Source organism: Pseudomonas monsensis, from assembly GCF_014268495.2.
GTDB classification, from domain to species: Bacteria; Pseudomonadota; Gammaproteobacteria; order Pseudomonadales; family Pseudomonadaceae; genus Aquipseudomonas; species Aquipseudomonas monsensis.
In genome coordinates this window covers 4,380,127-4,437,797 of sequence record NZ_CP077087.1, presented here as the reverse complement: position 1 = coordinate 4,437,797, position 57,671 = coordinate 4,380,127, and the positions used below count along the sequence as shown (strand labels likewise).

The following is a 57,671-nucleotide window of genomic DNA, read 5'->3' as shown; positions in this document are numbered from 1 at the left end:
TCGGATTCACCGACGGCACGTTGCTCGCCCGCCGACCGTTCGATGAAAGCCTGATTGGCACGTCGCTGGCGCAAGGCCAGATCTATCGGGAGTTGCTGCCCGAGGCGTCGGCCGGTACCGCGATGATCAATTCGGTGGTCGACGGCGTCGAGCGTTTGTATGGCTACCGGCGGTTGGCGTCGTACCCGCTGGTGGTGGCCGCCGCCACGTCAAAGGACACGATCCTTGAGGGCTGGTACGCGCGGGCGTTTCAGTCCAGCGTGATCGTGGCCCTGGTCACCCTGGGTGTCGGCCTGTTCGGCTGGGTGTTCATTCATCAGGTGCGCGATGGTGAGCGTATCGAGAAAAACCTGCGCAAGGCACAGCAGGCGCTGGAACAGATCGCGACCCATGACAGCCTGACCGGACTGGCCAACCGGCGTCTGTTCGAGCGCTCCCTGGAAATCGAGTTTGCCCGAGGCGCGCGACAGGTCAGCCCGGTGAGCCTGATCATGCTCGATATCGACTTCTTCAAGCGTTACAACGACGCCTATGGGCATGTCGCCGGTGACCATTGCCTGACGCAAGTGGCGCAGGTGCTCATGACCTGCTGTCAGCGCAAGGCCGATCTGGCGGTGCGCTATGGGGGCGAAGAGTTTGCGGTGCTGTTGCCGAACACCGATATCAACGGTGCCCTGGCCATTGCCGGGCAGATTCGTCGCAGCGTCATCGACAAACACATCACCCACAGCGGTTCGCCCACCGGCTATCTCACCGTGAGCCTGGGCTGCTATTCGTTTATTCCGAGCGGCAATGACAGCCCGGAAGTATTTATCCAGCGGGCGGATGCGGCGCTGTATCAGGCAAAAAATGCCGGACGCAACCGCGCCGCGGTGTTTTCGCCGGAGAGCGATGTGGCCGAGCTGATGCGTTCCGACCGCTGACAATCAACCCTGTGGGCGCCGGCCGCGTCGTTAGACCGGTCGCACAGGGCAACGCCCTTACCACGGATGACTCTTGTGCGTTCAGCCGCCCGTGCCACCGCCTGCACCGCCAGTCCCGCCGCCAGCCGAACCGGTGCCGCCACCCGCACCGGAACCCGATCCGCTGGCGCCGCCATTGGTGCCGGTGCCGGTGCCCGACCCCGAGCCACCTGAACTGCTACCGCCGGAAGGCGCGCCCGGCGTGTTGTCCGGTGGCATGGTCGAGCCGGTGGCACCGCCGGATTGGGTGCCGGTGGCATCCGCGCCATCGTTGGCGGCGAAGCTGGCCGCCGAGGCCGTGGCGAGCAGGCCGGCGAGGAATAATGAAGTGAGTTTGCGCGTGATCATGGTGCGTCTCCAGAAAGGGGATTGACCTGATATTGGTCTGACGCGCCGACGCCTTGGTGCCGATTGGCTGACCAGTGGTCAACGCCGGGTGCGAGTGGCCTCCTGATCTTCGCGAATATTGGCTATTTGCCGAGAGCAGAGCGGGGGCTAACGTAGCCACACCTTCACTTGCTGCCCGGAGTCACCATGAAACCTCGTACCGATTTCTACACCGCCTCCCCAGACGCGCTGAAAGCGATGATCGCCCTGGAAACCGCCGTTTCCAAACTGCCACTGGAAAAGAGCCTGATCGAACTGGTCAAGCTGCGTGCCTCGCAAATCAATGGCTGTGCGTTCTGCATCGACATGCACACCGCCGACGCAATCAAGGGCGGCGAAACCCCGCGGCGTCTGTTTGCCGTGACCGCCTGGCGTGAAGCACCGTTCTTCAGTGACCGCGAGCGCGCCGCGTTGCTGTGGACCGAATCGCTGACCCAACTGAGCCTGACTCACGCTCCAGACGAAGACTATGACGTGGTGGCCGCGCAGTTCACGCCCAAGGAAATGGTCGACCTGAGCGTGGCGATCAGCACCATCAACAGCTGGAACCGCCTGGCCGTGGGCTTCCGTAAAACCCCGCAGGCTTAAGCCTCAACACATAACCCCTGTGGGAGGCAGCCTGCTCGCGATGGCGTTGTGTCAGTCGACAGCTGCTTCGCTGATGCACCGCCATCGCGAGCAGGCTCACTCCTACAGGGGGGAAGTGGGTGAACGTAAAATACGGGATCAATGCGCATCGGCACTCGGCGCGGCCGGTGGTTGCACCTTGCGCATCAAGGGCACCATCGCCGTGGCGATGATGAAGCACAGCATGATCATCAGGAAGGTGTCGCCGTAGGTTTGCGTCTGCGCCTCGCGGTAGGTCAGCAGCCACAATTGGCGCAAGCTGGCGGTGACCCCGACGTCGCCACTCTGGCCTAGCGCGGCGAGGTTGCCGCCGACCTGGGACAGCCACTGATTCATCGCCTCATTGCTGCTGTTCAGGTGCTCGGCCAACCGCGTGAAATGCAGGTTGGTGCGGTCATTGAGAATGGTCGCGCATGCAGCGATGCCAATCGCGCCCCCCAGATTACGCATCAGGTTGAACAGGCCCGACGCATGCTTGAGCCGCGCCGGCGCCAACCCGCCCAAGGTCAATGTCACTGCTGGCGGCACTGCCAGTTGCTGGGCGATCCCGCGTAACGCCTGCGGCAACATCAATTGCCCCGCGCCCCAGTCGTGAGTGATCGGGCTGAATTCCCACATCGACACCGCGAACAGGCCCAGACCGATCATCATGATCCAGCGCAGGTCCATGCGATTGGCCAGAAAGGCATACAGCGGAATCGCCATGATCTGGAACACGCCCGTGGAGAATACCGCCAGGCCAATGTCCAGCGCGCTGTAGCCGCGCACCCGGCCGAGAAACAGCGGCGTGAGGTAGATCGTCGCGAACAGGCCGATGCCGGTGACGAAGGAAAAGAAGCAGCCGAGGGCGAAGTTGCGATCCTTCAGGGCGCGCAAATCGACTATAGGATTGGCCACGTGCAAGGTGCGGCCGATGAAGGCCAGTCCGGCGAGGCCGCTGATCCACGCAGTGGTCAGGATGGTCTGGTCGCTGAACCAGTTCCAGCGCGGGCCTTCTTCGAGGGTGTATTCCAGGCAGCCGAGAAACAGTGCGAGAAACACCATGCTCAAATAGTCCGCACCCTTGAGCAGGGACAATTCCGGCTGGTCGATTTTCACTAGCATCGGCACCGCCACGGCAACGAAAATCCCCGGCACCAGATTGATGTAGAACAGCCAGTGCCACGAGGAAATATCGGTGATCCAGCCACCGATCACCGGGCCCAGTGTCGGTGCCAGCGAGGCGACCGCGCCAATGGTCGCGGCGGCGATCACCCGTTGTTTGCCGGTGAAGAAAAAGAACGCGGTGGTGAACACCAGCGGAATCATCGAGCCGCCGAGAAACCCTTGCAGCGCGCGAAAAGCGATCATGCTCTGGATGTTCCAGGCCACGCCGCACAACAGGCTGGCGACGGTGAAACCGACGGCCGACGCGCAGAACAGCCAGCGCGTGGAGAACACCCGCGACAGCCAGCCCGACAGCGGAATCACGATGATTTCGGCAATCAGGTAACTGGTCTGCACCCATGCGGTTTCGTCGGTGCCGGCGGACAGTCCACCGCCGATATCGCGCAACGAAGCCGAGACGATCTGGATGTCCAGCAGCGCGATGAACATGCCGATGCACATCGTCGCGAAGGCGAACACCTTGGTCGCGGTGGCCATGTCCGCCGCGTTGAACGGTTGCGCCGGGGCGGTGAGGGCGGCGCTCATGGTGCAACGGCCACGGCGCGGTTTTCAGGCTGGGCGCGGGTATCGACTTCGGCGGTCACCGACAGGCCTGGACGCAGATGGCCCAGCACGCCGTCGGCGGGGTCGAGAAGGATGCGCACCGGCACGCGCTGGACGATTTTGGTGAAGTTGCCCGTGGCGTTTTCTGGCGGCAGCACGCTGAACTGCGAACCGGTGGCCGGGGCGAGGCTGTCGAGGCGGCCGTGGAATTCCTGACCGGACAACACGTCGGCGCGGATGCTCACGCGTTGGCCGGGTTTCATCCGCGCCAGTTGGTCTTCCTTGAAGTTGGCATCGACCCACAAACCGCTGGCAGGCACCACCGACAACTGTTGTGAACCGGCCTGGGCGTAGGCGCCGACGCGTGCGCGGCGGTTGCCGATCACACCGTCGACCGGGGCGCGCAATTCGGTGTAGCCCAGGTTCAATTGCGCCAGATCCCGCTCGGCGCGGGCTTGCTGGAGGGCGGCGCGGGCCTGTTGTTTTTGCGTGTCGATCACCGCGAGCTGGCGTTGCGCGGCGAGCAGTTCAGCCTGCGCACGGGCACTCAAGGCTTGCGCGGTCTTGAAGGTGGCGTCGGCGCGCTGGGCGCTTTCCACCGACACGGCATTGGTTGTCACCAGACGTTTGTAGCGTGCGTTGTCATCCCGCGAGCGAGCGGTCTCGGCGCCGGCGGCGTCGATGCCGGCACGGGCCTGGCCGATCACCGCCTGTTGCAGTTGCTCGGTGGCGTCGAGGTTGGCCAGCAGGGCTTCTTCGGCCGCCACAGCGCCTTCAGCCTTGGCGAGATTGGCGCGGTAATCGCGGGCGTCGAGGCGGATCAGCACATCGCCGGCCTTCACCGGCTGATTGTCGCTGACCAACACTTCTTCGATATAGCCGGCGACTTTTGGCCCGATCACCGTGACGTCGCCACCGATATAGGCATCGTCGGTTTCTTCGAGAAAACGTCCGGCGCCCCACCAATGCATGGCGTAAATACCGGCGAAAATCAGCGCGAGCAATCCTGCGCCCGGAAGCAAAACGCGTTTAAGCAGGGGCGGCTTGGTCTTTACCACAACAGGTTCGAGGGTGGGCATGCTAGTCATGGCGGATTACCTGCGTAAGTGGATCGTTATTACGGCTGTAATATGATGCAGGTAATATTTGGTGGCAAATGATTTCTGGTGCCAATCGTCAGTTGTTCACTTGAGCCAGTGCCCCGGTGTACTGCCGGTCATGGTTTTGAAGAAGGCGATGAAAGCGCTATCGCTGGCAAAACCCGATTCGAACGCGCAGTAACTCAGGCTGCGCCCGGTGGCGAGCAATTCCATCGCGCGCATCAAGCGCCACTGCTGGCGCCATTGCTGATAACTCATGCCGGTTTCGCGCTGGAAGATTCGCCCGATGGTGCGGCTGCTGGCGCCGACCTGCTGCTCCAGCACTTGCAACTCCGGAGGCAGACGTTCAGGCGTTTTCAACAGGGGTGCCAGGCGCTTGTCCTGAGGTAACGGCAGCAGCATCGGTTGCTGCGCCGCTTCAGCGATTTCGCTCAGACACAGGCCGAGCAGGTGGGAGAGTTTGCCCTGCTGCCAATCGCTGGCGAAATCCGCCAGCGCCATCGGTTCCAGCACCGCACGCAACAACGGGCTGACTTCAATCACGCAGACCTGCTGCGGCAGTGCAGCGCACAGTTCGGGGATCAAATAGATCGAGCGGTAGTCGACGCTCTGTTGCATCACTGCGCGATGGCTGACACCCGGTGGAATCCACGCCGCCCGCGACGGCGGTAGCAGGCACAGTTGCTGCGCCAGGGTAATTCGCGTGCAGCCTTGTCGCGTGTACAGCAGTTGCCCGCGTTGATGGCGGTGCAAACCGGAGTCGTGATCGCCCAGGGTCGAAGCAATACCGATCACCGGTGCCTGATAGCGATCTGCGTCAAACGTTGCGTGGGCATCGAGCCAGGCCATGGATTGTCCGATTTCAGTGATTAGTTGGCAGGGTCTGGATAATACGCCACTGCGCAATTCTTAAACTCCTCGGCGGTTTATGCGAGGAGTGATGAAGAATGAACAACAGACATTTCCTGTGGCTGGCGATTGCGTTGCTGATGTTTCCGCAGATCGCGCAAACCCTGTACAGCCCGGCGCTCGGTGATATCGGGCGGGTATTTGACGTTGGCCCGCAAGCCGCCGCGCAGACGTTGTCGGTGCATTTCCTCGCGTTTGCCGTCGGGGTGGTGGTGTGGGGGCGTTTGTGCGATCGCATCGGTCGACGCCCGACGATGCTCGCGGGCCTGGCAATCTTTGCAATTGCCACGCTTTTAGGCCTGCGGGTCAGCAGTTTCAACGGTTTGTTACTGGCGCAGATGTTGGCGGCCTTCGGTGTGGCGGTGGGGTCGGTGGTCACGCAGACCGTGTTGCGCGACCGCTTCAAAGGCGCCGAACTGGCGCAGGTGTTTTCCCTGGTGGGCATCGCGCTGGCGGCCAGCCCGGCGCTTGGCTTGTTCAGTGGCGCCAGCCTGGTGCAGGCCTTTGGGTATCGCGGTGTGCTCGCCGCGTTGCTGTTGCTGGCCACGTTGTTGTGGTTATGGAGTTGCTACACCTTGGTGGAAACCCGGCCAGCGCCGACTGGCCATGTTGCTCTGTTCAAAACGCTTGGGCGCATGTTGCGTGACGCGGGTATCTGGCGCTCGGCGCTGTGGATCGCCTCATTCAACGTGGCGCTGTTCAGCTATTACAGCCTCGCTCCGTTCATGTTTCAGCGGTTGGGTGTGGACGCCAGTGTGTTCGGTTACAGCGGTGTGATCCTCGCACTGGGCTCAGGTTTTGGAGCATGGCTGAACCGGCGCTTATTGACGGTCGGGTTCAAGGCATTGCAGTTGATTCGCCTCGCGGCTGGCATCGCCTTGCTCGGTGGTCTTGGCGTGTGGTCGCTGCAGGGCAGTGTCGCGTTCGTGCTGCCGATGCTGCTGGTGGTGTTGGCGTTTGGCCTGGCGATCCCGAACATTCTCGGTTCGGCCCTGGCCGATTACGCTGATCGGTTGGGCACCGCCGGGGCGTTGTTGGGCTTGATGTATTACCTGCTGATCAGCGCAGGGCTGATGCTCGCTGGCTGGTTTCAAGCCCTCGGGGAAACCCTGATAGCCAGTAGCGCCGTGGCTTTGCTGCTGACAATAAAGCCAGGCAAAGCAATTGTTTAAGAAATGTAAGCGCTGTAGGAAGCGTCTTGCTTTTGTGTGGAATGGCTCCGACTATCACGATCATTGATGACATGGCATTACGCCATTTAATGATCGCAAGGAAGTTGCGTGCCGTTTCCGTTTTGCGCTGTTTTTCGTCGTTGTTCCACGCTTTGCCCGCTGCTGTCGGCCTTTGTGTTGAGTGTGTGTGCCTCCTCGATTGAAGCCGCCGAGCCGACCGCACCGGGCCAGGAAGTGCTGCGCCAGCAGCAGCAACAGCAACGCGATCTGCAACAACTGCAACTGGAACAGCGCCGCCGTCAGCTGGAGCGCGGGGCTTTCGGTCCGGCACCCACGACCCCGGTCGTAGCGCAAACCGTCGAGCCGGATGAACAGTGCTGGCCGTTAAGCGGCACGCGCATCGGCGGCGTCACGCTGATCGACAGTGACAAACTCAACGCGCGGATCAAACCGTTGCTCGCGCCGTGCATGGGCGTCAGGCAGATCAACCATCTGCTGGCGACCATCACGGCGATTTACGTCGAGAAGGGCTACATCGCCAGTCGCCCTTATCTGCTCAGCGCGCCGGCGGCGGCGCAGTCGCTGGACATCAGGGTCGACGAGGGCTACATCGAGTCCATCGAGCTGGCCGATCAGCGTTTGCCGCTGTCCCTCGGCGGTGCGTTCCCCGGCATGCTCGGCGAGCCGCTGAACCTGCGCGATCTGGAGCAAGGTCTTGATCAACTCAATCGCCTGCGCTCGGTCGATCTGACCGCCGACATCGCCCCCGGCAGCCAGCCCGGCGCTTCGCGGATCATCCTGCGTTCGCGCACTGCGGGGCAGTCGCGCTGGGCCTTGAATGCGGGCATCGACAACCTCGGCAGCGCCAGCACCGGACGTGATCGCGACAGCGTCAGCCTGAGCTTCGACAGTCCGCTGCAACTCAACGACTTGTTGAGCCTTAGCGCCAGCGACACGTTGAATCAGGGCGACCGCTATAACCGCAACGCCAGCCTGTATTACGCGATCCCTTACGGCTACTGGACCTATAGTGTGTTCGCCAGCCATGCCGAATACCGCGCGCCATTCAAACTGCCGAGCGTGACCTTCCACAGCACTGGCATCACCGACCAGATCAGCCTGCGCGCCGACCGCGTGTTGTGGCGCGATCAGAGCCGCCAGCTCAGCGCCAACCTGCAACTGGCGCACAAGGATGTCGATAGCTATCTGCAAGACGTGCGGCTCGGCATTCAGAGTCCGACCCTGACCGTGGCCGAGGCCGGACTCAATCTGTTCTGGCTTGACCGTGCGGTGTGGAACCTCGACGTCAATTACGCGCAGGGCCTGCGCTGGCTCGGTGCCGATGACGACGCGCAGCAACCGATCAACAACCTGCCCAAGGCACAGTTTCGCAAGTACCGCGCCGGCCTCAGTCAGTGGCGCAACGGTCAACTCGGCGAGCAGGCGTGGCAGTGGCAGAGCCAGCTCAACGTGCAGTACAGCCCCGATCCGTTGCCGGCGATCGAACAACTGCTCGGCACCGACGATTCGGCGGTGCGCGGCTATCGGGTCAGCAGCGCTTCGGGCGCCAGCGGCGCAATCTGGCGCAACACCCTGCGCCTGCCGCTGCGCAGCGCATGGCCGGTGCAGATCACGCCGCGCGTGGGCCTCGACCAAGGCTGGATCAAGGCTGATCACGGCGCTCAAGGCCAACGCCTGAGCGGCGCCAGTGTCGGCTTGAACCTGGGCTGGAAAAACCTGCAGGTGGACGTCGATTACCAACGCAGCCTCAACACCCCAAGCGGTCTGCAGCACGAGCCGCAAACCTGGCTGATGCGCGTAGGGCTGCAGATATGAGCGCTATCCATACAAACAACGCAGTGAACGAACAGCCGTCGGACCTGAGCGCGACAGCCACGGCCAAGACTAAAACGCGCGACGTGATGCCGTACTTACATGGAGACGTTTTTATGCCAGCACACACTTTTGCATTTCATCTTTCGCCTCGGGGCAAATTGCGCTGGGCGATTGCCAGCCTGTTCTTCGCCGTGCACCTGCCAAGTGCTCTCGCCGGTGGTGTCGTCGTCGCGCCCGGGCCGGGCGGTACGGCGCAATTGCAGACCCAGGGCGGTGTGCCCATCGTCAACATCGTCGCGCCCAATGGCTCGGGCCTGTCGCACAACCAGTTTCTCGATTACAACGTCGATCGTCAGGGTGTGGTGCTGAACAACGCCTTGCAGGCCGGGCAATCGCAGCTCGCCGGGCAACTGGCGGCCAACCCACAACTGCAAGGGCAGGCCGCGAGTGTGATCCTCAACGAAGTGATCAGCCGCAACCCGTCCGCCATCAACGGCGCGCAGGAAATCTTCGGTCGCCCCGCCGATTACGTGCTGGCCAACCCCAACGGCATCTCGGTCAATGGCGGCAGTTTCATCAACACGCCGAACGCCAGTCTGGTGGTTGGTCGCCCGGAATTGAATGACGGCAAACTGCAAGGTCTGAACACCCGCGACGCCAGCGGTCAGTTGCAGATTCAAAACGGTGGCCTGCGCAATGGCGAGGGCTCGATCAACCTGATTGCGCCGCGTATCGACAGCCAGGGCGCGCTCACCGCCCGCGATCAGTTGAACCTCACAGTGGGACGCAATCAGGTCGACTACGCCAGCGGTCAGGTGAAAACCGTGGATCCGGCGGGCAACACTTCGGATCAACGCATCGACGCCAGCCTGTTCGGCGCGATGCAGGCCGGGCGCATCAATATTGTCAGCACCGCCGAAGGTGCCGGCGTGCGGGTGGGTGCGGTGCAAGTCGTCGGGCGTGACGGTGTGCAGATTCGTTCGGCCGGCGACCTCAGTGTCAGCGGTGAATCCGTGGCCAACAGCCTCGACGTCACCCGCGCCGGGATTCGCAGCAATCAGGGCGATATCGGTCTGCACAGTGGCAAGGACCTGACGTTGGCCGCCACTGATGTCAGTGGCCGTGACGTCACCGTCGAGGCCAAACGCAATCTGACCCTGAGCACGGTCGAGAGCCGCAAGCTCCAGGAAAAACGCGAGAACTGGAGTAACAGCACCATTGGCATCACCTGGGAAACCTATGACCGCACCCAGACCGATAGCGAAACCCGTCAGCACGGCAGTCAGATCGTCGCCAGTCGCGACGCGAAATTGGCCTCCGGTAAAGACACCGAACTGAAAGCCGCCAAGGTCGACGCGGCGCGGAAGCTCGACGTGCAGAGCGGCGGCGATCTGCGCCTGACTGCCGCCACTGAAAGCCACACCCAGACCGATCAAGGCAACCACCGCAAACACCTGTGGAAAGCCGACTGGAGCAGCAGCAACGAGGAGCAGCGCAGCGTCACCAGCCAGTTGAAGGCTGGCAACATCGCCCTGCAAACCGCCGCCTTGCTGCGCTCCGACGGCGCCGAACTGAACAGCGCCGGTGACCTGCATCTGGCGGGCAAACAGGTGGACATCAGCACCGCCGCACGCACCAGCCGCAGCAGTGACAACCGCTATTCCGGTGACCTCGTCGGCGGTGGTTTCTTCGGCAAGACCGGCGATGCCGACAAGGGCCAGACCCGGCATCAGGGCAGCAAGGTCAACGCCGGCGGAAAACTGATCGTCAAGGCTGACGACGTGCGCATCAGCGGCAGTCAGGTACGCGGCGGCACCGACGCCAGCGTGATCAGCGACAAGGGTTCGCTGATCATCGACGGCGTGCAGGACACTGCGCACAGCAATAACCACGACAAGGACAGCAAGTTCTTCGGCATCACCAAGGACGAATCGCGCCAGAACAGCAAAGACAGCACCACGGTGCGCAGCGAACTGGTGTCCGACAGCAACCTCAAGCTCAAGAGCGCCAAGGACATTGAGGTCGCCGGCTCGACGGTCGAGGCCGGTGGCGCGCTGACGGCGGATGCGACGGGGGATGTGAATGTGCATTCGGCGCAGAACACTCACGACAGCACTGACACCACGCAAACCCGTGGCTTCGATGCTTACGCCAAAGAACAAACGCCAGAGCAATATCGTGCCGGGATTCACTACGAAGACAAACAGCAAACCGTGACCCGTAATGATGTCACTCAGCAAGGCTCCAGCCTCAGCGGTGGCAGTGTGCAGGTGAAGGCTGGCGGTGATGTCACGCTCAAAGGCGCGGAGGTGAAATCCACCGCTGGCGACACAACGTTGAGCGGCAAAAACGTGTCGTTGCTGGCCGAGGCAGACAGCCACAAAACCTCCACCGACACCTCCAGCACCGGCGGCGGTTTCTACTACACCGGCGGCCTCGACCGTGCTGGCAGTGGCGTCGATTTCGCCCACAGCACTGCGCAGGATTCGACCAGCAAAACCACCGCACAGACCACCAGCGTACAGAGCAGCGGCGGCCTGACCATCAATGCCGACAAACTCGCCACCGAAGGTGCGCAGGTCAAGGCCGGTAACGGTCTGAATATTGCCGCCAACGAAATCGACAACCGTGCGGCCAGCAACACTGACAGCAGCACGCATCGCGAGAGCAACTGGTCGGCGGACATCGGCGCCAACGTCGAATACAAAGATATCGCTCGGCCGATCGCTGGCGCGGTGAAGGACGTGCTCAACGGCAAGGTGCCGGACAAGGACTCGCTGGCCAATCTCGGTCAGCCGAATGTCGGTATCGACGTTGCGGTCGGTCATGGCAGCGCCAGCAAATCCGAGCAGAGCGGCAACGCTGTGGTCAGCCGTTTTGACGGCGGCACTGTCGATGTGAAAACCACTGGCACGCTGCACGACCAAGGCACGCAATACAACGCCAGCGCCGGCCAGGTGAACATCAGCGCTGACAAACTGCTTGCCGACGCCGCGAGTAACACGCACAACAGCAGCGCTGATGCGGTGGATGCCAAGGTCGATGTGCGCGTCTACACCAAGACCGGTGAAGACGTGAACGTCGCTGGCAGCGGCGCGGGTGGCAGCAGTGCGTCGAGCAAGGACAGTTCCACCGCCGTCGTCGGCGCTTATGCCGGCAGCCAGGGTGTGAACATCAAGGTCGGTGGCGATGCGCAGTTCGCAGGCAGCCGTTTCGATGGCGGGCAGGGCGGAGTGAGCATCAACACCGGCGGTGATCTGGCGCTGAATCAGGCCAACGACCGCCAGCACAGTAACGACAGCAGCCTGCGTGGCAGTGGCTCTCTGACGGTCGGCACCTTGCCGGGGACCGATGGTACCAACCTCGACCTCGGCGCCGGTTTCCAGCTCGATCACACCGGCAAGCAGACCACTGACACCCAGGCCCATGTGGCGAGCATCACCAGCAACGGTCCGGTGCAACTCGGCAGCGGCGGAAATCAGCTGCAGCAAGGCAGCAAGATCGACAGCGCTGGCGCCATCGTACTGCACGCCGACGGCAAGCTCGATCTGCAAGCGGCCGCCGATACTCACACCGCCACCGGCAGCAATCTCGGCGGCGGCTTGAAGGGTGGCGGCAGCAAAACCAGCAGCGAGAAGAGCCACGATCAGGCCGGCAATCTGAGCGGCAACTTCAATATCGGTCGAGTCAATGAGGATTCGCAAACCCTCAGCGGTGGTCAGCTCAACAGTCAGAGCGGCCTCGCACTAAGCGGTGATTCGATTCACCTGCAAGGCACGCAAGTCAGCGCATCGAACGTCAGCATCGACGCGCAGAAGGGCGGTTACGTGCAGGAATCGGCGCAGTCCACCGACAACCGCAATAACTGGAATGTCGCCCTGAATGCCGGCGGCAACTTGAGCAGCAAAACCCCGACCGCCGCGGATGAGAAGGCCAGCAGCGATCACGGTTTCAATGCCGGCGCCAAGGTGGGTGTGGATTACTTGCAGGGCAGCACCCAGCAGAACAGCCAGATCAAGGCTGACCATGTGGTGTTGAACAGTGCCGGTGATGCGCAGCTGGCGGGTGCGCGGATCGACGCTAAAGATGTCAGCGGCACAGTCGCGGGTGATCTGAAGGTCGAGAGTCGCCAGGGTTCGAGCAACCATGCCAAGGTCGATGTCGATCTGGGCCTGACCGCGAAGAAAAACCCACCGAGCGACAAGGAACAGCTTGCCGGCACCGACTACAAGCCGACGCTGAAAGCGCAGGGCGAGTATGCGCACAAGGACAGCGTTGCGCAGACGTCTGGCATCAGTGGCAGCCAAGGGGTGAACCTCGCAGTCGGCGGCGCGACGCAGCTGACGGGCGCGCGGATTTCGGCCACTGAAGGGAAGGTGGATCTGGGCGGATCGAAGGTCAGTCGCGCTGATTTGAGCAACCGTGACTATGGCGTGAAGGCCGGACTTGATCTGCCACATAAAGCCGAGGAAAACGCACCCAAGGTTTCCCTGGAAAACGGCAACCTGAAAGTCGGCCCGGTCACCCTGAGCGGGCATCTGGACACCCAGACCCTGCAAGCCGGGATCGACGAAAAAGGCTGATCCAATGGCCGGTGGTGGATGCACTTGAACCTGCATCCTCCACCGAACCCTGTGGGAGCGAGCTTGCTCCCACATTGTTTTGCGCCAAGCGTTAAATCTCGCGCATCATGCGCGACCTTAAAGACGCCAGGGAGGCAAACAATGAAAACCGCATTCGTCGCTGTACTCGGGGCTTTGTTGATCGCTCAAACCTCCGTGTCCTTCGCGGATAACAGCAATGGAAAAAATCTCTATTCGCAGCGCTGCGCTGTGTGCCACGGCGCCGATATAAAGGGCACCGGGCCGTTGGCGCATAAAAGCAATCCGCCAACACCTGACCTGACAACGCCCGCGTTCAAAAAACGCCTGAATGAATATCCGGGCGTGATTGTGTCGTCGATCATCCTTCGCCCGAACGGCAACCTGATTCCGAAAACGTTGCAGGAGAACGGGGTAAAAATACCGCCGCATGCCTGGAGCGTTAAGGATCTGCGCGATCTGCATGACTACATGAGTGGTGTGATTTCGATAAAACGCTGAGCTGCAAAGGCGACCCGGACTGTGGGCTTTCAAAAAAAATGGTTCTTCATGACCTGTAAACTCAATGAGTTGTGCATCTTTTTTGGCATGACTACTTTATGTTTTTTTCAGTTTTCTTGATAAAAGCCTCTGAAACTCTCGAAATAAATGAACCAGCTTCGGCTGGTTTTTTTTGAGAGTCTTCGTTCACAGCCTTTTCAGAAATAGTATATTTGTCGCCCCTCGCTTTCCATCAGAAAGGGCGATCCCCTCACCGCGGAATCGCGGCAATCTCACTACCCTGTAAACCTAATTTTTGCACTGTTAACCACGGTGGCTAACGGTGCGCAAAAATGGTTTGCACACCACTACGCGTAATTGCACAGACTTGTTCACCAATTTGCAGTCGACCTGAGCAATGAATTGCAGCGAATTTGACCATCACGCAGTGTGGTCATGACCGGCAAAAAACGACCCATTGTAGCCCGTCGCGAAAGGCAGCTACCGGGCGATTCTGTTGAAAAAGTCGGATTTTCAGTTGGTCTGACCTCAAGCACGACCTCCATCGGAGAACCTACTCACCACGCTGCGTGGTTTCTCGGCTCTTTGTTGACCTTTGCTGCTCTGTGAGTGGGTTAATTTAAGATTTTTTGCTACGTGCAGGCGCACCTATCCCGTGAGTGGTGACCCTTGAGAAGTAAGTTTGGCTAGCCGTCGCAAATTCTGCACCGCAGCAGCCAGCGTGAATTCATCGGTTGCGCCACTCATGCCACGTAGTCGCAAGCGATCCATCTTCAGGATGCGCTTGAGGTGGGCAAACAACATCTCGACCTTTTTACGTTCATGACGAGAGCGCACGTATTGCGCCGTCGCGGCGATGCACCGAGCCACATCACGAGCGGCTTCATGGACGCTGCGAGCGATCTTGCGGAACGCCGTGTTCAGGCAGTACTTGGCTTTCATCGGGCAGGCTACGCAGTCGATACCTGCTCTCTGAGAAAGAGGAGTATCTCTGCAGGTGTCTGCTGGGCATTTCTCTGACGGTGTACGCAAAATCTTTCCGGCCTTCACTTCGTCTGCGTATTGAGTCAACCGATCCGCTTCGACATACAGCGCCTCAATTCTCTGCATGGCTGCAAGCAACTCGGCCTCACCGTACTGTTTGGCCATTCTGAACATGTCTTGAGCAGCGTCCTCGAGTGCTAGTGCAGCGCTTTTCAGATCACGGCGCAAATCCTGATTAGTTTTCGTCAGCCCCATGCGGATTGCCTCCTTCAAAAGTCGTTGGTGAGGTCGGTATGTCAAAGACCTACAGTATGAGTCGCCGTTAAACCCTTGGCATAGCGGCTAGGTCGCATCTGTTTGAAGATCTCATGAGTGGCGGGAAGCAGGCAGGCCTGTACTGTCTTGGAAAATAAAAAGTGTGGCTCCTTCGGGCCAGGCTCGGGTTGCGATTTGTCATGATTTCGGAAAGGGAGTGCCTCTGATTTTCGGCCTTGCTGAAGTGCTGATTAGGTCTGGCTGCATCAGAATTTTAGCTGTTGATGTGTTGGGGAAGCTTTTTTGAAAGTGCGCAACTTCTTGCGCACTTGTTCCGCATATTTGGCTCGATAAATCGCTGCAGCCCAAGTAGATCGCGGCCTGCAGCCAAGTGCGCAACTTCTTGCACACCACTGCGCAACTTTTTGCGCACTTTTCCTTTGTTTTCTGAGGATTTATCCCAGCTTTTCCGAGGAAAACGCTCGCAAGCCCCGGTTCATAAGGCCCGAAAAAAGTTGGCATGTAATTTGGTGGCAAATGGCCGCCTCTTAGGTGATTTCACCTATGACTCATCCACTGATCCAGCAAGGAGCACCTCCCATGGCAACACCAGCGTACATGTCGGTTACCGGCGAAAAACAAGGCCTGATCACTGCCGGCGCATTCACCGCCGACTCCGTTGGCAACACCTACCAGGAAGGTCATGAAGACCAGGTCATGGTTCAGGCTTTCAGCCACGACGTGATCATCCCGCGTGACCCACAGTCCGGCCAACCAACCGGTCAGCGCGTGCACAAGCCAGTGGTGATTACCAAGGTTTACGATAAGTCTTCGCCTCTGCTGCAAGCCGCTCTGACCTCCGGCGAGCGCATGAGCGAAATCGTTATCCAGTGGTACCGCACTTCGGCGCAAGGCACCCAAGAGCACTACTACACCACCAAACTGGAAGACGCGATCATCGTCGCCATCAACAACAAAATGCACAACTGCCAGGATCCAGGCAACGCGCACTTTACCCACCTGGAAGAAGTGCAGTTCACCTACCGCAAAATCACCTGGACCCACGAAGTATCCGGTACTTCGGGTTCCGATGACTGGCGTGCTCCAGTCGTTTAATTACGGCTGATGGTTGTACCGCCCCGGCCGGCATCGCTGGTCGGGGCGCACTCACTTCTAAAGAATTTTTGCCAATAGCCCCTTGAGGGCTGTTGCGCGTCGCAGCACTGCGCGAGGGACAAGGGAATGTTCTCACCGGCCAACCAGCCTCATTTCAATCTGACCGTCGATGGCATCGACAGCGACTTCCAGGTGCTGTCGTTCACCGGTCGTGAAGCCCTCAACACGCCGTTCGAATTCGAGCTGGAACTGGTCAGTGAAAAGGCCTCGATCAACCTCGAAAGCGTGCTGCACAAACTGGCGTTTCTGCAGCTGTCGCCGAGCGGCACTGGCATCCACGGGTTGGTCTACAGCATCGCCCAGGGCGAGGCGGGCAAGCGCCTGACCCGCTACAAGATCTCCCTGCGCCCGCAACTGGCGTACCTTGCGCATCGGGTCAACCAGCGCATCTTCCAGCAGATGACCGTGCAGCAGATCATCAGCAAGGTCCTGGAAGAACACGGCATCCTCGCCAGCGATTACCACTTCCAGCTCAGCGCGATTTACCCCGAGCGCATTTACTGCGTGCAGTACGACGAATCGGACCTGGATTTCATCCAGCGCCTGTGCGAAGAGGAGGGCATTCACTACCACTTCCAGCACACCGCCAGCGGCCACAAACTGACCTTCGGCGATGACCAGACGGTGTTCCCGAAACTGGCGCCCGTGGCCTATCAGCAGGACTCAGGACTGGTCGCCGACAAACCGGTGGTCAAGCGTTTTGGCCTGCGCCTGGCCACCCGCACCAGTCGTACCACGCGGCGTGATTACGACTTCGTCAAACCGAAGATCGAGCTGGAAAGTGATGCCAAAAGCAGCGCCCAACCGGACCTCGAAGACTACGATTACCCCGGCCGTTTCGTTGATCGTGAGCGTGGCAAGCACCTGGCCAATCGCGCGCTGGAACGCCATCGCAGCGACTATCGTCTGGCCGAGGGCAACAGCGATCAGCCGATCCTCGTCAGCGGGCATTTTCTGGCCCTGACCGACCACGCCAACCCGACGTGGAACGACTTGTGGCTGCTCACCGAAATTCTGCATGAAGGTAAACAACCGCAGGTGCTGGAAGAGTCGGTCACCAGCGACACCACCGACAACAAAGACGATTTCCACCAGGGCTACCGCAACCGCTTTAGCGCGATTCCGTGGGACGTGCCATACCGTCCGCCGCTCGATCACCCGAAACCGAAAGTCCTGGGCACCCAGAGCGCCGTAGTCTGCGGCCCTGAAGGCGAAGAGATCTACTGCGACCAGTATGGCCGGGTGAAGGTGCAGTTCTTCTGGGACCGCGAAGGCAAGCACGACGACATGACCAGTTGCTGGATGCGCGTTGCGTCGAGCTGGGCAGCGGAAACCTTTGGCTCGATCAATATTCCACGGGTCGGCATGGAGGTGTTGATCACCTTCCTCGAAGGCGATCCCGATCAGCCGCTGATCACCGGTTGCCTGTACCACGGCGCGAACCTGCCGCCGTACAAACTGCCGGATTTCAAAACCCTGGCCACGGTCAAGAGCAAGGAATACAAGGGCAGCCGCGCCAACGAGCTACGCATCGACGACACCACCAGCGAGATCAGCATCGCGCTGCGCAGTGATCATGGTGCGAGTGCGATCAACCTTGGCTACCTGACCCATCCACGTCCGAGCGGCGGTCAGCCGCGCGGTGAAGGTTTTGAGTTAAGAACTGACCGCCACGGTGCGGTGCGTGCCGGTGCCGGTCTGCTCATCACCACCGAGCCGCGCCCGAACGAATCCAAGCACCACAAGGATCTGCCGGAAACCGCCGAACGCCTCGCGACGGCCAGCGATCAGCAGGATGGTTTCGCTGTTCAGGCCAAAGAGCTTCAAGCCCAAGAGGCCGGTGATCAGGACGACGTCGCCAAAGCGTTGCACGCCCAGCATCAAGGCGTGCTCGGCAGTGGTCCGGCGAACATGACCGCCAATGAGTTCCCGGAATTCACCGAGCCGCATCTGGTGCTCGCCAGCCCGGCCGGCATCGCCCTGACCACGCCGCGCTCCAGCCACATCGCCACCGGCGAACACCTGGCGCTGAGCAGCACCGGCCACACCAGCCTGTCGATCGGCAAACGCTTGCTGGCCAGTGCCAGTCGTGGCATGCGCCTGTTTGTGCAGAGCATGGGCTGGCGACTGGTCGCAGCCTCCGGCGACATCGACGTGCGAGCGCTGAAGGACAGCATCAACCTGCTGGCCAAACTCAACATCACCGCCAACGCCGACCGCATCACCATCACCGCGAAAACCGAACTGGTGATTCAGGGCGGCGGCAGCGCCACGACCTACAACGCCGGCGGCATCACCCACGCCACCAGCGGCCCGTACACCGCGCACGCGGCGAACTTCGCCTACACCGGGGCGAAAAGTCTCGCCGGGGTGTTCCCGGAACCGCCGAAACCGGGCAAGGGCAATCTGGAGTTGTTCAACCAGTACGCCGGGCGTCAGGGCATCAAGGACGGCGATTACGAAGTCATCGACGCCTTGGGCAAAAGCATCAAGGGCAAGCTCGACGCCAAAGGTTTTGCCAGTGTCGCCGGCGCGGCTCCGGGGCCAGCGCGTGTGCTGTTCGGCAAGGATCCGGCGGACACCTGGAGCGATGGCAGTTACATCGGCAAGCCGGAATGGCCGTTGAATCCGCCGGGTGCCGAAGACATTCCGAGTCAGGTGCAGGCCATGGTGGCGCAGGCGTTGCCGAGCAAGAACTGGGATCTGTTGGAGAAGGGCAAGGAATTGGCACAGACAGGGATGGGCGCGGTGCAGACCGCACAAGGCGCGATGCAAACGGCGCAGCAGGTGAAAGGCGCCGTGCAGGGCGGGGTGGCCGGGTTGCCGAAACTGGCGAGTGCGGCGATGCCGAGTGCGTCTGGGATTCTCGGTGCGGCGAGTAAGGCGGGCAAGTTGCCGAGTCTGCCGGCGCCGACGCTTCCAAAACCTTCCTTGAAAACCCCGGGCCTGCTGGCGGGTGAGATGCTGTCATGACCACTGAAAATGCTGTTGTAAAACGTGAACCTCAAGTTGCCATCGTTCCCCTGAACGCCATCGACATTCAGGACGTTGCCAGCGGTGCGGCAACGTTCGATGCCTGGCTTCAATCCGCCAGTGGTGGGGTGGTCACTCTCGACCGGATCAAGAACGTCGCCGGCGCCTTACCCGTGGTGGGCAACATCATGGCGCTGGTCGATGCGCTGGGTGACATCGTCACGCTGTCGAATGCCCAGAAGCGTGATTTGCTGGCTTGGGCCAGTCTGGGCATCAACCTGATCGGTGTTTTGCCGCTGCCACCGGCGATGGCAGCAGCCCGTATGACGTTGCGCCCAACACTGTTTCTGGTACGTCAGGAGATGAGGGCCAGCAGTAAGATGCTGATCAGTTCGTCGGTCATCGAGATCCTGATCGGGCATTTGAACGAGTCCATCATCGGCACGCTCGACGATTTCGTTGAGCAGGCCAAAGGCAAGCTGCCGGGGATTCTGGCGGACGCTGGCAAGCTGGGTGAGGAAGTCATCAACGAAATTGCCAAAGGCCTCGATACGGTGGCCAATGGCAAGCTCGACGCCAAGGGCGATCTAAAAGCGGCCAGCGCACAAGCGAGTGCGGCAGTTGATCAATTCAAGAATGATCCCCTTGCATCGTTTGGCAACATCTTCGCCGCCGCTTCCAGCGCCTATAAAGCCGCAGGCAAGGGCTTAGCCAACAGTGCCGCTGATCACCTGCTACCCGATGAGGTGAAGAAGCGGGTTGCCACGGAAACCGCAAAACTGCGGGCAATGGGTCCGGAATTACGCACACAGCTGAGCAAGCTGGACGATGAGTCAGTTCAGAACTCCATCGGTTGGTTGCTGCTGATCCTCTCCAGTGCCGTGACTTTGTGGCGCAAGCGCAATGCCCACGGGCAGAACGCCGCGGTCCATACAGAGAAGACCGGTAAGGCCACGCACACGGCTTCAGAGGGCCAGTTGGGCGTTAACCAAAAGCAAGTTCCAGCGGAAAAAGCGCCCAATCCAAAGAAAGGCCCCTGTGAATGCGCCACGCCATACAGCATCAATTTCGCCATAGGCTCTGAAAGCCTCAGCCATACCGATTTCAGCCTGCCTGGCCCCTTTCCGATCGAATGGACGCGCACGTACAACTCACGCCTCGACGCCTACGATCAGGGCGAACTCGGCGCCCGCTGGATCAGCGAGTTCACCACGCGTTTCGACTGCGTGGATGATGGCCTGACCTTCTACGGCGCCGACGGTCGTGACCACAGCTATCCGCTGCCCAAAGTCGGTTTGTTCCACTACGACGCCATCGAAAATATCACCCTCGTTCGTGCCAGCGAAGATCAGCTATTGCTGTGCCACGGTTTCGAACGTAAGGAAACCTACGTCCGCCGTGGCCAGCGCTTTGTGCTGAGCAACATCTCCCTACGCAACGGCGCCGGGGTCATGCTGCATTACGAGCATCGTCACGGCGAACACTCGCTGCTCTCCGACCTGATCACCTATCAGGAAAACGACTTCACTAAAGTCCATCTGCACCTCGGCACGATGATCGACGATCACGGCCGGTTTATCGGCCTCTGGCAGATCGTTGACGGCGAACCGTTGCGACAACTTTGTGCGTACCAATACGACGCCTATGGCGACCTGATTCAGGCGCAGGACGAGAACGGCGCAGTCTGGTCGTATCAGTTCCAGCATCACCTGATCACCCGCTACACCGACCGCACCGGGCGCGGCATGAACCTGCAGTGGGACGGTTCAAGCGCCAAGGCCAAAGCCGTGCGCGAATGGGCGGACGACGGCAGCTTCGACACGCGTCTGGAGTGGGACGAAAACATTCGTCTGACTTACGTCACAGATGCGCTCGGCAATGAGACCTGGCACTACTACGACATCCTTGGCTACACCTATCGCATTCGCTACGCGGACGAGCGTTCGGAATGGTTCTTCCGCGACGAGGCCAAGAACATCGTGCGCCGCGTCAACGCCGACGGCAGCACCGATCGCTACAGCTACGATGAACGCAGCAACCTGCTCGAACACATCCGCGCCGATCACACGGTGATGCACTACGCCTACGACGATCAGGACCTGCTGATCAAGATCAGCGACGCCGAGGGCGGTCAGTGGCAACGCGCCTATGACGACCAAGGCAATCTGGTTGAAGCGCTGGATCCGCTGGGCAACAAAACCGAATACGCCTACAACAAATCCGGCCAGCCCACCGCGATCAAGGACGCCAACGGCAACGAAAAGACGTTGGACTACAACGACGCCGGGCAGATGGTCGAGTACGTCGACTGCTCGGGCAAGACCAGCGCCTGGGAATACAACGAACTCGGGCAGATGACCTGCTTCACCGACGCTGCCGGGAACGCCACCGAGTATGAATACAAGGCAGGCCAACTGGTGCTGATCAGGCACCCGGACAAGACCGAAGAGCGTTTTGAGCGCGACGCCGAAGGTCGGCTGCTGGCGCATGTCGACGCTCTCGATCGCTGCACCACCTGGAGCTACAGCGCGGCCGGTTTGATAGCCGAACGTGTCGATGCCGCCGAGCAAACCCTGCGCTACCGCTGGGACCGTCTCGGACGGCTGACGGCCCTGGAAAACGAAAACGAACAACGTGCGCACTTCCACTACGACCCGGTCGGACGCCTGCTGGAAGAACGCGGTTTCGATGGACGCAGCACGCGCTATCAGTACGACCCACTCACTGGACGCCTCGCGCAATCGATCAACGGCCAACGCGTCATCTCATTGAGCTTCGACCCGATGGGCCGCTTGACCGAGCGTCGTGCCACTCTGGGCGACCAGTCGCAAAGCGAAACCTTTGCCTACGATGGCAACGGTAACCTGGTGCTGGCCGACAACGCCGACAGCCGCTTGCAATGGTTCCACGACCCGGCCGGCAATCTGCTGCGCGAACACCAGCACTACCTCGGCCTGGAAAAGCCCACCGTCGCGATCTGGCAGCACGAGTACGACGTGCTCAACCAACGAGTCGCCACCGTGCGCCCCGACGGCCACCGTGTCAGTTGGCTGACCTACGGCAGCGGCCACCTGCTCGGCCTGCGCCTCGATGAACACGAACTGATCGGCTACGAACGCGACGACCTGCACCGCGAAGTCGCCCGCCATCAAGGCAACCACCTGCTGCAAACCCAGAGCTGGGACCCGGCCGGCCGTTTGCAGGAACAGTTGCTGGGACGCAGCGACGACAAATCCACGCTGCTCAAACGCGAGTACAGCTACGACGCCGCCGGCCAACTGACCGACATCAACGACAGCCGTCGCGGGCCGCTCGCCTATCGCTACGATCCGGTCGGTCGTCTGCTCAGCGCAGCCACACGTCAAGGCATGGAAACCTTCGCCTTCGACCCGGCCGGCAACCTGCTCGACGACAAAGCGACGGAAGTTCGCCGCCCACTGGACCTGACCCCACCGCGCAGCAAACTCGTCGATAACCTGCTGCGCGAATACGCCGGCACCCACTACGACTACGACGAACGCGGCAACCAGATCCAGCGCTGGCACAACGGCCAACGCAGTGATCTGCGCTGGGACCTGTTTGATCGACTGGTGCATTTCGAAGACCCGCGCCTGAGCGTGGATTTCGCCTACGACGCACTGGGACGCCGCCTGCACAAAAACTCCCGCGCGCACTACAAACAGCGTCCTGAAGCAGGCTCTCTCTGGAACAGAAACGAACACGCGCGCAAACAGCGCGAACTCGGCTGCGGCTTCACCTTGTACGGCTGGGACGGCGACAACCTCGCCTTTGAAAGCAGCCCTTCACAAAGCGATGGCGAACCCGGCCGCACGGTGCACTACGTCTTCGAACCGGGGACTTTTGTGCCTGTAGCGCAGGCTGTACGGCATGCGCCGATCGATCTGATCGGGTTGCCGGATTACAGCGGTGAATACAGCCTTGATGAAGATCCAGTGTGGAATCACAAGGCGACGGCATTACCGTTTGATGCGTTGGCCTGGTACCAGTGTGATCACCTCGGCACGCCGCAAGAGCTGACCGACTCCCAAGGCAACCTGGCCTGGACCGCGCAATACAAAGCGTGGGGACAGGTGACGGAACAGCGCTCGGAGTGGGCGCGGCAGCATGGCGTGATGAACCCGATACGGTTCCAGGGGCAGTATCACGATCATGAGACGGGGCTGCATTACAACAGGCATCGGTATTACGACCCAAGCGTTGGTCGGTTTATAAGTAAAGACCCTGCCCGCTGGGCAGGAGGGCTGAATTTTTATGCCTACGCGCCAAATCCTATCCAATGGGTGGATCCACTTGGGTTGGCTCGTGTTAAGGGGATAACGCCGAATAATAAGGGAACCCGCACAACCATAGAAAGTGACAACCTTCCACAAACTGAGATAGGTTTCAGCAAGCGTGCTCTAGGCAATGGTATCCATGATCCAGTAGTGGCTGAACTTTATGAGGATGTTCATATTGACGATCGCTCTGTCTTTCATGGTGATTGCGGCGAGGCGGACGCCCTTAGCAATATTGCGAAAAAATACAACGTTAAGACAGTCGATGAGTTGAAGGCTCTAACTAAAGGTGGCAGATCAACGACGCACAGGAATGATGGAGTTTTGAAGCCATACTGTAAGTCATGTAAACAAGTTATGGGTAGGCTAGAAATGGAAGATGGGGCCACACAATGATTGATAGTATTGAAGTTAAAGAGTTTGATGATCTGGAGGAGCAGTTGCTTGATGCGAATGTTTCTTATGGCGAGATGACGCGTGAGTACGCTAGTTATCTAATGGGTCTTATCCAAAGAGGTGAATTAAAAACTATTGCTGCCAGCAAGTTGGAAAAGTTAGTGCCGTTCTTGAAAGAGGCCATCTTGCGCGAGCGTATCGAAAGTGATGAGGTACTTCGAAAGAAGCTCACTGTCGATCTCTGGAAAATGGAGCAGCAAAGTCGCAAGGAAGATGAAGATTTTGCAAATTTCATCCGAGGTGTGCTCTATTGCTATGGTACAGAGGAGGTTTGGGAAGAGGAGGGCGATGGTCCAACCCCTATCTATCTTTACTTTTTGATCCTGAAAAAAATATTGCCGGGTCTGAGGAAAGATTTTATTAGTAGTTTTAATCGATTCCTTGGAGGGCGCAGCTAAGCCATCCTCTGTTTTTTTGTCGGGCTCAGATAATAATGGCTGGAGAGAATCTCTCCAGCATTACTTAGGCCAGAACTACAAAGATAGTGCAGTCGGTTCATGAGAAATTTTAATCGCAAGGCTCAAAACACAATCCCGGACAAATACACAATGCAGGTTGGACAATAGTGGGGGCGGGTTTGTTTTTGCAATGAGTTATGAATGCAAGCTGGTGTTCGACGACACCACCTCAGCCAGCAAAGTAATGAAGGAACTAGAGGGCAGCGGCGCATGTGTTCGCGTGCAACAGCCTGGTGACCTCTACCTGAAAGATCAGTCGCTCAACAGCAGCGCTGATTATGACGCTAGATTGATCTATGAAAGTGAGAGCGTTCTGTGGCTTCAGGTCAATTTCAAGTCATTGAGCCTTTACCAAACCATGCTCTCGGCGTTGGGCGGCAGCGACTATAGATGTCTTGAGGATGGTGACGACGATGAAAAGATGCCGCTCAAGGAAGCATTTCGCACCAAGGGCAATTTTTGCAGAACTGTTGACGGTCTGCATCGTGTGTCCGTGCAAATAAACAGGCCATGGTCAAAGGAGTGACAACATGAAAGACGCCATTCGCTTGGGCGACTCCACCACTCACGGTGGCAAGGTCCTCGAAGCGTTCTCCCGGACCGACCTCAACGGTAAGCCGATTGCCGGGGTTGGTCACCCCCTGTGCAAGGGGCAGCGGTCTGGAGTATCAGATCAACGAAGGTTCGGTAACCCTTGCGCCTGCCGCGACTTCCGCCGCCAGCAATGGCCCGCTGGAGCTCGGCGTGACCGACATCAAAGTGGTCGGCGACTGGCTCGGTGACGCCGACGCCGCTGTGGTGCAGAACCACCCCGGGGCGCGCACGGTGATCCGCCGCGAAGCGATGGTCGAGCAGGGCGCGAACGTCGACAACAAAATCGACGTCGGCAACTGGACCGTCACCCCAGGCATTCGCTTCGAACACATCAGCACCGACTGGCATGACCGCGCCGTGCTCGACACCGCCGGCAAACCGGTACAGGCGAAAAACCGCAGCATCGAAAGCAACGAACCGTTGCCGGCGCTGAGCGTGATGTATCACCTGTCGGATGCGTGGAAGCTGTTCGCCAACTACGAAACCTCGTTCGGCAGCCTGCAGTATTTTCAGTTGGGGCAGGGCGGCTCGGGTGACCAGACCGCCAATGGCCTGGAGCCGGAAAAAGCCAAGACCTACGAGATTGGCACGCGCTACAACGATGATGTGTGGGGCGGTGAGGTGACGCTGTTCTACATCGACTTCGACGACGAACTGCAATACATCAGCAACGACGTGGGCTGGACCAACCTCGGCGCGACCAAGCACCAAGGCATCGAAGCCTCGATGCACTACGACATGGCGGCGCTGGATCCGCGTCTTGACGGCCTGACCGCCAACGCCGGTTTCACTTACACCCGTGCGACCTACGAAGGCGAAATTCCGGGCTTCAAGGGCCGTGATCTGCCGTTCTATTCGCGTCAGGTGGCGACCGTCGGTTTGCGTTACGACATCAACCGCTGGACCTACAACATTGACGGTTTCGCCCAGTCCAAACAGCGTTCGCCGGGCACCGGTGTGAATGCCGACGGCAGCTTCAACGGCAACTACATCACCGAAGGCACGGCCGACGGGCAGTACGGCGACATCCCGGGTTACGTGACCTGGAACGTGCGCGGGGGGTATGACTTCGGGCCGCAGGTGTCGAACCTGAAGTTGGGTGCCGGGGTGAAGAACGTCTTCGACAAGCAGTACTTCACCCGTTCGAGTGATAACAACTCGGGGATGTATGTGGGGGCGCCGAGGACGTTTTTTGTGCAGGCCAGTGTGGGGTTTTGATTGATTGGGTGATTGGGTGATTGGGTGAATATCCGTTGCTGCGGGTGTTGCTGATTAGGGTTCCGCCCTTACGGCGGGTCACTTTTTCCAGACGCCGGAATGCCGGCCCAGCGAAAAAATAACCAAAAAGGCTTTACCCTGACGTTCGGCCCTCGCCGTGGCTCGGGTCCCTTCGCTCCGGGATTGATCCGGGGGCATCGCCTCCGGTTTGCTGCGCTGCACCTCCTCTCGATGTGTTTGGCTGCGCCAAACGGTCGCTACGCTCCCACCCCCGGCTAAATCCCTCCACTCAGCCTGCCGACGGGCGCTGAGATCAAAAGCGGTACTCGAGCTAACGCTCATTGTATTGAGTGGTGAGAAGCAAGGGCTGTGTGCTGTGTGCTGCCTTTGCTTTTCTGTGGGAGCTGGCTTGCCAGCGATGGCGGCCTGACAGCCGACCAAGTTCTGGCGGGGGTACTCAACCTTACTGTGGGAGCGAGCTTGCTCGCGAAGGCGGCCTGACAGCCGACCAATCTTTGACCGATGTACTCAACCTCCCTGTAGGCGCTGCCGAAGGCTCGGGCCGCGATCGGACGATCTTTTGATCTGCTTGGCTTTTGCTTACTTTTCGCTGGGCCGGCATTCCGGCGTTTGGAAAAGTGAGTAACCGCCAGCGGCAACACCCGCAGCAACGGATATGCCCCCAACCCCAACCCCAACCCCAAAACAACAATCTGGCAAGTGCACTAAGTTCAGACTCTCAATACCTTCCCACCAATCGCCACCGCCACCAGCAGCACTGCCATCAGCCCAAAAGCAAAACTCAAACTACTGGCATGGGCAACAAAACCAATCACAGCCGGTCCCGCCAGAATCCCCGCATAACCCAACGTAGTAATCGCCGGCACTGCGATGCTTTCCGGCATCACCGTCTGCTTGCCCACCGCCGTATACAGCACCGGCACGATGTTCGAACAGCCGGCGCCGACCAGCGCATAACCGACCAGTGCAGCCTCCCAACTCGGTGCGAACGTCGCCAGAAACAGTCCGGCGGATGCCAACAGGCCGCCAAACAGAATGATCCGCGTCGCCCCGACAATCCGAACAATCCGGTCACCCATCAAACGTCCGGCGGTCATGGTCAGGGCAAATGCCGCGTAACCGAGTCCGGCATAGGCGGTGTCGATCCCGCGCTCTTGCGCCAGGAATACCGCGCTCCAGTCCAGCGCCGCGCCTTCGGTGAGGAAGACGATAAAGCACATCCCGCCAATGAACAGCACGATGCCGTGGGGAATGGCGAATGCGGGACCTGAGCTTTCGCTGCCGTAGGGCAACATGTGCGGCACGCACTTGAACAACGCGGCGACCAACACCGCCACCACCACCAGCATCGCGCCCAGCGGCGACAGACCGAGGCCGAGCAGGGCACTCACGCCGGCGGCGCCGACGATCCCGCCGAGGCTGAACAAGCCGTGAAAGCCCGACATCATGTTTTTGCCGCTGGCCCGTTCGACGATCACCGCTTGCAGGTTCACTGTCGAATCCACCGTGCCAAGCCCGGCGCCAAACATGAACAGCGTGGCGATCAGCGCCGGAATCGACGACACCGTCGCCAGCAGCGGCAATGCCATGCAGATCAGCAAGGTGCCGCCAGTCGCCACTCTGCGGCAGCCGAAGCGCGCGGCGAGAATCCCCGCCAGCGGCATCGCCAGAATCGAACCGACGCCGAGGCACAACAGCAACAAGCCGAGCGTGCCTTCATCGAGCCCGGCGCGGGCCTTGGCGTATGGCACCAAAGGCGCCCACGCGGCAATGCCGAGGCCGGCGATGAAAAAGGCGATGCGCGTCGACATCTGTTGCAGGCGTCCGGGGACGAAGGTGTCTTGGGGGTTGAGGCTGGTCATATCGTTCCTTGGCAAAAAACATCGCGTCCCCGAAGGACATTGATAGCGCGTCGAGGTTCGATCGCAGGTTCCGGGGGAGTGCAGTCGACATCCTAACCCGTAGGCGTTCGCCTGCTCGCGAAAACGCTGATTCGGGTAATGAATGTGGCGATTGACACACCGCCTTCGCGAGCAGGCTCGCTCCTGCAGGGGATTGCGTTTTACAGTGGCAGCTTCAGGGGGATTGAACGGTAAGGACGGGGGATGACGCGATTTTACGATGCACGGGGCAATGTCTACGGGGTGGTTTCGCCTCAGGCACTTCGCGAGGCGGGGATCGGTCTGCCGATGACGGCCGCGCAGTGTGCCTTGTCGAGACAGGCGTGGAGCCGCGCAGCCATCACGCTGTGCTGCGACTGGCCCGAAGGGCAGCGTCCCGCGGGGAGCAAATCCCACCGTAGCGACGGCCTGCTGATCGGCTCGTTCCAGACGTCGCCGCCATTCGACGTACTGATCGTCAACACCGACGGCACACTTGCCGAGCGCAGTGGCAATGGCCTGACGATTTTTTCGCAGGCGCTGACCGAGCAAGGCGTGATGCCGGAGGAGGGCGCGTTGTTGCGCGTACATCACGACAAGGGTGATGCCGTGGAAACCTCGGTGAAACCGGCCGAAGTCGAAGGCGTTCAAGGCTTTTGGCTCGATCTTGGCCAACCCGGTTTCGGGGCGCGCGCAGTGGGTGCGCAGAACGTCGAAAGCGCCGACTTCAATGGGCGAGAAGTGAGTGTGGTAAAGCCACTGGCGACACTCGATCCGGCATGGTCACATAGCCAGTTTGTGCGTATCGGCAATCCGCATTGCGTGACGCTGCTGGATGACCGGGCGGCATTGCCGAGCAATCAACAGATGCGTGAGTCACCGCTGAACCAAGGGTTGACCGCAATCGCCTACGCCATGCCCACCGGTGCCGGAAATCCATGCCCGGCCGGCGTCAATCTGCAATGGGCGGTGCTCGACTCACCACAGAAAATCCTCGCCCGAGTGTTCGAACGCGGCGAGGGGCCGACGGCGTCTTCCGGCACCAGTGCCAGTGCCGTAGCATCGGCGGCGTGGCGGGTGGGTTGGGTGGCGGCCGGTGAAGTGCAGGTGGTGATGCCCGGCGGCACGGCGCCGATATTGCTCGAAGAAGCAGGCGGTGAATTGCGCAGGGTCAGGTTGTTTGGTACAGCGCGGTTGATGGGCTGAATTCTAAGACGCCATCGCTGGCAAGCCAGGCTCCCACAGGGTTTGTGTTGAACACCTCATTTGTGTACGCCACTGAACCCCTGTAGGAGTGGGTGTACATTCACCACCAACCCCTGTGGGAGCCTGGCTTGCTAGCGATGGCGCCATGAGCTCCAACACAAATCTCAGCTCAGCTCACCACTGAACTCCACCACCGGCATCTGCCGCTTCATCAACACCTCGCCGCCGCGAATCGAATACAACGGCAAGCCCTGACTGCGAATCACCTCGTAATCGCTGTCCGCCGAAAGTATCAACAGATTCGCCGGGCGCCCTTGTTCCAACCCGTATCGCTCGCCCAGGTGCATGGCTTTGGCGCTGTTGTCGGTGACCAGATCCAGCGCACTTTGCAGGTTGCGATAACCGAGCATGTGGCAGATGTGCAACCCGGCTTCAAGCACGCGCAGGATGTTGCCGTTGCCCAGCGGATACCATGGATCGACGATCGAGTCCTGGCCGAAACACACGTTCATCCCGGCCTCCAGCAACTCGTTGACCCGCGTCACGCCCCGACGTTTCGGGAAGTTGTCGAAGCGCCCCTGCAGGTGGATGCTTTCGGTCGGGCAGGAGACGAAACTGATCCCGGAGTGGCCAAGCAGGCGGAACAGTTTGGCGCAGTAAGCGTTGTCGTAAGAACCCATCGCCGTGGTGTGGCTGGCGGTGACCCGTGCGCCCATGTCACGGCTGCGCGCTTCTTCGGCGAGCACTTCGAGGAAGCGCGAATGCGGGTCGTCGGTTTCGTCGCAGTGCACGTCCACCAGGCAACCGGTGCGTTCGGCCAGGTCCATCAGGAATTTCACGGAACTGACGCCCTGATCGCGGGTGTATTCGAAATGCGGAATGCCGCCGACCACGTCGGCGCCCATGCGAATCGCTTCTTCCATCAGCTCGCGACCGTTGCGGTAAGACTCGATGCCTTCCTGCGGGAACGCGACGATTTGCAGGTCGATCAGGTGTCGGCTTTCCTCGCGCACTTCGAGCATGGCCTTCAGCGCCGTGAGTTGCGGATCGGTGACATCGACGTGGGTGCGCACATGCTGGATGCCGTGGGCGGCCAGTGCTTGAATGGTTTTCTTGGCGCGGGTCTTGGTGTCTTCTTCGGTGATGGTGACCTTGCGCTCGCCCCAGCACTCGATGCCCTCGAACAGCGTGCCGCTCATGTTCCAGCGCGGCTCGCCGGCCGTGAGGGTGGCGTCGAGGTGGATGTGCGGCTCGACGAAGGGCGGCACCACCAGATTGCCGCCGGCGTCGAGGTCGCCGGGGTTGAGGTTCGGGGCTTCGGTCTGGCGACCGATGCTGCGGATCAGACCGTCTTCCAGGTGCAGTTCGTGCAAACCGTCCTGGTTGCGCAGTCGGGCGTTGATGATGTGCATCAGGCGAATCCTTCTTATAGGTCTTGTAGTGGCGCACTGGCGCGACGGGCGCCGAGCAGGCCGGTGACGATGACATACGTTAGCGCGGCGGCGGCAATCCCTACCAGCGGCGCGACCCACGGCGAGTGGAATGCGGCGAGCGTACCGACCGCGTAAGCCCCCAGGCCCGGCCAGTTGAACGCCGGCAGCCGGGCGTCGGCCAGACGCGGATAGCGCCCGCGCCAGCGGAAGAAAAAGTCGGCCATGATCACCCCGCCAATCGGCGGAATGACGGTGCCGAGCAGGATCAGGTACGGCACCAGCATGTCGTACATGCCCAGCAGGGCGAGCAGGGTGCCGATCACTGCACCGGCGAGGGTCACGGTTTTGCGTCGGCCGGTACGCAGCAGGTTGCAGCCGGCGACGGCGAAGTTGTAGATGGTGTTGTCCTGGGTGCTCCAGATATTGAGCAACAGCATGGCCATCGCGGCCATGGCGAAACCTTGCAGCAGCAACACTTCGACCACGTCCGGCTGTTGATAGACGATCGCACCGTAGGCGCCGATCAGCACCATCAGGCCATTGCCGACGAAGAAACCGATCAGGCTGGCCAGCACCGCCACCCGCGCCGAACGCGAGAAGCGGGTCCAGTTGGTGGCCTGGGTCGCGCCGCTGACGAAGGTACCGAACACCAGGGTGATCGCGGTCGACCAGTCCAGCGAACCGCTCGGCACCACGGCCAGCAAACCATCGAGGCCACCGACTTTAACGGTCGCGACCCACATCGACAGCATCAGCAGCAACATCATCGCCGGCACCGCGATGTAGGACAGAATCTCCAGGCCGCGATAACCGACATACGCCGTGGCACAGAACATCAGGCCGAACAGCACCATCAAACCGAGCACGGTGCCCTCATCGAGATCGAAGTATTTGCCGAGTACCACGGCGGCGGTCGCAGTGCCCCAGGCGTACCAGCCGATCTGGGTGAAGCCGAGGATCAGGTCACTGAGCTTGCTGCCGACTTCACCAAAACAGAAACGGCCCATCAGCACCGAATTGAGACCGCTCTTGAAGGCGATGTAACCCAGGCCGGCGGCGTATAGCCCGAGCAGCAGGTTGCCGACGATGATCACCACGAGCATCTCGCTGAAACTGAACGCCACACCGAGCTTGCCGCCGGCAAACATGGTCGCCGTGAAGAAGGTGAACCCGAGCAGCACCATGGCGGTCGAGGCCAGGCCTTTGCGAGCGTGCATCGGGACTTCGCTGAGGGGGTAGTCGTTGCCGGGATCGTTCTGCGTCATGGGGCGTTCCTTGCTGAAGAGGGAAGACTCGAAGCAGGTTGCAGTGGTCGTGCCAGATGTCGGTTATGCGGACTATGTATAGACGAGTTGCCGGCAATGGCTCGAAAGCAGTGCATCTGAATGCACCCGAGCCCCATGTGGGCGCCAAAAAACACAGGCATAAAAAAACAGCCGTGAAGGCTGTTCTCTATTTTCCTGACAAACACCGATCCTTTGTAAGAGTGAGCCTGCTCGCGATAGCGGTTTGTCGGACACATTGATTTTGAAGGTGCCGAAGCTATCGCGAGCAGGCTCACTCCTGCACGCAGATCTGCGTTGAATCACTCACCGCGATAGATGCAACCGCTGGTGCAGGTTTCGTGAATGCGGATCGCACTGAGTTCCGGCAGCAGCGGCTTCATTTCATTCCAGATGAATTTGGCCAGGACTTCGCTGGTCGGGTTTTCCAGACCGGGAATATCGTTCAGGTAGTTGTGATCCAGACGCTCGTACAGCGGCTTGAAAATCGCCTTGATCTCGGAGAAGTCGCGGATCCAGCCCGTGTGCGGATCGAGGTCGCCGCTCAGGTGAATCGCCACCTTGAACGAGTGACCGTGCAGGCGTCCGCACTTGTGGCCGTCCGGTACGTGCGGCAGGCGATGGGCTGATTCGAAAGTAAATTCCTTGAAGATTTCCACGGTATGACCTGTATGGATTTGTTTTAGAGGGTTTAGAGCGGGGGGTATCTGGTTGACTGATCAATGTACTGATTGATCGTCGGTGGAGGTCCAATCGGTCATCCACCGAGCGATTGATGACTGGCGCCAAGCCACCGAATTTGGGCATATTCTAACCTGATTCAGGAACATGCCCTCCCGGATGCGACGATAGGTTTTTCAATGCCCATCGACTGCAATTACTTGCGTCGGCGACCAACGCAACCAGCTTCGCCAGATCTACAGCGAACTGATGAACGAGGCGTCGATTGCCATGACGCCAATGACATGGAAACGGTCCGCGCCCAAGCATGCAAGGCCCATGACAGGGTACTCGACAGCTTGGAGATCACCCCCGGTTCATCAAGCCCCAGAGTAAAGTGTTAATGGCCCGCCCGGCGGTGTGCCGGGCATGCTATGCAACGGCCTTTTCAATCTGGCGTGGACGAGCAACAAACCGTTTGACGAATTTTCGCCCAAGCTTGAGACCGGCCTGCTCAACTGTCTTGTGTACGACATAGCAAAATATCAGGACGAAGATCAGTATCTGTAGCTGCATTGGCAGGATGTTCACGCCGGCCGCTGTTAATGCAACGGAAGCATATCCCCAAAACCAGTTATGGAATAAGTAAACAGCGTAGGTCATACCTGAAAGCAGGGTGACTGCTGGTGTTTCTTTCATGTAGCGGCGAGCAAGGAAGGCAGTCACAAACAGAACCACGGCCAGCGCTGCAAAGTTGCTTTCCTTCCAGAAGGTTTGATACTTCGCGTACATGATTAATGATGAGATTAGAATTCCTGTTGATACAGCAGTGCAAACGAATCTGCTGGAAAGCTTGTGCTGACCCAGATAAATGCAAGACCCGATAAACAGCAGCGGGCCGTAGATCGACAGGTAGCCTAGCGACAGGCCTTCCTGAAACGGGAAGGGTGGCAGAAGAGCCAGCGCCGCCGACACCGCAGCAAAAGCCACAGGCAGCCACGCAGGCCGCTCGATCATGCCGAGTGCTTTGAATGCGGCCATGACCACGTAGAAAAGAACTTCGATCCTGAGCGTCCACTCGACGCCTCCGAGAAAGTTCGGAGTGCCGAAGAAATCACCGATGAGTAGAATCCTGGTCACAAACGTGGTGAGGTCAGGCAGGTGAATTCCCATCACCAGCTTTTCCAGCACAATCTGCAAAATAACGGCAAAGATGTACAGCGGGTAAATCCTGAAAACACGCTTGACCAGAAACTCAACCGGCGCCTCTGTTCGCAGCACGTGAGTAATGATGTATCCAGAGGTCAAAAAGAAAACGATAACCCCGGCACCGCCGCCCCAACATAATGGGATCAGCATGTTTGCGACTGTTCTGATTGTTATGTGATTTACAGGGTTTTCCGACAGTTCTGTCAGCAAAGGAAAGAACTTGTGCCCGATAAGCACACTGACAAATGCGAAGATTCGCATGTAGTCGAGAAAGACAATCCTTTCTGCTTTGTTGTTATTCATCTAAATCCGTTGCTCAGCGAGTGATGTGGTTGCCGCCGGATGGCGCGGCGGTCGGCATTCTACGTGTGACAGACAATGCCTGCCAGTTTACGCAGCTATGCCAACCACCACGCAGCAATTGCTGCAGATCCTCCCGAACGCCGGCGTTTTTGTGTCTGCTCTGAATCTGGCGATGGATCGCTTTCAGCCAGTTGCAGAGCGTGCGCTGAATCGCGCAGCCATCAATAGCTTGATGCTGCCGCACTCGGTGGCGATCACTTGCGCGGCGCACGGTGCAAAATGAATGGGGCTTGCCCGTCGCAGCTCCACGCAGGTTGCGAGGTTGTAAACGTCGCGGATCAAACTGCTGTCAGCGTGAGCTAGTTGTCGTTCGATCCAGTCACGGTTATCGCTGCGTCCGTTCATCTCAGTTGAGAACAGCTGACGGAATCCGTGCGGCTACGGTACTGAGTGGTCCCTGCGCGCCTAAAGGGTTAGTAAGCGCTCGGCGAGACGACCGTTGGCGGTCAGTTCGAGAAACTCGTCGCCCAGCCGGCGACTTTCGTCCATCGCCGCGTGCCAGTACTTTTGGCGGCTCGGTGCATCGCCCATGAAGCGTTTGAAGTCGTTACGGTCCGGCAGTTTGCCGTAGGGCAGGCGTGCCAGATATTCCTTCGATGGTGCCAGCAACAGCACGTCCTGCAAGCGCTCCACCGAGGCCTTGCGCCAGGGCAGGGTCTTGTCGAACCAGCCCGGAATCACCCGGTCGGTGAAGTGCGGATAGAGCACGATGCCGTCGCCGCTGTAGGGCAGGTCGAGGTGATAGTCGAGCAAACCGCCATCGCGGAAGGTGCCGGCACCGGCGCCCGGCAGGTCGCGCACACCCTCCATGACCATCGGGATCGAGCCAGACGCCAGCAGCGCCTGTCGCAGGTTGCCGGCATTGAGCGCGACGAAGCGCGACGGAAAGTCGTTCAGCGCATGCACCGGCGGGGCCAGGCGCGGGTCATGGATGATCAAGCGTTCGAAGTGCCGCGACAGCCGCGCCCGCCCGCGCAGGTTGTCGGCAATCACCGAACCCAGCGCCAGCCCGAGGCGGCCACGATGGTCGTCGGCCAGGCGCCCTTGGCTTTTCACCACCATGATGTTCAGGCGGTAGTCGGCGTTGTTGAGGATGCTGGCGTCGCGGCCGTCGAGCAGGTCGTTGAGCATGCGTTGCGAGCTCTGGCTGATCTCGGCCATGGTCACGCCTTTGTTGAAATTCTGCTCGGCGTACAACTGGCCGAGACGGCGGATACCTTCGGCGGCGTCCGGCAGGCAGGCGCTGGCGAAGCGCCAGGAACCCACCGACGCACCAATCAGCGAACGCTCACGAGGCGCGCTCGGCAGCCATTCGCCGAACAACGCCAGATCCAGCCCCTGAATGCCCAACGCCTTGGGACCACCGGCCGCACCGGGCAGGGTGCCGACGTCCTTGGCGTTCAGGCCCTGGGCACGAATGCGCGCCATGGCCCGAGGGCCGGCCTTGAGGGTGAGGGCGGGGAACTTGATGTGGATGGCGGTCATACCGGTCTCGATCGTTAGCAAGCTGGCAATTATAGGTTAACCACTGAACCCTGTGGGAGCGGGCTTGCCCGCAATGACGGTACAGCTTGCATCCCGGTGGCTGAAAGGACGCTATCGCGGGCAAGCCCGCTGCCACAGGGTTTTGCATGATTCAACGGATCCGGTATTGCCTTGAAACAATGATGGCAATTCAGTTTCAGTTAAGTTCATCCCGCTAAGGTGCCCATCGTAGCAACACATAAGAATACGGAGATCCCATGAAAACCCTGACTGCCCTGTCCATTGCCTCGATCATCGGCCTGACCGCCAGCATCGTCCACGCCCGCGATCTAGGCCCCGACGAAGCCCTGCGCCTGCGCGACGCTGGTACTATCGTGTCCTTCGAGAAGCTCAACGCCACGGCACTGGAAAAACACCCGGGTTCGACGATCACCGACACCGAGCTGGAAGAGCAGTACGGCAAGTACATCTACCAGATCGAAATGCGTGACCCGCAGGGGCTGGAGTGGGATCTGGAATTAGACGCGGTCAGCGGGCAGGTTCTCAAGGATCATCAGGATACGTAATGAAGGTTAATGTTCGCGCCACCCGCCGCACGGCGTTGGCGCTTGTGCTGTTTTGCTCGATGGCCCAGGCCCGCGACCTCGATCAGGACGAAGCCCTGAGTCTGCGCCAGCAGGGCGTGATTCTGCCGCTCGAGCAGGTCCTGCAGCAGGCGATGGACCGCTACCCCGGTTCGAAATTGCTGGAAGTCGAGCTGGAAGAAAAACACGACGTCTACATTTACGAAGTCGAGCTGCTCACCGCCGAAGGCGTCGCCCGCGAGCTGCATTTGAAGGCCGCTACCGGCGAGCTTGTGAAAGACAAGGAAGATTGACCGATGCGTTTGCTATTGGTGGAAGACCACGTACCGCTGGCCGATGAATTGCTCGCCGGCCTGCAACGTCAGGGCTATGCGGTGGACTGGCTGGCCGATGGCCGTGATGCGCTGTATCAGGGCAGCAGCGAGCCTTACGACCTGATCATTCTCGACCTCGGCCTGCCCGGTGTACCGGGGCTCGACGTGCTGGCGCAGTGGCGCGCGGGCGGTCTGGCGATCCCGGTGCTGATTCTCACGGCGCGGGATTCCTGGGCCGAGCGCATCGAAGGCCTTAAGGCCGGCGCTGACGATTACCTGACCAAACCGTTTCACCCCGAAGAGCTGTTCCTGCGCATTCAGTCGTTGTTGCGCCGCTCCAAGGGCCAGGCCAATCAACCGACGCTGCAGGCCGCCGGCCTGCACCTGGACGAGGGCCGGCAATGCGTGGTGCGTGACGGCAGCGATATTCAACTGACTGCCGCCGAGTTTCGACTGCTGCGTTATTTCATGCTGCACCCGGAACAGATTCTGTCGAAAAGCCACCTCGCCGAGCACCTCTATGACGGCGAAACCGAACGCGATTCCAACGTTCTGGAGGTCCACGTCAATCACCTGCGGCGCAAGCTCGGCAAAAGCGTGATCGAAACCCGTCGCGGCCAGGGTTACCTGTTCGGCGGGCAAGCTTCGTGAGGTCGATCCAGCGCCGTTTGAGCCTGGGCTTGATCAGCGTGATGGTGATCGTCGGCGTGGTGCTGGCGCAAATCAGCCTGTGGTTGTTCGAAGTCGGTTTGCAGCGTTATCTGGAAGCCGGTCTGCGCAACGACAGCGAAAGCCTGCTGGTGGCGCTGGTGCGCGGTCCGCAAGGGTTGCAGCTGGATGAGCGGCATCTGTCACCGGCCTATCAACGGCCGTTCTCCGGGCATTACTTTCGCATTGATTTCGCCGACAGCCACTGGCGCTCGCGTTCGCTGTGGGATCAGGATCTGCCGCTGCTCAACCATCCTGGCCTGCACAGCAATCTGCAACTGGGGCCGGACGGTCAGCAGTTGCTGGTGCTGCGTTCGGACTATCGGCGGCTGGGGCAGTCGATCTCGATCAGCGTCGCTCAGGATTACACCCCGGTGCGCGAGAGCTTCCAGCGCATGCGCCAGATCGGCCTCGGCCTCGGGCTGGCCGGGTTGCTGCTGATTTTGCTGTTGCAGCGAATCACTGTGCGTCGCGCCTTGAAGCCGCTGGAAAGCGCTCGCGAACAGATCGCCCAGTTGCAGCAGGGCCAGCGTTCGCAACTCGACGATCAGGTGCCGGTGGAGCTGGAGCCGCTGGTGGCACAGATCAACCATCTGCTCGCCCACACCGAAGACAGCCTCAAGCGTTCACGCAATGCGCTGGGCAATCTCGGGCATGCCCTGAAAACGCCGCTGGCGGTGCTGTTGAGCCTGGCTTCCAGCGAAAAACTCGATGCCCATCCCGAGTTGCGCAAGATCCTCAAGGAGCAACTGGAGCAGGTGCAACAGCGGCTTAATCGCGAACTCAATCGTGCGCGTTTATCCGGTGATGCGCTGCCGGGTGCGCTGTTCGACTGTGACGCGGAACTGCCGGGGCTGCTGGCAACGCTGAACATGATTCACGGCGAGCATCTGGCCTTGAGCTACGTCGCGCCGCCGGGGCTGCAATTGCCGTGGGATCGTGAGGACTTGCTGGAACTGCTCGGTAACCTGCTGGACAACGCCTGCAAGTGGGCGGACGCCGAGGTGCGCCTGAGTGTGATCGAGCGTACGGATGGCTTTGCCCTGTGCGTCGAGGACGATGGGCCGGGGATTCCCGAACAGCAGCGGACTCAGGTATTCAGTCGCGGGACGCGGCTGGACGAGCAGACCCACGGGCATGGCCTGGGGCTGGGGATTGTGCGCGACATTGTCGAGGCGTGGGGTGGTTTGCTGGTGCTGGGCGAGAGTAAGTGGGGCGGGTTGAAGGTGGTGATCGAGTTGCCTCGGCGGTGAGCCTCTAAAGGCCCCTCACCCTAACCCTCTCCCGGAGGGAGAGGGGACTGACCGAGGTGTCTGTTCGAGCTACACCGACCTGAAATACCGGATCGAACTCAAGTTTTGAAAGCGTTCCCGTGGCCTGAAATACCGGATCGAACTGAGATTTTGGAAGCCTTCCCGTGGCCGGAGATACCGGGTCGAACTGAGGTTTTGAAAGCTTCTCCGTGACATGCCGAGCCGGGCTCAGGTTTTGAATGACATGCAGATCGGCTCCCTTTCCCCCTCGCCCCCTTGGGGGGAGAGGGCTGGGGTGAGGGGGGAATCCAACTGACACCCCACCATCCGGAATCAGACCCGGAACTGATCCATCAGACTCTGCTGCTGATTCGCCAGGCTGTTCAGCGACTGGCTCACCCGCGCCGATTCATTCGCTTGCCCCGACAACGACTCGGTCACGTCACGAATGGTTGCCACGTTGTTGTTGATCTCCTCGGCCACTGCGCTCTGTTCTTCCGCCGCGCTGGCGATCTGCAGGTTCATGTCGCTGATCACCGTCACCGCCTCACCGATCTGGCGCAGCGCAGTCACCGCTTGCCCGACCTGTTCAACGCTGCCCTGAGCCTGACGATGGCTGTTGCCCATCGAACCGACTACATCTTGGGTACCGGTCTGCAACTGCTCGATCACCTGACGGGTTTCTTCCACCGACTCCTGTGTACGGCGGGCGAGGTTGCGCACTTCGTCGGCGACCACGGCAAAACCACGCCCGGCTTCACCGGCGCGTGCGGCTTCGATGGCCGCGTTGAGGGCGAGCAGGTTGGTCTGTTCGGCGATGGCGCGGATGGTTTCCAGCACCGTGCCGATCTTCTCGCTGTTGGCGGCCAGGCCTTCGACTTGCACCATCGCCGCGCTCATGTCGGCGGCCAGGGTGTCGATGCTCGCGGTGGTGCGGTCGATCACGGTCAGGCCCTGGCGAGTGGCGCGGTCGGCGTCCTTGGCCGCTTCAGCGGCTTGTGCGGCACTGCGCGCGACGTCCTGCGCGGTGGCGCTCATTTCGTGGGACGCGGTGGCGACCTGATCGACCTGACGATATTGCTGTTCCATGCCGGCGCTGGTCTGGGTGGCGATGGCCGAAGACTGGTCGGCGGTGTTGCGTGCGTCCTGCACCGAGCGTTTCACTTCGGCAATGATCGGCTGCAACTTGTCGAGGAACTTGTTGAACCAGCCAGCGAGTTGACCGAGTTCGTCCTTTTTGTCGTAGGCCAGACGGCGGGTCAGATCGCCCTCACCACTGGCGATGTCTTCGAGCATATTGGCTACGCCGAGGATCGGCTTGGTCACGCTGCGCGCCATCAGCCACACCAGCAGCAGGCCGACCAGCGCGGCCAACACGCCAAGGCTCAGTTCGATCAGGGTGCCCGAGTTGTTGCTCGCATCCAGTTGCTGTTTGAGTGCCTCGGCGCGTTCCACCAGAACTTTTTCCGGCACGTCGAGCAGTACGCCCCACGACGGACCGCCGGGGATCGGCTGGAACGGCGACAGCACTTTCAACTGGCCGTTGCTGTGCAGGCTGCTGACGCTGCTGCTGGTACCGAGTTGACGCAGCAGTTCGGCGCCGCTGACGGTGTCAATGGCATCCAGGCGCTGGCTCAGCTTGCTGGCGTCCGGGCTGTAACCGGCGAGCAGGCCGGTGGGGCTGATGATGCTCACGGCGGTCTGGCCGTCATAGAGCTTTTTACTCGCGCCCTGGCTGATCGCTTGCAGGCTGTTGAGGTTGATGTCCACCGACAGCGATGCGATGACCTTGCCGTTGACCATCAGCGGGAAGACGATGCTGGTCATCAGCACGTTCTGGCCGTCGATCACATAAAAGTACGGTTCGATCACGCACGGCTTGAGGGTGGTGCGCGGGCAAGTGAACCAAGCGTTGGCCGCCTGACCGCTGGGGCCGGTGCTGGTGTCGGCCATGTCGCTTTCCGGCAGCGCCATCGAGGTGACTTTGCCCGGGGTCGGCTGCGACCAGTACAGGGCGAAACGGCCCTTGTCGTTGCTGCCCAGTTCAGCCTGGCCGGCAAACAGTTCGTCCTTGCCGTCCAGCGCGTTGGCTTCGAACACCAGCGACAGGCCGAGCAGGTCAGGGTTGGCCTGCAGCGCGGACTTGACCTGACGGGTCATGTCTTCACGCAGGTCGAAGGCATCGAGGAAGCGTTTTTCCGCCTGTTCACGCAGGAACAACACTTGCCGCGAGAATCCGTGGCCGTACTGATAGGCGTCCATGAATTGCTGCCGAATGCCAGCGGCCTGCACTTCGCCTTGGGACTCAATGCGCGCCTGGGCCGATTCGGTAAGCATCTCCATGCTCGACGCTTTCACCAGTTCGGAACTGTGCTCCATGCGGTACAGGGAAAGACCCACCAACAGGGTCACGATACCGGCCAGGCACAGCCCGGCGAGCAGGGTGATTTTCCATTGGATGGAAAGTTGTCTGAGCGACATGGAAACGTCCTTATTCGATAAATATCTGAGACTTTGCACTGTAACGGCCCAGGAACAGCTTTCTTGAGCTTCGAGCCGCAAGCTGCAAGAGAAAAAACGCAAAAGCTTGCAGCTTGCGACTTGCAGCTTGCCGCTGCTTCATTCACAGTGCGCGCCCTTCTAATAAGACCCTCTTTGCAAATCCGCCGGTGCTCCATGGGCGGACTCATCCTGTCTGGCGATGTGTTTCCATCGCAGTGTTTTTTGAGGTAGTGAAATGAATGCAGTGATTGCTGCGGTCGGCATCATGCTGATCCTCAGCCTGTCCCGGGTGCACGTGGTGATCGCGTTGATCGTCGGCGCGCTGGTCGGCGGCCTGACCGGTGGTCTGGGCATCGACGCCACGCTCAAGGCGTTCAACAGCGGCCTGGGCGGCGGCGCGACCGTGGCGTTGTCCTACGCCTTGCTCGGCGCGTTCGCCGTGGCGATTGGCAAGTCCGGCCTGGCCCATGCGCTGGCCGACAAGGCGCTGGCGATGGTCGATCGCCAGCATGCGAGCGGGGGCGGCAGTGTCAAATGGCTGCTGATCGGCCTGTTGTGGGTGGTGGCGATTGCCTCGCAGAACATCCTGCCGATCCACATTGCGTTTATTCCGCTGCTGGTACCGCCGCTGCTCTATGTCCTGACCAAGCTGCAACTCGACCGGCGCCTGATCGCCTGTGTCATGACCTTCGGCCTGATCACCCCGTACATGTTCCTGCCGGTGGGCTTCGGCAACATCTTCCTCAATGAAATCCTGCTGGCCAACATTGCCCGCAGCGGCGTCGACATCAGCGGCATCAACGTCACCCACGCGATGGGCATTCCGGCGCTGGGCATGGTGTTCGGGCTGGCGATGGCGTTCATCAGTTACCGCAAGAAGCGCGTATACGACCTGGCGAAGATCGAGCAGGTCGAGCAGGTGGCGGTGCAGTACAACCCGCTGAGCCTGATGATTGCCGGTGTGGCGATTGCCGCCGCGTTCATCGTGCAGTTGCTGCTGGACTCGATGATTATCGGCGCGCTGGTCGGCTTCCTGATCTTCTCGGTGTCCGGCATCGTCAAGTGGCGCGAGACCGATGACCTCTTCACCGAAGGCATGAAGATGATGGCGATGATCGGCTTCATCATGATTGCCGCGTCCGGTTTCGCCGAAGTGATGAAGGCCACCGGCCAGGTGCAGACCCTGGTCGAATCGTCGGCGTCGTGGATCAACCACAGTAAAGGCATCGGTGCATTGTTGATGCTGCTGGTCGGCTTGCTGGTGACCATGGGCATCGGTTCGTCGTTTTCCACCGTGCCGATTCTGGCGGCGATTTTCGTGCCGCTGTGCGTGCAACTGGGCTTCAGCCCGATCGCCATTGTCTGCATCGTCGGCACCGCCGGAGCCTTGGGCGATGCCGGTTCGCCGGCCTCGGACTCGACGCTGGGCCCGACTTCCGGCCTGAACATCGACGGCCAGCATCACCATATCTGGGACACCGTGGTGCCGACCTTCCTGCACTACAACCTGCCGTTGCTGGCGTTCGGCTGGGTGGCCGCGATGGTCCTCTGAACCTCGCCGATCTCCTGTGGGAGCGAGCTTGCTCGCGAACGCGGTGTATCAGCGACTTAATGGTTGACTGACACGACGCCTTCGCGAGCAAGCTCGCTCCCACAGGGGAATGGGATAACTCCTTTGCTCAACTTTTGTGATGGTGTGCCGTTAAAGCCTTTAACCACGCCAATAAAACCAAAAGAGTGAGCTCCCCCAATGCGCTTGAGTCTCAAGGCCAAAGTCCTGTCCCTTGCCGTCCTGCCGGTGCTGCTCTTTGCGCTGGTCATCAGCCTGACCACGTTGTTTATCCTCCAGCAACAGGCTCACACTGAGGTCGAACAGACCCGCGAGCGCCTGCTCGGCGATGCCAAAGCCACGCTGCAAAGTTACGTCGCCGTGGCCATGACCACGATCAAGCCGCTGTACGACGCTGCCGCACCCGGTGACAACGCGGCGCGGGCGCAGGCGATCAAGCTGCTGTCGGGCATCCGCTACGGCAAGGACGGCTACTTCTTCGGCTACGACTCTGAGACCGTGCGCCTGTTCAAGGCCAATGATCCGGAAGGCGTGGGCAAAAGCTTCAAGGACAACCGCGACCCCAATGGCGTTTACGTCAACCGCGGCCTGGTCAGCGTGGCGAAGGACGGCACCCACTATCTGCAATACAGCTCGCCGCTGCCGGGCAACGCCAACGTGCTGGTGCCAAAACTCGGCTACACCGAGTACCTGGCGAAGTGGGACATGGCGGTCGGCACCTCGGTCAACCTCGACGGCATCGAAGCGCAAGTCGCGCTGGTCGAGGCGCAGGTGCAGGAACGCATGCAAGGCGTGGTGCTGAGCATCGTTGGCGTGGCGGTGGTGGTGCTGCTGGTGATTGCCATCGCGGGGATGCTGCTGGCCAATACCATTCTGCGGCCGCTGACCCTGATGAAAGCCAACCTCGATGACATCGCGGCGGGCGAGGGCGATCTGACCCGCCGCTTGAACATCACCAGCCAGGACGAACTCGGTGAACTGGCCGGCTCGTTCAACCGGTTCGTCGACAAGATCCACGGCCTGGTGCGGCAGATCACCGAGATGACCACGCAACTGACCGGCCTGGTGACCCAGGTGTCGGATCAGGCCCAGCGCTCCGACCAGGCGATGGAGCGTCAGCGCCACGAAACCGATCAGGTCGCCACGGCGATCAATGAAATGTCCGCCGCTGCCCAAGAGGTGGCGAAGAGCGCGCAGAACGCCGCCGTCGCCGCCCAGCAGACCGATGAAGAAGGCCAGAGCGCCAAACGCGTGGTGGCCGGCAGCATCAAACAGATTCATGCGCTGGTGGATGACATTCGCAGCAGCGGCGTGTCTCTCGACAGCCTGCAACAGGACGTGTCGTCGATTGTCGGCGTGCTCGGGGTGATCCGCTCGATTGCCGAGCAGACCAACCTGCTGGCGCTCAACGCCGCGATCGAAGCGGCGCGGGCCGGGGAGGCCGGGCGCGGCTTTGCGGTGGTGGCGGACGAGGTGCGGGCGCTGGCCAGCCGGACGCAGATCAGCACCCAGGAAATCCAGGGCATGATCGATCGCTTGCAAGCGGGCACGCAGTCGGCGGTCGAGGCCATGCGCCGTTCCAGCGAGGCGGGCGATGGCACCTCGGCGCAGGCCAATCAGGCCGGGGCGTCGCTGGATGCGATGGCGGAACTGATCGCGACGATCAACTCGATGAACGCGCAAATTGCCAGTGCCGCCGAAGAGCAGACTGCTGTGGCGGAAGAGATCAACCGCAGCGTGCATCAGATTGCGGTGGCGGTGGACAGCGTGGCCGATGAGACGCAGTTGGGTGCGCAGACTTCGCGCAGTCTGGCGGAGCTTGGGCAGCGGCTGGGCAAACTGGTTGGCCAGTTCCGGATCTGAACACTTGAAAAGCCCCTCACCCTGACCCTCCCGAAACGTCGGACCGCCCGTAGGGAGAGGGGACTGAATGGGGGATGCTATGGAACTACGCCGACCTGAAACAGCTTTACCGAATCCATAATCGACTGAATCTTTCAGGTCGATGGATGACGCGACACACCTCGGTCAGTCCCCTCTCCCTACGGGCGGTCCGACGTTTCGGGAGGGCTAGGGTGAGGGGCTTTTGATTTTCAGCTTCAAGGTCTGTCCCAGTACGGCACTTCGCCAAAGCACTCGACAAAGAAATCAATCACCGTCCGCACCTTCACCGACAGCCGCCGGCTCCCCGGCCACAGCACCGCAATCTGCTGCGGCTCCAGACTGTTCGACACCTGATAGTCCCCCAGCACAGGCACCAGCGTGCCTTCGCGCACCGCCTCACCGATCAGCCACGACGGAAACATCACCAGCCCCAACCCTTGCATGGCCGCCTGGGTCAGGGTGTCGGCGTGGTTGCCGGTGATCGGTCCCTTGACGGCGTACGGCGTCCAGTCCTTCTGACCCTGGCGGAAAAACCAGCGCTGCTGGCCGGTCGCGCCTTTGTAGGCGAGGCACTGGTGTTGCGCGAGATCTTCAGGTTTCTGCGGCGTGCCGTGGCGCTTGAGATACGCCGGGCTGGCCGCGACCTGAAAGCGGTGCGGCGCGAGAATCCGTGCCTGCATGCTCGAATCGTGCAACGCGCCGATGCGAAACAGCAGGTCGGCGCCTTCCTGCAACGGGTCGACGTAATGGTCGGTCTGCTGGATGTCCAGTTGCAGCTTCGGATAGCGCGCGCACAACAGGCCAAGCCACGGCGTCAGATGCCGTTGGCCGAACACCACTGGCGCGTTGATCCGCACCAGCCCGGTGGGCTCGCTTTGTTGTTCCTGCAAGGCCTGTTCGGCTTCCTCCAGTTGCACCAGCAGCAGCCGCGCGTGGTGGCCGAGCAGGCGCCCGGCCTCGGTCGGGGTCACGGCGCGGGTGTGGCGATACAGCAATTGCTGATTCAGCGCCTGTTCCATCAACTGGATCTGCCGCGAAATCGAAGAGGGTGCCACGCCCTCGCGGCGAGCGACTTCGGAAAAACTGCCGTGATCGAGCACCGCCACAAACAGCCTGAGTGCCTTGAATCCCAGCTCATTGAGCCCGTGCATGAATTGTCCTGCTGTGCGAGTTGCGCAAAAGTGTTGTCCGGATGCTCCCATTTATCGCACAGCGGCGCCAGCCGATAATCCGCGCCATCGTTGACTTGTACAGGTTTTGGTTATGCAGACGTTGGATGAAGTGAGTGGGACGGCCCCGGTGGCCAAACCGGGATTGCGCCTGTTGTTGCTGCCGCTGGTGATTCTGGCCGGCATGGGCTTGTCGGTGGAGGCAGGCTTGCTCGGGCCGTTGGGGGCACAGGTCGGGCATTTGTGGGCGACCTTGAGCATCTTTGGCGTGGGTTCGGCGATCCTGTTTTTGCTGCTGTTGTTCGCCGGCCCACAGAAAGGCCCGGCGCTGACCGATCTGCCGCGCTGGCAATTGATTGGCGGCTTTTTGGGGCCGATGTATGTGGTGGTATTGACCCTGGCGACGCCGCATATCGGGATCGCGATGACGATGATTGCGATTCTCTCGGGGCAGGTCGGCAAGAGCGTGTTGATTGACCATTTCGGCTGGTTTGGCGCGACGCGCAAGAAGGTCAATGCCGAGCGGTGGCTGGCGTTGGGTCTGATTGTGGTGGCACTTGTTCTGATTGCGCGGGGTTGAGTGATGAGTCTGGTTATTTTGTTGGCGGTGGTGGTGTTGGCTGGCGCGGTGTTGAGTGTGCAGGCGGCGATCAATGGACGTCTGGGTGAGACCGTCGGGGTGTTGCGCAGTAGTTTGCTGACTTTTTTTGTCGGGGCTGTGACGACCGGCTTGTTGATCGTGTTTTTCGAGCCGGCCCATGCGGTGAGCCTGCTCGATGTGCCGAAGTGGCAGGTCTGCGGGGCGCTGTTTGGTGTGGTGTACATGATGGTCATGGTCGGGGCGGTGCCCGTGGTGGGGACGGCGGTGGCGACGGTGGCGGTAATTGTCGGGCAGTTGGGGATGGGGATGTTGATCGACAATTTTGGCTGGCTGGGGAATCCGGCGATCGAGCTTTCGTCTTCCCGGGTGTTGGCGATGGTTTGTCTGGGGTTGGCTTTGGTCTTTATGTATCGCAGTAGTGTTCGTCGAGTTGATTGAGATTGGGGGCAGATCCGTTGCTGCGGTAACGGCTACTTACGGTTCCGCCCTTACGGCGGGTCACTTTTTCCAGACGCCGAAAAAGTAACCAAAAAGGCTTTACCCTGACGTTCGGCCCTCGCCGTGGCTCGGGTCCCTTCGCTCCGGGATTGATCCGGGGGCATCGCCTCCGGTTTGCTTCGCTGCACCTCCTCTCGATGTGTTTGGCTGCGCCAAACGGTCGCTACGCTCCCACCCCCGGATCAATCCCTCCACTCAGCCTGCCGACGGGCCCTCAGATCAAAAGCGGTACTCGAGCTAACGCTCATTGTGTTGAGTGGTGAGAAGCAAGGGCTGTGTGCTGCCTTTGCTTTTCTGTGGGAGCTGGCTTGCCAGTGGTGGCGGCCTGCCAGCCGACCAATCCCTAACAGAATGCACTCAACCCCTGTGGGAGCTGGCTTGCCAGCGATGGCGGCCTGCCAGCCGACCAATCCCTAACAGAATGCACTCAACCCCTGTGGGAGCTGGCTTGCCAGCGATGACGGTCTGACAGCCGACCATACTCCATCAGGTGTACACATCCCCTGAGCTGCCGAAGGCTGCGATCTTTTGATTTCGCTGTTGCTCTGGCTTTTGACGTTGCTTTTGATCTGCCACCCCATCGGCAGGCCGAGCGAAGGTGTTCATCAGGGGGGAGGCGCGCAGCGCCGTGCGGCGAAGCCGCATACATCGAGAGGAGGTGCAGCGAAGCAAACCGGAGGCGATGCCCCCGGATGGGCACCGTAGCGAGGGAACACTGAGCCTCAGCGAAGTGCCGTACGCCGGGGGCAGCCTTTTTGGTTACTTTTTCGGCGTCTGGAAAAAGTGACCCGCCGTAAGGGCGGAACCGCCAGCAGCAACACCCGCAGCAACGGATATGCCCCAAACCCCAACCCCAACCCCAACCCCAACCCCAACCCCAACCCCAACCCCAACCCCAACCCCAACCCCAACCCCAACCCCAACCCCCACAGCCACCAGCAGCTCCTACACTGTAATTACGGCTTACCCCACAAGCCCAGACAACCACCAAAAAAGGAGTCTGCCCCCATGCCCGATAGAAAATGCGACTGCCCCAACTGCAAATGCACCATCAAAGAAGGCGAACACGCCTACGCCGTACACGGCAAACACTATTGCTGTGAGGCCTGCGCTCACCACCACAAAAACGGTGAAGCGTGTTCAAGCAAAGGCTGCCACTGCGCCCACCCCAAATAAAAGCGCCCATAAAAAAGTGGAGCCTAATCAGGCTCCACTTCCAGTTTCAGGCTCTCATCATCCAGCCGTTCGGTATGCCGCACCGTGCCTTGCAACCGTCGCCCCTCCACCCGGACCACCACGGTTTTCGCCTGGTCCAGGTCTTCCGGTAACGGCGCCGGCACGCGCAGGGCGAAGCGATAGGGGTCGCCTTCGACAGCCTCAAGACCCACCCGGCAGTCCACACTTTTGGTGATACGGCCAAACAGGGTGTCCAGGCCATAATCCAGATGCGCCGGGCTGAAGATGCTGGTCATTGTGTACGCCCCCAAAGAGTCCCCATCGCCGACGAGAGTCTAGCTCGCCGGTCGCCACGTGACGTTTTCCACGCCGAATTTTTCCGCCATCGGTTTGCTGGTCTTTTGCACTTTCTCCCGGCCGAAACGCGGGATGCGACCCACGCCGGCGTCGCAGCTTGCCCAATGCCACGCCTCGGTGTTGTCCATTTTGTCCGAGCGGATAATGAACGACTTCGGCGTGCCGTGAAGGGTGTAATCGATGACAAACAGTTTTGCGTTGTTCATAAAGCCCGTATTCCTCCCTGTGGTAATAGAAGGATCACAGCGCCCCGGGAAAATTCACTCGGATTGTCCGACGGTATCTATCGTTGGCGACGCGGTGACCGACTGGTTACCATGCGGCTTCCGCCAACCCCAATGAATGCTCGCCATGGCCCTTGCCGCGCCCCCCGATCTGAGTGATACCGATGTGCCGGTGCAACCGCTGGCGCGCACTTATCCCCGTGGTTTGTATATCGAGCCGCACGAGCACGTCTGGGGGCAGTTGCTGTATGCGATGAGCGGAGTGATGTGGGTCGAGACGCCGCATGAGGCGCTGGTGGTGCCGCCACAGCGCGCCGTGTGGTTGCCGCCCGGGGTGCCGCACGGGATTCGTGTGGTCTCGGACTTGCAGATGCGCAATATTTACCTGCGCCCGGCGCTGGCGGCGACGCTGGATGAGACGGTGCAGGTGATCGAAGTCGGCGGGTTGCTGCGTGAACTGATCATCGGGTTGGTGGAGCAGGGCGACAGTGGCGATCCCGGGTATTACGACGCCCTGGTCGGGTTGGCGTTGCTGGAGTTGAAACGCGCCCGGCGTTCGCCGTTGAAGATTCCGCTGCCGGACGATTCCGACCGGCGCCTGATGAACCTGTGTCAGGCGGTGATGGCCGCGCCGTCGCTGGAGATTGCGTTCGAGCAGCACGCGGAAAATGCCGGCGCCAGCGTGCGCACGCTGGCGCGGTTGTTCAAGGACAGCCTCGGCATGGGCTTCGCCGAATGGCGGCGGCAGGTGCAACTGGCGACGGCGGTGGCGGCGTTGATTCAGGGCGTGGCAGTCAGTGTCATTGCCCGAGAGCTGGGGTATTCGCCGAGCAGTTTCAGTGACATGTTCCGCCGTGAGCTGGGCGTGGCGCCTTCGCAATTCCCCGCGGCCTGAACACCATCCCTGTAGGCGTGAGCCTGCAGGGTTGTGTGGTGACTTGCCGATATTTGGCTGAAATTCAGAAGTCCTTGGCCGACGCCTTCTCCACCGATTCCCTAGACTCTGCCCATTCCTTTTAGCGGCGGAGTTTTCCCCATGAACTACCTGATTTCGCTGGCCATCGGCCTGGGCGTCGGCCTGCTCTATGGCGCGCTGAATTTTCGTTCTCCAGCGCCACCGGCCATCGCCCTGGTGGGGCTGCTCGGCATGCTCGCGGGTGAGCAGTTGTGGCCGATGGGCCGGCAACTGGTCGCCGGTTGGTTCTCGTGAATTTTCCTTTCTCTCTTCGGTGGATGTCCTCATGAAAGCACTGCAATTCGATAAAACCGGCGACCTGTCTTCCCTGCGTTTCGTCGACGTCGCCACTCCGCTGCCCGGCGCCGATGACGTGCTGGTCGAGATCAAGGCGGCCGGTCTGAACCCCAGCGACGTGAAGAACGTGCTCGGGCGTTTTCCGTACACCACGTTGCCGCGGATTCCCGGGCGCGATTTCGCTGGTGTAGTGGTTGAAGGCCCGCAGGCGTTGCTCGGCCAGGAAGTCTGGGGCACCGGCCGTGAGCTGGGCTTTTTTGCCGATGGCTCGCACGCACAGTTCGTCAAGCTGCCGGCCAGTGGCGTGGCGCACAAACCGTCGCACCTGAGTTTCGCCCAGGCCGCCAGCCTCGGCGTGCCGTACACCACGGCGTGGGATGCGCTTGAGCGCAGCGATGTGAGTGCTGAAACCCGTTTGCTGGTGATCGGCGGTGGCGCGGTGGCGACGGCGGCATTGGCACTGGCCAAGGTCCGTGGGGCGCAGATACTGGCGGCGGCGCGGCGACCGGAGCAGGTCAAAGACTTGCAGGCCCAGGGCTTCGCGACGATCCAGCTGGATAAACCCGAAGAGCTCGGTGCCCAAGTCCACGCGGAGTACAGCGGCGGCGCCGATGTGATCTTCGACACCACCGGTTTCTGGCTGCCCGCCTCGGTGGCGGCGCTGGCACCGTTCGGCCGCATCGCGATCATCGCGGCACCCGTCGACGGCCATGTGCAGTTGCCGGCGCTGGCGCTATACCGCAAGGGCGGTTCGGTGGTCGGGATCAATTCGCTGCTGTATGGCGTTGAGGCCTGTGCGGCAATGCTCGAGCAGTTTGGGCGGTTCTTCGATGAGGATCGGCTGCCATTGCCGCAGGGGCTGGTGGAGGTGCCGCTGGCGGAAGGTCTGGCACGTTATGCCGAGGTGAATCAGGGCAGCGGCGATAAGATTATCCTCATCCCTTGATCTCACCAACACCGCATAACCTGTGGGAGCTGGCTTGCCAGCGATAGCGGTGGAACAGTCGATGAAGATGTTGACTGCTCTAATGCCATCGCTGGCAAGTCAGCTCCCACAAGGTGCTTTGGTGGGTTCAGGAGTGCGGCACGCCGTTTTCCCACGCCGACCAGTTTTTCAGGATGTCCTGCACCAGCGGATTGCCTGCCCGATAGAGGTTTTCCAGCGCCGGCACGAAGCCGCCCTGATCGGCGTACTTCAGCAAATTGTCCACTTCGCTGCCGCCCGGAGCAGGACGGTCAAAGTCCGAGCCGGCGCGCACCACCGCGAGGCGCTGCACATCCACCAGGCCTTCACGGCTGGCGCGCAACAAAGCCTCATAGGTCGAGTTGTCTTCCTGTTGCGTGGTGCAGTATTCGCCCTTGTTGTCGGTCAGCAGCCTGGTCCAGACCTCGGCGCGTTCGCTCAGGCGAGTGCCGGAGAACCAGGTGTTGCCTGCCAGCGTGTCGCAACGGGTGACGACGGGCGGCTGGTTGGCCGGAGCTGACGGGTATTTCCGGCGCCACGCCGCCGATTCCTTGCTCTCGCTCAGCGCGACCTGGTGGCTCAGCGCAAAGGCCTTGGCCTGCAGTTTCGGGTTGAGTTCGAAGACTTCGGTCTTGTAGTCGAGCGGCGGTTTTTCGTTCGGGCCTTTGGTGTTGATGCCCAGATAACCGGTTGGCCAGCTCGACGGTGCGTCGCGAGAGTCCAGTTCCCACTGCGTGCCGAACTCCACCAGGTAATGCGCCCACGCGGCGGTGCCGATGGTCCCGTGCTTGGGGCTGATGCCGGCAATCCCGGCGATCAGGAAATAACTTTTGCGCAGGTCGAATTTCGGCGACAGGGCCAGTGCCAGGGTCGAGGCGGCGGCGTTGGTCTGGCCCATGCCGGTGGTCAGCAGGCACACCTGCTGAGCGTTGCAGCGGATGGTCGGGTACTCGGCGGACAGGCCCGGTACACGGATTTCCTGCTTGAGATTCAGGCGCTCGATCCAGTTCTGTGCCTCGGGGGCGAACATGGTGATCAGCACGACTTTCGGCTGGATCGGCGCCTCCGCCGCCCAGGTGGAGGAAGAGAGCAGGGCCGCAGCGGCCAGGGTCAAACGCATCATTGCTTGCATGAATATCTCCTCAATTCAGAACTGGTAACCGATGCCGGCGTAGTAACCCCAACCGTTGGAACGCGCGCGGAAATTGCCGTCGCCGAAGTTCAGCTCGCTGCCATCCTCCCAGTTACCGCCGTTATGGAAGTAACGGCCGACGAGGGTGAAGCGCAGGTGGGTGAACGAGTACAGCAACACGTTGGTCGCCACCGTGGCGTTGGCGGTACGCGCCGGGTTGTCCTTGTGCAGGTCCGAGCCGAAATCGAAGTTGGTGAAGCCGATGTAGGTCAGCGACGCGCCGTTGCTGAATGTGTCGATGGGCACGATGTACTTGAGCTGCGCGCGGTAGCCGTCCCACGAATACTCGTTGCTCGCGCCGTAGTTTTCCCACTGGTAGCGCCCGTAGAGGTTGGCCGACAGGTTGACCCGTGAGTGGGTGTCGATGTCGGTGCCGAAGCCACTGTAGAGGGTGTTGGCGCGGTTCTCCTTGCGGCTGCCGTGGTCGTAGATCCAGTCGAACGCTACATACCATTCCTTGAACGGGCCGATGGCCAGGCTGCGCCCGGCGAGGTAGTCGATGGAGATGCGCGGTTCGTGTTCCATGAACACCGGTGAACCGTGGTCCCACACCCCTTTGTCGTGGCTGTTGCCGATGTTGAAGATCTTCGGGATGTCGACGTAGCCGTAAAGCTCGAACGGCCCTTTACGCCCGAAGTACTCGTACTCCAGATAGATATCGTCAGCCGGTTGCGGACCGAAACTGATGTCCTTGCTGCCGATCAGGGTCAGGTCCTGGTTGTACCAGTCCGACAGGTACGCACCTTCCTTGGGCGGGCTGGCTTCGGGGCTGAGGGTTTCGCCCTGGGCGGATTCTTCGGGCAAGGCCGGCTGAGCGACAGCGCTGTGGCTGAGAACTCCGGTAACGCCGGCCAGTAGCAGGGAAACAGCAAACGTGCGCGCAAACGGGGCGCGAAGCGGGGAAGCAGCGTGCATTCAAAGTCCTTTTTTGCGGATCGAGGCCCGGGTTCTGCGGGCCTGTATGGTTTTGTTACGAAAAAGCCGTTACAGGCAGGTCGCAAACGTTTGCACAAGGCGTACCAAGTCTCCCGGCCACACTGCGTTCCCCTTGTAGGCTTGGGCCTGCTCGCGATGGCGGCGTATCAGACAAAATCGAGTGATCTGACACGACGCCATCGCGAGCAGCCTCACTCCTGCAGGGTTCGTTGGGCGATCAGAGCTAGTGTTTGCTGGCCGAAACCCGCGGTTTAGAAGGCCCTAGTATTAAAGTATTAACACCATTTAATCCGTGCTCCATCGCGGGGCGTCTACTAGCGTTGTCCCCAATCAGCGGTTTTGTGATGACCGTCGCAGTCTTGATTCGCGTGTGGAATAAGCGCGGCTTTGCACGCTTTCAAGGAAGAAATTGGCCACGACAAGGAGTAGTTGCCCGTGGAAGCAAGGTTTGGTGTTGCCCTCGTTTCGCGTTTTTCCCCTCTTTCTCTTGCTGTGCACCTGAGCGTTGCCGGGTTGTTGTTTGGCGGTGTCAGCGCACCTGCATTGGCCACCTGCTCCACGGCCGGTTCCACCGTGACTTGTAGCGGTGTGCCGACTCTGCCGCTATTTCTCAACAACTTTTCCAGCGCCACCAGTGGCCTGACGGTCAACGTCAACTCCAGCGCGCAAATGAACGCGACCCTCGGCGGCCATGTGATGGACCTGACCGGGGTCAACATCACTCTGAACAACTCCGGCACGATCGACCCGGCGCTGCTCGGTCTGGTCTCGGTGTTGAGCGGCGGTGCCTTCATCGGCTCAGGCGCAACCAGCACGGTCAGCGTGCTCAACAACGCCAGCGGAGTCATCCGCGGCACCGGCATGTTGCTCGGGCTTAACCTGACCAGCATCGACGGCCTGGGCATCGCGGTGAACAACGCCTCAGCCGGCACCACCACCATCACCAACAACGGCACCATCACCTCGACCGGGCTTTCGGTCGGCGGCATCACCCTGGCCGACACCCCGGTGGTTGGCGTGTATGGCGGTTCGCAGGTCAACATGACCAACAGCAGCACCGGTACCATCAACGGCCGGATCGCCTTCGAGACCTCGGCGGCGGGCAACACCTTCACCAACGCCGGTGCCATCACTGGCGGCGTGTCGATGGGCGCGAGCAGTACCAACACCTTCACGGCAATCACCGGCTCGTCGGTCAGTGTCGGTGACGGCGTGCAAATCAGCGTCGGCCTCGGCGGACTGATCGGCATCAACCTGACTTTCGCCCCGACCGGGACCGTTGATGGTGGCGCGGGCGGCACCAACAGCCTGATCCTGCAGAACCCGATCGGCGTCGGCGGCGGCACAACCGGCGTCGGCACGGCGTCGAGCGCCAACTACGTCAACTTCAACAACCTGACCATCAACAGCGGCACCTGGACCTTGCAGGGGCCACTGGTCAGTGGCGCGACCACGCTCAATGGCGGTGTCGCCCAGTTCAACAACAACGCCACGTTCGGCAGCGGTGTCCTCACCTCCAATGGCGGGATCCTGCAAGCCAGCAATGCCGGCTTGAACGTCAGCAACCTGATCTCCCTCGGCGCCGGGGGCGTGACCGTGCAAGGCACCAACGCCACCACCCTGAGCGGCGTGATCTCCGGCAGCGGCGGTCTGACCAAAGTCGGTTCCGGGCAACTGAGCCTCAGCGCCGCCAACACCTACCTGGGCAACACCACGCTCAACGGCGGCACCGTGCAGTTGGGCAACAACCTGGCGCTGAGCACCGGCACCCTCAACGTCACCGGCGCGACTACCTTGAGCGCGCCCGGCACGATCAATCTGAACAACGCCATCAGCCTCGGCGGCACATTGACGACCAGCGGCACCGGCGCATTGACGCTCGGCGGCCTGATCACCGGCAGCAGCGGCCTGACCAAGACCGGCACTGGCAGCCTGACCCTCAGCGGCGCCAACAGCGGTTACAGCGGCACTACCACCCTGAGCGCCGGCAGCCTGCTGGTGACCAACAACGACGCGCTGGGCAGTGGCGCGCTGAACACCGCCGCCGGCACAAACCTGGACAGCACCGCCAACGTCACCCTGGCCAACAACATCGCGATGACCGGCGCACTCAACGTGCTCGGCAGCAACGCCCTGACCCTCGGCGGCGTGTTGAGCGGCACTGGCGGCATCACCAAATCCGGCAGCGCCAGCCTGACCCTGAGCGGCAACAACACCAACGCCGGCAACACGCTCCTCAACGCCGGCAGCCTGTTCGTCGGCAGCAACACTGCGCTGGGCACTGGCGCGTTGAACGCGGCCGCAGGCACTACGCTGGATGCCACCACGGCGGTGACCCTGGCCAATGCCGTCGCGCTGGCGGCGGATTTGACCATCGGCGGCACGCAGGCATTGGGCCTGAGCGGCGTCGTCAGTGGCGCCGGCAACCTGATCAAGAACGGCACCGCGAGCCTGACCCTCAGCGGCAACAACACCTTCGTCGGCGGCACTGCGCTGAATGCCGGCACGCTGATTGTCGGCTCCAACACCGCGCTGGGCACCGGCGCATTGACCACTGCGGCGGGCACCACCCTCGATACCAGCACCGCGGTGGCGCTGACCAACGCGATCAGCCTCGGCGGCAATCTGGACATCGGCGGCAGCGCCAACCTGACCCTCAGCGGCGTCGTCAGCGGCGGTGGCGGACTGACCAAACGCGGGTTCACCAACCTGGTGCTCAACGGCGCCAACACCTTTACCGGCGGCACCACGCTGGCGGCCGGCACCCTCACCGCAGGCAACGCTGCGGCGCTGGGCACTGGCGTCTTGTCGGTCACCGATACGGCAACGCTGGACAGCAACACCGCCGTCAACCTGAACAACACCATCAACCTCAACAGCAGTGCTCTGACCATCGGTGGCAGCAGTGGCCTGACCCTGTCCGGTTTGGTCAACGGTGCCGGTCAGTTGATCAAAAATGGCACGGCCAACCTGACCCTCAGCGGCGCCAACACGTTCAGCGGCGGCACCACGCTGAACGCCGGCAGCCTGACCGTCGGCGACGGCGCGGCACTCGGTACCGGCGCACTGACCGTGGCCGGGGCGGGCACCCTCAACAGCAGTTCGGCAGTGACGTTGAACAATGCGATCACCCTCAACGCCAACCTCACCGCTGGTGGCGCCAACGCGCTGACCCTCGGCGGGGTCATCAGCGGCAGCAATGGTCTGATCAAGAACGGCGCGTCGAGCCTGACCCTCAACGGCAACAACACCTACACCGGCACCACGGCGCTGACCGCCGGTTCGCTGATCGTCGGTTCCAGCACTGCGCTGGGGATGGGCGCTCTGAACGCCTCGAACGGCACCACGCTGGATGCCGGCACGGCGGCGACGCTGACCAACAACGTCAACCTCGGCGGCACCCTGACCGTCGGCGGCAGCAATGCGCTGACCCTCGGCGGTGTGGTCGCGGGCATCGGTGGCCTGATCAAGAACGGCGCGGCCGACCTGACCCTCAACGGCGCCAACACCTATTTCGGCAACACCGCGCTGAACGCCGGCACACTGATTGTCGGCGCCAACGGCGCGCTGGGCGCCGGTTCGTTGAACGCGGCGGCCAACACCACGCTGGACGCCAACACGGCGGTCAGCCTGAACAACGCGGTGAGCCTGGCCGGCGCGCTGAACGTCGGCGGCACGGCCGACCTTACCCTAACCGGTCTGGTCAGCGGCGCCGGCAGTCTGGTGAAAAACGGCACGGCCAACCTGATTCTCAACGCGGCCAACAACTACCTCGGCGGCACCACGCTGAATGCCGGTACCGTGACTGTCGGCAACAGTTCGGCGTTGGGTTCCGGGGCCCTGACCGTGACTGGTGCGGCGACGCTGGACAGCAATTCGCCGCTGGTCAGCCTCAACAACAACGTCGCCCTGAATGCCGCGCTGAGCGTGGGCGGTACGCAGAATCTGACCCTCGGTGGCATCACCAGCGGCACCGGCCCATTGATCAAGAACGGCGCGGCCAACCTGACGCTCAACGGCAACAACACCTTCAGCGGCGGCACCACGCTCAACGCCGGCACCCTGACCCTGGGCAATGCCAACGGTCTGGGCAGCGGCGGCTTGACCGTCGGCGGTGCGGCGACCCTCGACAACAGCGCCTCGTTCGGCATCGGCAACGCGATCACCCTGAATGCCGGACTGACCGTGGCAGGCAACAACGACCTGGCCCTCAACGGCATCATCGACGGCGCCGGCAGCCTGACCAAAAACGGTCTGTCTGACCTGACGCTGGCCGGCAGCAACACCTTCAGCGGTGCACTGAATATCGTCTCCGGCAGCGTCACCACCCTCAACAGCGGGGCACTGGGCAATACCTCCGGGGTGAACATCAGCGCCGGCGCCAGCCTGAATCTGGGCAGCGATGCCAGCCTCGGTGCGCTGACCGGCAGCGGCAGTGTGCAACTGACCGGCAGCAACACCTTGACCGTCGGTGGCGGCAACCTCACCAGCACGTTTGATGGTGATCTCAGCGGCAGCGGTGGCCTGACCAAAATCGGCACCGGCACGTTGAATCTCACTGGAATCAACGGCGTCACCGGCAACACCGCGATCAATGGCGGCACCGTGAACCTCAGCGGTTCGCTGGCCAGCGCGCAACTCAACGTCAATACCGGCGGCACCCTGACCGGTACCGGCTCGGCGCTCGGCGCGGTGAACATCAACAACGGCGGGCATCTGGCGCTGTCGTCGGG

At 60.9% G+C, this 57,671-nt stretch carries 41 protein-coding genes and 7 pseudogenes (2 of these 48 only partly in view); 28 read left to right on the top strand and 20 right to left on the bottom strand.

Translation table 11 applies throughout. The features are described 5' to 3' along the window. On the top strand, positions 1–923 hold the 3' portion of the coding sequence (locus tag HV782_RS19480; protein WP_186748616.1) for a sensor domain-containing diguanylate cyclase. It extends 649 nt beyond the left edge of the window; the window shows 923 of its 1,572 coding nt (coding positions 650–1,572); its start codon lies off the left edge, out of view; its stop codon occupies positions 921–923. A gap of 81 nt (positions 924–1,004) precedes the next feature. Here the strand turns inward: HV782_RS19480 and HV782_RS19475 are convergent, their stop codons facing one another. Continuing rightward, positions 1,005–1,310 (bottom strand): hypothetical protein, encoded by a 306-nt coding sequence (locus HV782_RS19475; protein ID WP_186748615.1) that lies wholly within the window; start codon positions 1,308–1,310, stop codon positions 1,005–1,007. 186 nt (positions 1,311–1,496) lie between these two features. Here HV782_RS19475 and HV782_RS19470 point away from each other — a divergent pair, with 186 nt between their 5' ends. Next, positions 1,497–1,937 carry a carboxymuconolactone decarboxylase family protein gene (locus HV782_RS19470; protein ID WP_123462158.1) on the top strand — a complete coding sequence of 147 codons (441 nt, stop codon included), beginning with the start codon at positions 1,497–1,499 and terminating at the stop codon, positions 1,935–1,937. A gap of 138 nt (positions 1,938–2,075) precedes the next feature. Here HV782_RS19470 and HV782_RS19465 read toward each other — a convergent pair whose 3' ends face one another. From HV782_RS19465 to HV782_RS19455, 3 genes are all read right to left on the bottom strand, one after another. Continuing rightward, the gene (locus HV782_RS19465) at positions 2,076–3,668 is read right to left on the bottom strand and encodes a DHA2 family efflux MFS transporter permease subunit (RefSeq protein ID WP_186748614.1); all 1,593 of its coding nucleotides are present in this window, start codon (positions 3,666–3,668) and stop codon (positions 2,076–2,078) included. Then, positions 3,665–4,774: an HlyD family secretion protein gene (locus HV782_RS19460; RefSeq protein ID WP_186748613.1), complete on the bottom strand. Its 1,110-nt coding sequence runs from the start codon at positions 4,772–4,774 to the stop codon at positions 3,665–3,667. The genes HV782_RS19465 and HV782_RS19460 overlap by 4 nt, the downstream gene beginning before the upstream one ends. A 96-nt stretch (positions 4,775–4,870) precedes the next feature. Then, positions 4,871–5,635 carry an AraC family transcriptional regulator gene (locus HV782_RS19455; protein WP_123462164.1) on the bottom strand — a complete coding sequence of 255 codons (765 nt, stop codon included), beginning with the start codon at positions 5,633–5,635 and terminating at the stop codon, positions 4,871–4,873. Positions 5,636–5,733: 98 nt separating this feature from the next. Between HV782_RS19455 and HV782_RS19450 the strand changes: the two genes are divergently transcribed. The 4 genes from HV782_RS19450 (at position 5,734) to HV782_RS19435 (ending at position 13,805) form a co-directional block, all read left to right on the top strand. Beyond that, complete coding sequence (locus HV782_RS19450) at positions 5,734–6,867, top strand: MFS transporter (protein WP_186748612.1); 1,134 nt, start codon at positions 5,734–5,736, stop codon at positions 6,865–6,867. A 108-nt stretch (positions 6,868–6,975) separates the two neighbouring features. Then, entirely contained in the window at positions 6,976–8,703 is a 1,728-nt protein-coding gene (locus HV782_RS19445; RefSeq protein WP_186748611.1) for a ShlB/FhaC/HecB family hemolysin secretion/activation protein, read from the top strand. Positions 8,704–8,816: 113 nt separating this feature from the next. Next, the gene (locus HV782_RS19440; RefSeq protein WP_186748610.1) at positions 8,817–13,286 is read left to right on the top strand and encodes a hemagglutinin repeat-containing protein; all 4,470 of its coding nucleotides are present in this window, start codon (positions 8,817–8,819) and stop codon (positions 13,284–13,286) included. Positions 13,287–13,427: 141 nt separating this feature from the next. Beyond that, positions 13,428–13,805 carry a c-type cytochrome gene (locus HV782_RS19435; protein ID WP_128614333.1) on the top strand — a complete coding sequence of 126 codons (378 nt, stop codon included), beginning with the start codon at positions 13,428–13,430 and terminating at the stop codon, positions 13,803–13,805. A 648-nt stretch (positions 13,806–14,453) separates the two neighbouring features. Here the strand turns inward: HV782_RS19435 and HV782_RS19430 are convergent. Beyond that, positions 14,454–14,765 (bottom strand): annotated as a pseudogene (locus tag HV782_RS19430) (transposase); the annotation flags it as partial. A gap of 879 nt (positions 14,766–15,644) precedes the next feature. On the opposite strand from HV782_RS19430, the gene HV782_RS19420 reads away from it, so the two are divergent. From HV782_RS19420 to HV782_RS19390, 7 genes and pseudogenes are all read left to right on the top strand, one after another. Further along, positions 15,645–16,160, top strand: a complete 516-nt coding sequence (locus tag HV782_RS19420; protein WP_217890326.1) for an Hcp family type VI secretion system effector — start codon at positions 15,645–15,647, stop codon at positions 16,158–16,160. Between the two features lie 126 nt (positions 16,161–16,286). After that, positions 16,287–19,193, top strand: coding sequence for a type VI secretion system Vgr family protein (locus HV782_RS19415; RefSeq protein WP_217890325.1), 2,907 nt, complete (start codon positions 16,287–16,289; stop codon positions 19,191–19,193). After that, positions 19,190–23,884: an RHS repeat-associated core domain-containing protein gene (locus HV782_RS19410; protein WP_225931029.1), complete on the top strand. Its 4,695-nt coding sequence runs from the start codon at positions 19,190–19,192 to the stop codon at positions 23,882–23,884. The genes HV782_RS19415 and HV782_RS19410 overlap by 4 nt, the downstream gene beginning before the upstream one ends. After that, positions 23,881–24,342, top strand: coding sequence for a hypothetical protein (locus tag HV782_RS19405; protein WP_128614295.1), 462 nt, complete (start codon positions 23,881–23,883; stop codon positions 24,340–24,342). Before HV782_RS19410 ends, HV782_RS19405 begins: the two co-directional genes overlap by 4 nt. A 190-nt stretch (positions 24,343–24,532) precedes the next feature. Then, positions 24,533–24,928, top strand: a complete 396-nt coding sequence (locus HV782_RS19400; RefSeq protein ID WP_225931028.1) for a hypothetical protein — start codon at positions 24,533–24,535, stop codon at positions 24,926–24,928. Between the two features lie 4 nt (positions 24,929–24,932). Continuing rightward, positions 24,933–25,055 (top strand): annotated as a pseudogene (locus HV782_RS19395) (PAAR domain-containing protein); the annotation flags it as partial. A 211-nt stretch (positions 25,056–25,266) separates the two neighbouring features. Continuing rightward, positions 25,267–26,214 (top strand): annotated as a pseudogene (locus HV782_RS19390) (TonB-dependent receptor family protein); the annotation flags it as partial. 731 nt (positions 26,215–26,945) lie between these two features. Here the strand turns inward: HV782_RS19390 and HV782_RS19385 are convergent. Continuing rightward, positions 26,946–28,097 (bottom strand): MFS transporter, encoded by a 1,152-nt coding sequence (locus HV782_RS19385; RefSeq protein ID WP_186748663.1) that lies wholly within the window; start codon positions 28,095–28,097, stop codon positions 26,946–26,948. Positions 28,098–28,340: 243 nt separating this feature from the next. Here HV782_RS19385 and HV782_RS19380 point away from each other — a divergent pair, with 243 nt between their 5' ends. After that, entirely contained in the window at positions 28,341–29,321 is a 981-nt protein-coding gene (locus tag HV782_RS19380) for a diaminopimelate epimerase (RefSeq protein WP_186748664.1), read from the top strand. A gap of 164 nt (positions 29,322–29,485) precedes the next feature. Here the strand turns inward: HV782_RS19380 and codA are convergent, their stop codons facing one another. From codA to HV782_RS19355, 5 genes are all read right to left on the bottom strand, one after another. Next, complete coding sequence (gene codA, locus HV782_RS19375; RefSeq protein ID WP_186748665.1) at positions 29,486–30,733, bottom strand: cytosine deaminase; 1,248 nt, start codon at positions 30,731–30,733, stop codon at positions 29,486–29,488. A 14-nt stretch (positions 30,734–30,747) separates the two neighbouring features. Beyond that, on the bottom strand, positions 30,748–32,019 hold the full coding sequence (gene codB / locus HV782_RS19370) for a cytosine permease (RefSeq protein ID WP_123462188.1): 1,272 nt from the start codon (positions 32,017–32,019) through the stop codon (positions 30,748–30,750). Positions 32,020–32,339: 320 nt separating this feature from the next. Beyond that, positions 32,340–32,696 (bottom strand): 6-carboxytetrahydropterin synthase QueD, encoded by a 357-nt coding sequence (queD, locus tag HV782_RS19365; RefSeq protein ID WP_003223505.1) that lies wholly within the window; start codon positions 32,694–32,696, stop codon positions 32,340–32,342. Between the two features lie 60 nt (positions 32,697–32,756). Further along, positions 32,757–32,879, bottom strand: a complete 123-nt coding sequence (locus HV782_RS19360) for an AlpA family phage regulatory protein (protein ID WP_225931095.1) — start codon at positions 32,877–32,879, stop codon at positions 32,757–32,759. A 250-nt stretch (positions 32,880–33,129) separates the two neighbouring features. Next, positions 33,130–34,209, bottom strand: coding sequence for an acyltransferase family protein (locus HV782_RS19355; protein ID WP_186748667.1), 1,080 nt, complete (start codon positions 34,207–34,209; stop codon positions 33,130–33,132). Between the two features lie 97 nt (positions 34,210–34,306). Here HV782_RS19355 and HV782_RS19350 point away from each other — a divergent pair. Beyond that, positions 34,307–34,396 (top strand): annotated as a pseudogene (locus HV782_RS19350) (glycoside hydrolase family 19 protein); the annotation flags it as partial. On the opposite strand, the pseudogene HV782_RS28645 reads toward HV782_RS19350, so the two are convergent. Next, a pseudogene (locus HV782_RS28645) lies at positions 34,393–34,647 on the bottom strand (hypothetical protein); the annotation flags it as partial. The pseudogenes HV782_RS19350 and HV782_RS28645 overlap by 4 nt on opposite strands. A gap of 27 nt (positions 34,648–34,674) precedes the next feature. Next, entirely contained in the window at positions 34,675–35,754 is a 1,080-nt protein-coding gene (locus HV782_RS19345) for a patatin-like phospholipase family protein (protein ID WP_123462190.1), read from the bottom strand. Positions 35,755–36,011: 257 nt separating this feature from the next. On the opposite strand from HV782_RS19345, the gene HV782_RS19340 reads away from it, so the two are divergent. From HV782_RS19340 to HV782_RS19325, 4 genes are read left to right on the top strand one after another with little or no spacing between them, the layout of a single operon-like run. Beyond that, the gene (locus tag HV782_RS19340; protein WP_123462192.1) at positions 36,012–36,320 is read left to right on the top strand and encodes a PepSY domain-containing protein; all 309 of its coding nucleotides are present in this window, start codon (positions 36,012–36,014) and stop codon (positions 36,318–36,320) included. Further along, positions 36,320–36,631: a PepSY domain-containing protein gene (locus HV782_RS19335; protein ID WP_186748668.1), complete on the top strand. Its 312-nt coding sequence runs from the start codon at positions 36,320–36,322 to the stop codon at positions 36,629–36,631. Before HV782_RS19340 ends, HV782_RS19335 begins: the two co-directional genes overlap by 1 nt. A gap of 3 nt (positions 36,632–36,634) precedes the next feature. After that, positions 36,635–37,303, top strand: a complete 669-nt coding sequence (locus HV782_RS19330) for a response regulator transcription factor (RefSeq protein WP_123462196.1) — start codon at positions 36,635–36,637, stop codon at positions 37,301–37,303. Continuing rightward, on the top strand, positions 37,300–38,613 hold the full coding sequence (locus HV782_RS19325; protein ID WP_123462198.1) for a sensor histidine kinase: 1,314 nt from the start codon (positions 37,300–37,302) through the stop codon (positions 38,611–38,613). The genes HV782_RS19330 and HV782_RS19325 overlap by 4 nt, the downstream gene beginning before the upstream one ends. Before the next feature lie 333 nt (positions 38,614–38,946). Here the strand turns inward: HV782_RS19325 and HV782_RS28995 are convergent. Both HV782_RS28995 and HV782_RS28990 read right to left on the bottom strand, forming a co-directional pair. Further along, positions 38,947–39,540: pseudogene (locus tag HV782_RS28995) on the bottom strand (methyl-accepting chemotaxis protein); the annotation flags it as partial. 264 nt (positions 39,541–39,804) lie between these two features. Then, positions 39,805–40,773: pseudogene (locus tag HV782_RS28990) on the bottom strand (PDC sensor domain-containing protein); the annotation flags it as partial. Positions 40,774–41,350: 577 nt separating this feature from the next. On the opposite strand from HV782_RS28990, the gene HV782_RS19315 reads away from it, so the two are divergent. Then, positions 41,351–42,667: a Na+/H+ antiporter family protein gene (locus HV782_RS19315; protein ID WP_186748670.1), complete on the top strand. Its 1,317-nt coding sequence runs from the start codon at positions 41,351–41,353 to the stop codon at positions 42,665–42,667. A 198-nt stretch (positions 42,668–42,865) separates the two neighbouring features. Beyond that, on the top strand, positions 42,866–44,548 hold the full coding sequence (gene ctpM / locus HV782_RS29130; protein ID WP_123462203.1) for a methyl-accepting chemotaxis protein CtpM: 1,683 nt from the start codon (positions 42,866–42,868) through the stop codon (positions 44,546–44,548). A 236-nt stretch (positions 44,549–44,784) separates the two neighbouring features. On the opposite strand, the gene HV782_RS19305 is transcribed toward ctpM, so the two are convergent. After that, positions 44,785–45,720 (bottom strand): LysR family transcriptional regulator, encoded by a 936-nt coding sequence (locus HV782_RS19305; protein ID WP_123462206.1) that lies wholly within the window; start codon positions 45,718–45,720, stop codon positions 44,785–44,787. Between the two features lie 112 nt (positions 45,721–45,832). Here HV782_RS19305 and HV782_RS19300 point away from each other — a divergent pair, with 112 nt between their 5' ends. The 3 genes from HV782_RS19300 (at position 45,833) to HV782_RS19290 (ending at position 48,013) form a co-directional block, all read left to right on the top strand. After that, a complete protein-coding gene (locus HV782_RS19300; protein ID WP_123462208.1) occupies positions 45,833–46,318 on the top strand; it encodes a DMT family transporter in 486 nt (161 codons plus the stop codon). Positions 46,319–46,321: 3 nt separating this feature from the next. Beyond that, a complete protein-coding gene (locus tag HV782_RS19295; protein WP_123462210.1) occupies positions 46,322–46,777 on the top strand; it encodes a DMT family transporter in 456 nt (151 codons plus the stop codon). Between the two features lie 1,068 nt (positions 46,778–47,845). After that, positions 47,846–48,013, top strand: coding sequence for a metallothionein (locus HV782_RS19290; protein ID WP_123462212.1), 168 nt, complete (start codon positions 47,846–47,848; stop codon positions 48,011–48,013). Positions 48,014–48,036: 23 nt separating this feature from the next. On the opposite strand, the gene HV782_RS19285 is transcribed toward HV782_RS19290, so the two are convergent. Further along, the gene (locus HV782_RS19285; protein ID WP_123462214.1) at positions 48,037–48,309 is read right to left on the bottom strand and encodes a hypothetical protein; all 273 of its coding nucleotides are present in this window, start codon (positions 48,307–48,309) and stop codon (positions 48,037–48,039) included. Positions 48,310–48,348: 39 nt separating this feature from the next. Next, the gene (locus HV782_RS19280) at positions 48,349–48,576 is read right to left on the bottom strand and encodes a DUF6555 family protein (protein WP_123462216.1); all 228 of its coding nucleotides are present in this window, start codon (positions 48,574–48,576) and stop codon (positions 48,349–48,351) included. A 145-nt stretch (positions 48,577–48,721) separates the two neighbouring features. Between HV782_RS19280 and HV782_RS19275 the strand changes: the two genes are divergently transcribed. From HV782_RS19275 to HV782_RS19265, 3 genes are all read left to right on the top strand, one after another. Further along, entirely contained in the window at positions 48,722–49,489 is a 768-nt protein-coding gene (locus HV782_RS19275; protein WP_225931027.1) for an AraC family transcriptional regulator, read from the top strand. Between the two features lie 141 nt (positions 49,490–49,630). After that, positions 49,631–49,804: a DUF1427 family protein gene (locus tag HV782_RS19270; RefSeq protein WP_127652207.1), complete on the top strand. Its 174-nt coding sequence runs from the start codon at positions 49,631–49,633 to the stop codon at positions 49,802–49,804. A gap of 31 nt (positions 49,805–49,835) precedes the next feature. After that, the gene (locus HV782_RS19265; RefSeq protein WP_186748141.1) at positions 49,836–50,792 is read left to right on the top strand and encodes a quinone oxidoreductase family protein; all 957 of its coding nucleotides are present in this window, start codon (positions 49,836–49,838) and stop codon (positions 50,790–50,792) included. 127 nt (positions 50,793–50,919) lie between these two features. Here the strand turns inward: HV782_RS19265 and HV782_RS19260 are convergent, their stop codons facing one another. Further along, the gene (locus tag HV782_RS19260; RefSeq protein ID WP_123462224.1) at positions 50,920–51,942 is read right to left on the bottom strand and encodes a purine-nucleoside phosphorylase; all 1,023 of its coding nucleotides are present in this window, start codon (positions 51,940–51,942) and stop codon (positions 50,920–50,922) included. Positions 51,943–51,957: 15 nt separating this feature from the next. Next, positions 51,958–52,917 (bottom strand): nucleoside-specific channel-forming protein Tsx, encoded by a 960-nt coding sequence (locus HV782_RS19255; protein WP_123462226.1) that lies wholly within the window; start codon positions 52,915–52,917, stop codon positions 51,958–51,960. A gap of 456 nt (positions 52,918–53,373) precedes the next feature. Here HV782_RS19255 and HV782_RS19250 point away from each other — a divergent pair, with 456 nt between their 5' ends. After that, positions 53,374–57,671: the start of an autotransporter-associated beta strand repeat-containing protein gene (locus HV782_RS19250; protein ID WP_186748140.1), read on the top strand. Its footprint extends 6,229 nt past the window's final position; only the first 4,298 of its 10,527 coding nucleotides appear in the window; it begins with the start codon at positions 53,374–53,376; its stop codon lies off the right edge, out of view.

Coding starts and splice junctions, on each gene's coding strand:
- HV782_RS19475 (WP_186748615.1), bottom strand. CDS start 1,310: ATGATCACGCGCAAACTCACTTCATTATTCCTCGCCGGCCTGCTCGCC.
- HV782_RS19470 (WP_123462158.1), top strand. CDS start 1,497: ATGAAACCTCGTACCGATTTCTACACCGCCTCCCCAGACGCGCTGAAA.
- HV782_RS19465 (WP_186748614.1), bottom strand. CDS start 3,668: ATGAGCGCCGCCCTCACCGCCCCGGCGCAACCGTTCAACGCGGCGGAC.
- HV782_RS19460 (WP_186748613.1), bottom strand. CDS start 4,774: ATGACTAGCATGCCCACCCTCGAACCTGTTGTGGTAAAGACCAAGCCG.
- HV782_RS19455 (WP_123462164.1), bottom strand. CDS start 5,635: ATGGCCTGGCTCGATGCCCACGCAACGTTTGACGCAGATCGCTATCAG.
- HV782_RS19450 (WP_186748612.1), top strand. CDS start 5,734: ATGAACAACAGACATTTCCTGTGGCTGGCGATTGCGTTGCTGATGTTT.
- HV782_RS19440 (WP_186748610.1), top strand. CDS start 8,817: ATGCCAGCACACACTTTTGCATTTCATCTTTCGCCTCGGGGCAAATTG.
- HV782_RS19435 (WP_128614333.1), top strand. CDS start 13,428: ATGAAAACCGCATTCGTCGCTGTACTCGGGGCTTTGTTGATCGCTCAA.
- HV782_RS19420 (WP_217890326.1), top strand. CDS start 15,645: ATGGCAACACCAGCGTACATGTCGGTTACCGGCGAAAAACAAGGCCTG.
- HV782_RS19415 (WP_217890325.1), top strand. CDS start 16,287: ATGTTCTCACCGGCCAACCAGCCTCATTTCAATCTGACCGTCGATGGC.
- HV782_RS19410 (WP_225931029.1), top strand. CDS start 19,190: ATGACCACTGAAAATGCTGTTGTAAAACGTGAACCTCAAGTTGCCATC.
- HV782_RS19405 (WP_128614295.1), top strand. CDS start 23,881: ATGATTGATAGTATTGAAGTTAAAGAGTTTGATGATCTGGAGGAGCAG.
- HV782_RS19400 (WP_225931028.1), top strand. CDS start 24,533: ATGAGTTATGAATGCAAGCTGGTGTTCGACGACACCACCTCAGCCAGC.
- HV782_RS19385 (WP_186748663.1), bottom strand. CDS start 28,097: ATGACCAGCCTCAACCCCCAAGACACCTTCGTCCCCGGACGCCTGCAA.
- HV782_RS19380 (WP_186748664.1), top strand. CDS start 28,341: ATGACGCGATTTTACGATGCACGGGGCAATGTCTACGGGGTGGTTTCG.
- codA (WP_186748665.1), bottom strand. CDS start 30,733: ATGCACATCATCAACGCCCGACTGCGCAACCAGGACGGTTTGCACGAA.
- codB (WP_123462188.1), bottom strand. CDS start 32,019: ATGACGCAGAACGATCCCGGCAACGACTACCCCCTCAGCGAAGTCCCG.
- HV782_RS19355 (WP_186748667.1), bottom strand. CDS start 34,209: ATGAATAACAACAAAGCAGAAAGGATTGTCTTTCTCGACTACATGCGA.
- HV782_RS19345 (WP_123462190.1), bottom strand. CDS start 35,754: ATGACCGCCATCCACATCAAGTTCCCCGCCCTCACCCTCAAGGCCGGC.
- HV782_RS19340 (WP_123462192.1), top strand. CDS start 36,012: ATGAAAACCCTGACTGCCCTGTCCATTGCCTCGATCATCGGCCTGACC.
- HV782_RS19335 (WP_186748668.1), top strand. CDS start 36,320: ATGAAGGTTAATGTTCGCGCCACCCGCCGCACGGCGTTGGCGCTTGTG.
- HV782_RS19330 (WP_123462196.1), top strand. CDS start 36,635: ATGCGTTTGCTATTGGTGGAAGACCACGTACCGCTGGCCGATGAATTG.
- HV782_RS19315 (WP_186748670.1), top strand. CDS start 41,351: ATGAATGCAGTGATTGCTGCGGTCGGCATCATGCTGATCCTCAGCCTG.
- ctpM (WP_123462203.1), top strand. CDS start 42,866: ATGCGCTTGAGTCTCAAGGCCAAAGTCCTGTCCCTTGCCGTCCTGCCG.
- HV782_RS19305 (WP_123462206.1), bottom strand. CDS start 45,720: ATGCACGGGCTCAATGAGCTGGGATTCAAGGCACTCAGGCTGTTTGTG.
- HV782_RS19300 (WP_123462208.1), top strand. CDS start 45,833: ATGCAGACGTTGGATGAAGTGAGTGGGACGGCCCCGGTGGCCAAACCG.
- HV782_RS19295 (WP_123462210.1), top strand. CDS start 46,322: ATGAGTCTGGTTATTTTGTTGGCGGTGGTGGTGTTGGCTGGCGCGGTG.
- HV782_RS19290 (WP_123462212.1), top strand. CDS start 47,846: ATGCCCGATAGAAAATGCGACTGCCCCAACTGCAAATGCACCATCAAA.
- HV782_RS19285 (WP_123462214.1), bottom strand. CDS start 48,309: ATGACCAGCATCTTCAGCCCGGCGCATCTGGATTATGGCCTGGACACC.
- HV782_RS19280 (WP_123462216.1), bottom strand. CDS start 48,576: ATGAACAACGCAAAACTGTTTGTCATCGATTACACCCTTCACGGCACG.
- HV782_RS19275 (WP_225931027.1), top strand. CDS start 48,722: ATGGCCCTTGCCGCGCCCCCCGATCTGAGTGATACCGATGTGCCGGTG.
- HV782_RS19270 (WP_127652207.1), top strand. CDS start 49,631: ATGAACTACCTGATTTCGCTGGCCATCGGCCTGGGCGTCGGCCTGCTC.
- HV782_RS19265 (WP_186748141.1), top strand. CDS start 49,836: ATGAAAGCACTGCAATTCGATAAAACCGGCGACCTGTCTTCCCTGCGT.
- HV782_RS19260 (WP_123462224.1), bottom strand. CDS start 51,942: ATGCAAGCAATGATGCGTTTGACCCTGGCCGCTGCGGCCCTGCTCTCT.
- HV782_RS19255 (WP_123462226.1), bottom strand. CDS start 52,917: ATGCACGCTGCTTCCCCGCTTCGCGCCCCGTTTGCGCGCACGTTTGCT.